This is a genomic window from Novosphingobium sp. 9 (assembly GCF_025340265.1).
In the GTDB taxonomy this organism is placed as follows: Bacteria; Pseudomonadota; Alphaproteobacteria; order Sphingomonadales; family Sphingomonadaceae; genus Novosphingobium.
In genome coordinates this window covers 511,286-568,171 of sequence record NZ_CP022707.1, presented here as the reverse complement: position 1 = coordinate 568,171, position 56,886 = coordinate 511,286, and the positions used below count along the sequence as shown (strand labels likewise).

The 56,886-nt window shown below is 64.2% G+C and carries 50 protein-coding genes and 3 pseudogenes (2 of these 53 only partly in view); 25 read left to right on the top strand and 28 right to left on the bottom strand.

What is annotated here, in order from left to right:
• The 7 genes from coaE to CI805_RS02770 all read left to right on the top strand — a co-directional run.
• Positions 1-318, top strand: the 3' portion of a protein-coding gene (gene coaE / locus CI805_RS02800; protein WP_260927737.1) for a dephospho-CoA kinase. 237 nt of this gene lie to the left of the window's left edge; only the last 318 of its 555 coding nucleotides appear in the window; its start codon lies off the left edge, out of view; its stop codon occupies positions 316-318.
• A 50-nt stretch (positions 319-368) separates the two neighbouring features.
• Positions 369-1,055: a DNA polymerase III subunit epsilon gene (gene dnaQ, locus CI805_RS02795; RefSeq protein ID WP_260926059.1), complete on the top strand. Its 687-nt coding sequence runs from the start codon at positions 369-371 to the stop codon at positions 1,053-1,055.
• A gap of 24 nt (positions 1,056-1,079) precedes the next feature.
• Positions 1,080-1,652: a ribosome hibernation-promoting factor, HPF/YfiA family gene (gene hpf, locus CI805_RS02790; RefSeq protein WP_260926057.1), complete on the top strand. Its 573-nt coding sequence runs from the start codon at positions 1,080-1,082 to the stop codon at positions 1,650-1,652.
• A 135-nt stretch (positions 1,653-1,787) separates the two neighbouring features.
• Positions 1,788-2,249, top strand: a complete 462-nt coding sequence (locus CI805_RS02785; RefSeq protein ID WP_260926055.1) for a PTS sugar transporter subunit IIA — start codon at positions 1,788-1,790, stop codon at positions 2,247-2,249.
• Positions 2,239-2,766, top strand: coding sequence for a PaaI family thioesterase (locus tag CI805_RS02780; RefSeq protein WP_409934925.1), 528 nt, complete (start codon positions 2,239-2,241; stop codon positions 2,764-2,766). The genes CI805_RS02785 and CI805_RS02780 overlap by 11 nt, the downstream gene beginning before the upstream one ends.
• A gap of 10 nt (positions 2,767-2,776) precedes the next feature.
• Positions 2,777-3,106 carry a DUF1491 family protein gene (locus CI805_RS02775; protein WP_260926051.1) on the top strand — a complete coding sequence of 110 codons (330 nt, stop codon included), beginning with the start codon at positions 2,777-2,779 and terminating at the stop codon, positions 3,104-3,106.
• Positions 3,107-3,355: 249 nt separating this feature from the next.
• A complete protein-coding gene (locus tag CI805_RS02770; RefSeq protein ID WP_260927735.1) occupies positions 3,356-3,985 on the top strand; it encodes a cell wall hydrolase in 630 nt (209 codons plus the stop codon).
• 148 nt (positions 3,986-4,133) lie between these two features.
• On the opposite strand, the gene xth is transcribed toward CI805_RS02770, so the two are convergent.
• Positions 4,134-4,907: an exodeoxyribonuclease III gene (gene xth / locus CI805_RS02765; protein ID WP_260926049.1), complete on the bottom strand. Its 774-nt coding sequence runs from the start codon at positions 4,905-4,907 to the stop codon at positions 4,134-4,136.
• Between the two features lie 119 nt (positions 4,908-5,026).
• Between xth and CI805_RS02760 the strand changes: the two genes are divergently transcribed.
• Both CI805_RS02760 and CI805_RS02750 read left to right on the top strand, forming a co-directional pair.
• Positions 5,027-5,467, top strand: a complete 441-nt coding sequence (locus CI805_RS02760) for a glycoside hydrolase family 20 zincin-like fold domain-containing protein (RefSeq protein WP_260926046.1) — start codon at positions 5,027-5,029, stop codon at positions 5,465-5,467.
• Positions 5,407-7,043 (top strand): annotated as a pseudogene (locus CI805_RS02750) (beta-N-acetylhexosaminidase family protein). Before CI805_RS02760 ends, CI805_RS02750 begins: the two are co-directional and overlap by 61 nt.
• A gap of 68 nt (positions 7,044-7,111) precedes the next feature.
• Here the strand turns inward: CI805_RS02750 and erpA are convergent.
• Both erpA and CI805_RS02740 read right to left on the bottom strand, forming a co-directional pair.
• Entirely contained in the window at positions 7,112-7,444 is a 333-nt protein-coding gene (gene erpA, locus CI805_RS02745; RefSeq protein ID WP_260926024.1) for an iron-sulfur cluster insertion protein ErpA, read from the bottom strand.
• Between the two features lie 269 nt (positions 7,445-7,713).
• Entirely contained in the window at positions 7,714-8,139 is a 426-nt protein-coding gene (locus CI805_RS02740; RefSeq protein ID WP_260926018.1) for a CBS domain-containing protein, read from the bottom strand.
• A 185-nt stretch (positions 8,140-8,324) separates the two neighbouring features.
• Here CI805_RS02740 and CI805_RS02735 point away from each other — a divergent pair, with 185 nt between their 5' ends.
• Positions 8,325-8,636, top strand: coding sequence for a hypothetical protein (locus tag CI805_RS02735; RefSeq protein WP_260926016.1), 312 nt, complete (start codon positions 8,325-8,327; stop codon positions 8,634-8,636).
• Here the strand turns inward: CI805_RS02735 and CI805_RS02730 are convergent.
• The 4 genes from CI805_RS02730 to CI805_RS02715 form a co-directional block, all read right to left on the bottom strand.
• On the bottom strand, positions 8,617-8,991 hold the full coding sequence (locus tag CI805_RS02730) for a (2Fe-2S) ferredoxin domain-containing protein (RefSeq protein WP_260926013.1): 375 nt from the start codon (positions 8,989-8,991) through the stop codon (positions 8,617-8,619). The two genes, CI805_RS02735 and CI805_RS02730, sit on opposite strands and share 20 nt — an antisense overlap.
• A 15-nt stretch (positions 8,992-9,006) precedes the next feature.
• A complete protein-coding gene (locus CI805_RS02725; RefSeq protein ID WP_260926010.1) occupies positions 9,007-9,489 on the bottom strand; it encodes a DUF2497 domain-containing protein in 483 nt (160 codons plus the stop codon).
• A gap of 89 nt (positions 9,490-9,578) precedes the next feature.
• Positions 9,579-11,099, bottom strand: a complete 1,521-nt coding sequence (locus CI805_RS02720) for a TolC family outer membrane protein (protein WP_260926007.1) — start codon at positions 11,097-11,099, stop codon at positions 9,579-9,581.
• A 4-nt stretch (positions 11,100-11,103) separates the two neighbouring features.
• Entirely contained in the window at positions 11,104-11,703 is a 600-nt protein-coding gene (locus tag CI805_RS02715; RefSeq protein ID WP_260926003.1) for a protein-L-isoaspartate O-methyltransferase family protein, read from the bottom strand.
• A gap of 298 nt (positions 11,704-12,001) precedes the next feature.
• Here CI805_RS02715 and CI805_RS02710 point away from each other — a divergent pair, with 298 nt between their 5' ends.
• The 3 genes from CI805_RS02710 to CI805_RS02700 all read left to right on the top strand — a co-directional run bounded on the left by CI805_RS02710 (position 12,002) and on the right by CI805_RS02700 (position 15,735).
• Positions 12,002-13,525, top strand: coding sequence for a fumarate hydratase (locus tag CI805_RS02710; RefSeq protein ID WP_409934924.1), 1,524 nt, complete (start codon positions 12,002-12,004; stop codon positions 13,523-13,525).
• Between the two features lie 138 nt (positions 13,526-13,663).
• The gene (locus tag CI805_RS02705) at positions 13,664-14,998 is read left to right on the top strand and encodes a sensor histidine kinase (protein WP_260926000.1); all 1,335 of its coding nucleotides are present in this window, start codon (positions 13,664-13,666) and stop codon (positions 14,996-14,998) included.
• Positions 14,995-15,735 (top strand): LytTR family DNA-binding domain-containing protein, encoded by a 741-nt coding sequence (locus tag CI805_RS02700; RefSeq protein ID WP_313958514.1) that lies wholly within the window; start codon positions 14,995-14,997, stop codon positions 15,733-15,735. The genes CI805_RS02705 and CI805_RS02700 overlap by 4 nt, the downstream gene beginning before the upstream one ends.
• A 67-nt stretch (positions 15,736-15,802) precedes the next feature.
• On the opposite strand, the gene CI805_RS02695 is transcribed toward CI805_RS02700, so the two are convergent.
• Complete coding sequence (locus CI805_RS02695) at positions 15,803-16,132, bottom strand: UrcA family protein (RefSeq protein ID WP_260925996.1); 330 nt, start codon at positions 16,130-16,132, stop codon at positions 15,803-15,805.
• Positions 16,133-16,370: 238 nt separating this feature from the next.
• Here CI805_RS02695 and CI805_RS02690 point away from each other — a divergent pair, with 238 nt between their 5' ends.
• The 3 genes from CI805_RS02690 to CI805_RS02680 all read left to right on the top strand — a co-directional run bounded on the left by CI805_RS02690 (position 16,371) and on the right by CI805_RS02680 (position 18,425).
• Complete coding sequence (locus CI805_RS02690) at positions 16,371-16,547, top strand: hypothetical protein (protein ID WP_260925987.1); 177 nt, start codon at positions 16,371-16,373, stop codon at positions 16,545-16,547.
• Positions 16,548-16,708: 161 nt separating this feature from the next.
• A complete protein-coding gene (locus tag CI805_RS02685) occupies positions 16,709-17,557 on the top strand; it encodes a diacylglycerol kinase family protein (protein WP_260925985.1) in 849 nt (282 codons plus the stop codon).
• 1 nt (position 17,558) lies between these two features.
• Positions 17,559-18,425 carry a metallophosphoesterase family protein gene (locus CI805_RS02680; RefSeq protein WP_260927729.1) on the top strand — a complete coding sequence of 289 codons (867 nt, stop codon included), beginning with the start codon at positions 17,559-17,561 and terminating at the stop codon, positions 18,423-18,425.
• An 18-nt stretch (positions 18,426-18,443) separates the two neighbouring features.
• Here CI805_RS02680 and CI805_RS02675 read toward each other — a convergent pair whose 3' ends face one another.
• Entirely contained in the window at positions 18,444-19,115 is a 672-nt protein-coding gene (locus tag CI805_RS02675) for a murein L,D-transpeptidase catalytic domain family protein (protein WP_260925971.1), read from the bottom strand.
• A gap of 120 nt (positions 19,116-19,235) precedes the next feature.
• On the opposite strand from CI805_RS02675, the gene CI805_RS02670 reads away from it, so the two are divergent.
• Positions 19,236-19,700 (top strand): helix-turn-helix domain-containing protein, encoded by a 465-nt coding sequence (locus tag CI805_RS02670; RefSeq protein WP_260925969.1) that lies wholly within the window; start codon positions 19,236-19,238, stop codon positions 19,698-19,700.
• Positions 19,697-20,563 carry an oxygenase MpaB family protein gene (locus CI805_RS02665; RefSeq protein ID WP_260925966.1) on the top strand — a complete coding sequence of 289 codons (867 nt, stop codon included), beginning with the start codon at positions 19,697-19,699 and terminating at the stop codon, positions 20,561-20,563. Before CI805_RS02670 ends, CI805_RS02665 begins: the two co-directional genes overlap by 4 nt.
• A 55-nt stretch (positions 20,564-20,618) precedes the next feature.
• On the opposite strand, the gene CI805_RS02660 is transcribed toward CI805_RS02665, so the two are convergent.
• The 3 genes from CI805_RS02660 to CI805_RS02650 are packed head-to-tail and all read right to left on the bottom strand — an operon-like array spanning position 20,619 to position 22,297.
• Positions 20,619-21,344, bottom strand: coding sequence for a DUF2807 domain-containing protein (locus tag CI805_RS02660; protein WP_260925963.1), 726 nt, complete (start codon positions 21,342-21,344; stop codon positions 20,619-20,621).
• A 25-nt stretch (positions 21,345-21,369) separates the two neighbouring features.
• Positions 21,370-21,936 carry a DUF1700 domain-containing protein gene (locus CI805_RS02655; protein WP_260925961.1) on the bottom strand — a complete coding sequence of 189 codons (567 nt, stop codon included), beginning with the start codon at positions 21,934-21,936 and terminating at the stop codon, positions 21,370-21,372.
• Positions 21,926-22,297 carry a PadR family transcriptional regulator gene (locus tag CI805_RS02650; protein WP_260925959.1) on the bottom strand — a complete coding sequence of 124 codons (372 nt, stop codon included), beginning with the start codon at positions 22,295-22,297 and terminating at the stop codon, positions 21,926-21,928. Before CI805_RS02650 ends, CI805_RS02655 begins: the two co-directional genes overlap by 11 nt.
• Positions 22,298-22,505: 208 nt before the next feature.
• Here CI805_RS02650 and CI805_RS02645 point away from each other — a divergent pair, with 208 nt between their 5' ends.
• Complete coding sequence (locus CI805_RS02645; protein WP_260925956.1) at positions 22,506-23,738, top strand: ROK family transcriptional regulator; 1,233 nt, start codon at positions 22,506-22,508, stop codon at positions 23,736-23,738.
• Between the two features lie 47 nt (positions 23,739-23,785).
• Here the strand turns inward: CI805_RS02645 and fumC are convergent, their stop codons facing one another.
• The 5 genes from fumC to CI805_RS02620 all read right to left on the bottom strand — a co-directional run bounded on the left by fumC (position 23,786) and on the right by CI805_RS02620 (position 32,893).
• On the bottom strand, positions 23,786-25,165 hold the full coding sequence (fumC, locus tag CI805_RS02640) for a class II fumarate hydratase (RefSeq protein ID WP_260925953.1): 1,380 nt from the start codon (positions 25,163-25,165) through the stop codon (positions 23,786-23,788).
• 162 nt (positions 25,166-25,327) lie between these two features.
• The gene (locus tag CI805_RS02635; protein ID WP_260925950.1) at positions 25,328-28,381 is read right to left on the bottom strand and encodes a TonB-dependent receptor; all 3,054 of its coding nucleotides are present in this window, start codon (positions 28,379-28,381) and stop codon (positions 25,328-25,330) included.
• Positions 28,382-28,624: 243 nt separating this feature from the next.
• Complete coding sequence (locus CI805_RS02630) at positions 28,625-29,452, bottom strand: GDSL-type esterase/lipase family protein (RefSeq protein ID WP_260925947.1); 828 nt, start codon at positions 29,450-29,452, stop codon at positions 28,625-28,627.
• Positions 29,449-30,444, bottom strand: a complete 996-nt coding sequence (locus CI805_RS02625; RefSeq protein WP_260925945.1) for an alpha/beta hydrolase — start codon at positions 30,442-30,444, stop codon at positions 29,449-29,451. The genes CI805_RS02630 and CI805_RS02625 overlap by 4 nt, the downstream gene beginning before the upstream one ends.
• A 10-nt stretch (positions 30,445-30,454) precedes the next feature.
• Entirely contained in the window at positions 30,455-32,893 is a 2,439-nt protein-coding gene (locus CI805_RS02620) for a glycoside hydrolase family 3 protein (protein ID WP_313958513.1), read from the bottom strand.
• A gap of 123 nt (positions 32,894-33,016) precedes the next feature.
• Between CI805_RS02620 and CI805_RS02615 the strand changes: the two genes are divergently transcribed.
• Positions 33,017-34,105 carry a LacI family DNA-binding transcriptional regulator gene (locus CI805_RS02615; protein ID WP_260925942.1) on the top strand — a complete coding sequence of 363 codons (1,089 nt, stop codon included), beginning with the start codon at positions 33,017-33,019 and terminating at the stop codon, positions 34,103-34,105.
• Between the two features lie 4 nt (positions 34,106-34,109).
• Here the strand turns inward: CI805_RS02615 and CI805_RS02610 are convergent, their stop codons facing one another.
• The 5 genes and pseudogenes from CI805_RS02610 to CI805_RS02590 all read right to left on the bottom strand — a co-directional run bounded on the left by CI805_RS02610 (position 34,110) and on the right by CI805_RS02590 (position 39,296).
• A complete protein-coding gene (locus tag CI805_RS02610; protein WP_260925939.1) occupies positions 34,110-34,943 on the bottom strand; it encodes an aldose 1-epimerase in 834 nt (277 codons plus the stop codon).
• 2 nt (positions 34,944-34,945) lie between these two features.
• Positions 34,946-36,391, bottom strand: a complete 1,446-nt coding sequence (locus CI805_RS02605) for a sugar porter family MFS transporter (protein ID WP_409934923.1) — start codon at positions 36,389-36,391, stop codon at positions 34,946-34,948.
• Positions 36,392-36,497: 106 nt separating this feature from the next.
• Positions 36,498-37,340 carry an SMP-30/gluconolactonase/LRE family protein gene (locus tag CI805_RS02600; RefSeq protein WP_260927724.1) on the bottom strand — a complete coding sequence of 281 codons (843 nt, stop codon included), beginning with the start codon at positions 37,338-37,340 and terminating at the stop codon, positions 36,498-36,500.
• Between the two features lie 29 nt (positions 37,341-37,369).
• Positions 37,370-38,154, bottom strand: a pseudogene (locus CI805_RS02595) (SDR family NAD(P)-dependent oxidoreductase).
• Positions 38,155-38,171: 17 nt separating this feature from the next.
• The gene (locus CI805_RS02590) at positions 38,172-39,296 is read right to left on the bottom strand and encodes a fumarylacetoacetate hydrolase family protein (protein ID WP_260925936.1); all 1,125 of its coding nucleotides are present in this window, start codon (positions 39,294-39,296) and stop codon (positions 38,172-38,174) included.
• A gap of 199 nt (positions 39,297-39,495) precedes the next feature.
• Here CI805_RS02590 and CI805_RS02585 point away from each other — a divergent pair, with 199 nt between their 5' ends.
• The 4 genes from CI805_RS02585 to CI805_RS02570 all read left to right on the top strand — a co-directional run bounded on the left by CI805_RS02585 (position 39,496) and on the right by CI805_RS02570 (position 47,489).
• Positions 39,496-41,664, top strand: coding sequence for a WD40/YVTN/BNR-like repeat-containing protein (locus CI805_RS02585; protein WP_260925934.1), 2,169 nt, complete (start codon positions 39,496-39,498; stop codon positions 41,662-41,664).
• Positions 41,661-43,289, top strand: coding sequence for a DUF5597 domain-containing protein (locus CI805_RS02580; protein ID WP_409934922.1), 1,629 nt, complete (start codon positions 41,661-41,663; stop codon positions 43,287-43,289). Before CI805_RS02585 ends, CI805_RS02580 begins: the two co-directional genes overlap by 4 nt.
• A gap of 22 nt (positions 43,290-43,311) precedes the next feature.
• Complete coding sequence (locus CI805_RS02575) at positions 43,312-46,200, top strand: TIM-barrel domain-containing protein (protein WP_260925931.1); 2,889 nt, start codon at positions 43,312-43,314, stop codon at positions 46,198-46,200.
• 203 nt (positions 46,201-46,403) lie between these two features.
• On the top strand, positions 46,404-47,489 hold the full coding sequence (locus CI805_RS02570; RefSeq protein ID WP_260925928.1) for an acyltransferase family protein: 1,086 nt from the start codon (positions 46,404-46,406) through the stop codon (positions 47,487-47,489).
• Here CI805_RS02570 and CI805_RS02565 read toward each other — a convergent pair.
• Positions 47,490-49,093: pseudogene (locus CI805_RS02565) on the bottom strand (alpha-L-fucosidase).
• Positions 49,094-49,416: 323 nt separating this feature from the next.
• Between CI805_RS02565 and CI805_RS02560 the strand changes: the two are divergent.
• Complete coding sequence (locus tag CI805_RS02560) at positions 49,417-50,862, top strand: family 43 glycosylhydrolase (protein ID WP_260925926.1); 1,446 nt, start codon at positions 49,417-49,419, stop codon at positions 50,860-50,862.
• Here CI805_RS02560 and CI805_RS02555 read toward each other — a convergent pair.
• From CI805_RS02555 to CI805_RS02535, 5 genes are all read right to left on the bottom strand, one after another.
• Complete coding sequence (locus CI805_RS02555; RefSeq protein ID WP_260925916.1) at positions 50,859-52,052, bottom strand: carbohydrate porin; 1,194 nt, start codon at positions 52,050-52,052, stop codon at positions 50,859-50,861. The two genes, CI805_RS02560 and CI805_RS02555, sit on opposite strands and share 4 nt — an antisense overlap.
• 317 nt (positions 52,053-52,369) lie before the next feature.
• Complete coding sequence (gene dctA, locus CI805_RS02550) at positions 52,370-53,698, bottom strand: C4-dicarboxylate transporter DctA (protein WP_260925913.1); 1,329 nt, start codon at positions 53,696-53,698, stop codon at positions 52,370-52,372.
• A gap of 407 nt (positions 53,699-54,105) precedes the next feature.
• Positions 54,106-54,930 carry a ferredoxin--NADP reductase gene (locus tag CI805_RS02545; protein WP_260925894.1) on the bottom strand — a complete coding sequence of 275 codons (825 nt, stop codon included), beginning with the start codon at positions 54,928-54,930 and terminating at the stop codon, positions 54,106-54,108.
• 277 nt (positions 54,931-55,207) lie between these two features.
• A complete protein-coding gene (locus tag CI805_RS02540) occupies positions 55,208-55,834 on the bottom strand; it encodes a lytic transglycosylase domain-containing protein (protein ID WP_260925892.1) in 627 nt (208 codons plus the stop codon).
• Between the two features lie 92 nt (positions 55,835-55,926).
• Positions 55,927-56,886, bottom strand: partial view of a phytase gene (locus CI805_RS02535; RefSeq protein ID WP_260925889.1) — the 3' portion only. It continues 105 nt past the right edge of the window; the window shows 960 of its 1,065 coding nt (coding positions 106-1,065); its start codon lies beyond the right edge, outside the window; the stop codon is at positions 55,927-55,929.

Genomic DNA, 56,886 nt, shown 5'->3' with positions numbered 1-56,886 from the left:
GATCTGCGGGCGGCCTTCCTGCGCGACCATGCCGAAGCGCCGCTGGTGGTGATGGATATCCCGCTGCTCTACGAAAAGGGCTACGAAAAGACGCTCGATGCGGTCGCGGTGGTCTCTGCCCCCGCCGGGATGCAGCGCGCCCGCGTGCTCGCCCGTCCGGGTATGACCGAGGCGAAATTCGAGGCAATTCTGGCGCTTCAGGTGCCCGACGCGGAAAAGCGCGCGCGCGCCGACCATGTGATCGATACCGGCACCACGCTGGAGCAGACCCGTGATCAGGTGGATGCCGTCGTGAAGAGGATAAGCGGAGATTATTAATCCCCGTCCGGCCCTTGCACGAAAGCGTCATGAGGCAGATATGAAGAGGAATGCGAGAGATTATCTTTGACACCGAGACGACTGGATTCGACCCCAAGAGCGGGGACCGGATGGTCGAGATCGGCTGTATCGAGATGATCAACCGGGTGCCCTCGGGCGCCACCTATCACGCCTATTTCAACCCCGAACGCGGCATGCCGGCAGAGGCCGAGGCGGTGCACGGCCTGTCCGATGCCTTCCTGGCCGACAAGCCGCTGTTTTCGGCCTGTGCGCAGGATTTCCTCGATTTCATCGGCGATGCGCCGATGGTCGCGCACAACGCCGGGTTCGATTTCAACTTCATCAATGCCGAGTTGGCGCTCTGCGGTCTCGAGGCGGTCTCGCGCGATCGCATGGTCGATACCGTGGCGCTGGCCAAGCAGCGCCATCCCGGCGCCAAGCTGTCGCTCGATGCGCTGTGCACCCGCTACGGCATCGATCGCAGCCATCGTACCAAGCACGGCGCGCTGCTCGACGCCGAACTGCTCGCGCAGGTCTATGTCGAACTGCGCGGCGGGCGCCAGATCGGCCTTGGCCTTGTGGCCGAGGCACACGAAATCGTGGCGGAAACCAAGGTCCTCGTCCGAAAGGACCGTCCCTTCCGCCAGCCGCGTCCCCACGCGGCCACTGCCGAGGAACTCGCCACCCATGCGGCGTTTCTGAAGTCAGTCGATGCCCCGCTCTGGGGTGAGGGATAACGCCAAGAAGAGGAGCAATTGCCCATGGATATCCGCGTTTCCGGTCATCAGGTCGAAACTGGCGAGGCCCTGCAGGTCTACGCAAGCGAACGTCTCGATGCGATCATCGCGAAGTATTTCAACCGGGCCCTCTCGTCGCACGTCACCTTCGGGCGTGCGCCGGCCGGCGCATTTCGATGCGACATCATCATGCATGTGATGCAGAATCTGGTGCTCAAGGCCACCGGTTCCGCGCAGGACGCGCACCCCGCGCTCGATCAGGCGGCGGAAAAGATCGACAAGCAGCTGCGCCGCTACAAGCGCCGCCTCAAGGACCGCAGCGAGCAGGCCCATCACGCCGCCGCGGTGGAGGAAGCCGCCTACATCATCTTCGAGGAACAGCAGCACCACGAGAACGACGACGAGCCGGAGCAGGAAGCGCCGGTGGTGATCGCCGAAACCCGCGTGGACATTCCCGAAGCCACCGTTTCGGACGCGGTGATGATGCTCGACCTGCGGCACACCAATGCGCTGTTCTTCAAAAACGCTGGAACGGGACGCCATAATATGGTTTACCGCCGCGGCGACGGTTCGATCGGCTGGGTGGAGCCGCACTGACGCTGAGCGTGCGCCATCGGTCCTGCCTCCAGGGCTGATACTTCAACGGCGGACAACGCAAGGAGCCCCGGTTCAGCCGGGGCTCATCTGCATTTGACCACGGGGGCGGTCACGGACCAGATCAGTACGTATACGATGAACCATCTTTTCACCCTGCTGCCCGAAGCCGTGACCACGGTAAGCGCGGACAGCAAGCCGATCATTCTGGGGCGCCTCGCCGATCTTTTCGCGCAGGTCTACGATCTCGATCGCGAGACCGTGCTGGCCCACCTGTTCGAGCGCGAAGCACTGGGCAGCACCGGCTTCGGCCGCCGCATCGCCATTCCCCATGCCCGCATTCCCGGCCTCCAGCGCCCGGTTGCCGGGTTCGTGCGTCTGGAAGCCGCCGTCGATTTCGAGGCGGCGGACGGTCAGCCGGTCGATCTGGTGTTCGGCCTGCTCTCGCCCGATGGCGCAGGCGCGGTCCACCTCCACGCGCTGGCGGCGATCTCGCGCATGATGCGTGACGAGCGCATGCACGAAACCCTGATGGCGGCGCCCAGCGCGGAAGCCATCTACAGCCTGCTGAGCAACGTCATCGAGCGCGATGCAGCCTGACGACAGTATCGCGCGCCCAGTGTCCAACGAAGGGGCTTCCAGCGGGGCGCAGACACACTGGCGGGCGCTGGAAGCGCTCTATCACTCGGCCCCGATCAACCGCCTGTTCCGCTCTTCGCTGGCGATCCACGAAGAAGGCGAGGCGACGATCTCGTTCGAGGTTGGTCCCGAGGTGTTTCATGCCGCAGGCGCGGCGCACGGCACCATCTACTTCAAGATGCTCGACGATGCGGCGTTCTATGCCGCCAATACCCTCGTCACCGACCGTTTCCTGCTGACCACCTCGTTCAACCTGCACTTCTCCGCCCCGGTGCGCGAGGGGCGGGTGACGGCGCATGGCCGGTGGATCAGCGGGCGCCGCCGCGTGCTGGTGGCGGAATCGCGGCTGGTCGATGCAACGGGCGAGGAGATCGGGCGCGGCACCGGAACGTTCATGCGATCGCGCATGGCGCTTTCGGGGCTGGCCGGATACGGCAATCCCGCATCCATCCCCGCCTCCGTTCCCGACGAAGGGTAACGCTTCCGCCATGGACCAGCGCCTGCCCGCCCACCTCGAAGTCGCCGCGCTGATTCGCCGCACGCAGGCTGCCGGGGGATTCGCGATGGTGCTCGCCAAGGGAGAGGCGGACGCCGGAACAATTCTTGTGACGATACAGGAACGTGGCGGTCTGGCCCGTCTCTACGAGCGGATGCCGCGTCTCGACGGCACCCGTGGATGGGACTGTTCGCGGGTGCAGGACGCTGAAAACCCATTCGAATTTACCGAGTACCTCGACCGGCGAAAGGCGCAGGATCGCGACCTGTGGATCGTCGAACTGGATGTCGCAGGGGGCGAACGACTCCTCGTGGAAGGCTGACCCGGTGGGTTGACTTGGCTTTCGCGGGCTGGCAACGGCGCGCTCTCGTTGAAGCGAATGCGGCTTTCGGGGCAGATCGGCCCGGGACGCTAGCACGCAGACGGGGGATCGTCGGCAGGCCGAACGGGTCACATGCTTTCCGCGGGGGGAGCATCCGTTCCAGGGCCTGTGTCTGACCGGTTCACCGCTCTTGAACAAGGCTCGATGAAGAGCAAACTGGTTTGGGCGGGCGCATGTGCCCGTTCCGCGATGGTCCTCGTGACCCTCCTGAGCGCCCTGGGATCGGGCGCGGTAGCCTCGGTGGTGGCACCCGGGCAGACCGAACAGAATCCCGTGGCCTTCGTGTCGCAGCCTGTCGTCCAGCCGCTTCCCAATGCCGAAGCGAGCGCCGGACCTGACGCCGCAGACGACGATGCAGACAACGTGGCCGACCCTGTTTCCACCGATGCTTCGGACCAGAGCGCTTCCTCGCTCTCCGAACTGGTGTCCGACGTTGCCGACAACGCGGGCAAGCTCGACCGCAACATGAAGTGCCTGGCGGGCGCCGTCTATTTCGAGGCGCGCGGCGAGACGCTCGAAGGTCAGCTGGCCGTGGCCCGTGTCATTGTAAACCGCACCAGCTCGGGTCGGTTCCCGACAAGTTACTGCGGCGTGGTGCTTCAGCCCTCGCAGTTTTCGTTCGTGCGCCATCACAGCCTGCCGCATATCGACACGTCTTCGGACACCTGGAGCCGCGCTGTCGCGATTGCGCGCATCGCCGATCAGGGCACCTGGAAGAGCGCCGCCAAGGGCGCGCTGTTCTTCCACGCGACGAGCGTTTCGCCGCGCTGGGGCCTGACGAAGCTGGCCCAGGTCGACAACCACATCTTCTATCGCTGATGATATAGCCTCCTGCTTCCGTAGGAGGCTTGCGGCACCGGCCCACGCCCCCACCCTGCCACCCGACAATAGTAACCTAGGGGGTGGCAGGGTGGGGGCGTGGGCCGGTGCCGCATCAATCCGGCCTTCAGGCCGGATCGAAAACCCTTCAATCCCGCAATTCCACCCAGACCGGCGTGTGATCGCTGGACTTCTCGCGGCCCCGGTATTCCTTGTCGACGCCGCAGGCGACCAGACGGTCGGCGAGTTCGGGTGACAGCAGGGCGTGATCGATGCGGAAGCCGTGATCGCGCTGCCAGGCCCCGGCCTGATAGTCCCAGAACGTCCACACCCCGCCCTGCGGCGCATGGGTGGCCACCGCATCGGTCCAGCCGTCGCCCAGCAGGCGGTAATAGGCATCGCGCGATTCCGGCTGCATCAGCGCGTCCGAGGCCATTGCGGCGGGCGACCACACATCGGCATCGGTCGGGATCACGTTGTAGTCGCCGGTGACGATCGCGGGCACTTCCTCGGCGGCGATCTCGGCCATGCGCGCGCGCAGCCGCTCCATCCAGCGCAGCTTGTAGTCGAACTTCGGCCCGGGCACCGGATTGCCGTTGGGCAGATAGATGCACGCGACGCGCACCCCGAAGACGTCCGCCTCCAGATAGCGCGAGTGCAGATCCTCAGGGTCGCCCTCCAGCCCGCGCCGCACTTCGACCGGCTGTTCGCCGTCCGCCAGGATCGCGACGCCGTTGAAGCCCTTCTGGCCGTGCCACAGCGCCTTGTAGCCGAGCTTCTCGAACTCTTCGATCGGGAAGCCCTCGTCCTGCGTCTTGATCTCCTGCAGACAGGCGACGGAAGGGCGGGTTTCCTCCAGCCATTCGAGCAGGCGGGGCAGACGGGCCTTGATCCCGTTGATGTTGAATGTGGCAATCTTCATGATGCGCCTTGTCGGGAGTGAGCCCCCCTGTCGTCAAGAGCGCGGCCCTATCCCCTGCACGCTTTCATCTCGACATATCCCGTCGCCACAGATACCAATATCGGATCAATCAAATACCAATGACGGGGGCGAGTGGCATTATGCGAAAGTCGGGATCGTTTCGAACGAAGAGTCTGCTGGCAACAGGCGCGGCGGCGCTGCTGATCGCCGTCCCTGCCCTTGCGGCGCCCGCTACCGCACCGGCGATCTTCCCCGCCCCGCAGTCGCTGCGCCTGACCGGGCCGCAGATCGCGCTGGGTGACAGCGTGTCGATCGTCGCCCCCAAGGGCACCGACGCTTCCAGCCTCGATCTCGTGCGGCAGGTGCTGACGCAGGCGGGCGTGGCGCGTGTCCGCGTCGCCTCCAGCATGGGCAAGGGCGAACGGGGGGCGTGCAGGTCGTGCTCGGCACGGCGGACACGCCGCTGGTCGCCAAGGCGCTTTCGCAGACCGGCGCCAGCGTGCCCGATCACGAAGAAGGCTATGCCCTCGCCAGCAAGGCCGACGAGAGTGGCGCGCTGATCGTGCTGGCGGGCAAGGATGCGGACGGTCTCTATCACGCGGCGCAGAGCTTGCGGCAGTTGGTGGCGAAAGACAGCATCGCCTCGCTGACCATCGCCGATTACCCTGCCATGCCGGTGCGCGGCACCATCGAGGGCTTCTATGGCAAGCCGTGGACCATGGCGCAGCGCGAGGCGCACATCGCCTTCCTCGCCCGGTTCAAGGCCAATACCTATATCTACAGCCCAAGGACGACACTTACGCCCGCGATCACTGGCGCGATCCCTACCCCGCCGAAACGCTCGATGCGCTTTCGAAGGTGGTCGATGTTGCCAACCGCGAGCATGTGAATTTCGTCTATGCGATCTCGCCCGGCCCCTCGGTGTGCTACAGCGATCCGGCTGACCTTGCCGCGATCCGCGCCAAGTTCGGCGCGCTGCGGGCACGCGGCGTGCGCAGCTTCTACGTCGCCTTCGACGATATCGAATACACCAAATGGAACTGCAAGGACGACGAGGCGAAGTTCGGCGCACCGGGAGAGGCGGCTGCGGGCAAGGCGCAAGCCAGCCTGCTGAACGCGGTGCAGGCCGATATCACGGCCGACAATGTCAGTTCTGGGGCACATACCGGCCGCCACGGCGCGCTCATCATGGTGCCGACCGAATATTACAACGCCACCGTCTCGCCCTACAAGACGGCGCTGGGCGAAGCACTCGATCCGCGCGTGGTGGTGCAGTGGACGGGGACCGACGTGGTGCCCTCCTCGATCTCGGTGTCCGATGCCAAGGCCGCGACCAAGGCCTTCGGGCGCAAGACCCTGCTCTGGGACAATTACCCGGTGAACGACTATGGCGAGTCCGCCGGTCGACTGCTGATGGCGCCCTATGATCGCCGACAGGCGGGGCTTTCCAGCGAACTGGAAGGCGTGGTCGCCAATCCGATGAATCAGGAAGTGGCGAGCCGTCCCGCCGTCGCGGGCCTGCTGGCTTTCGCCTGGAACGACAGTGCCTACGATGCGCAGCGCACCTGGCGCGCCGCCGCGCGTGACATGGCGGGCGGCGATGCGGAAACCACGCAGGCGCTGCTGACCTTCTTCGACACCCAGCACCTCGCGCCGACCTTCGGGCACCAGCCCTGGCAGCCGCAGGCGCCGGTGCTCGCCGCGAAGGTCGATGCGGTGCGCGATGCGCTGGCGAGCGGTGACGTGGCCGCGTTGCGCGCGGCGCTGGCCCGTCTGGGCAAGGCCGCCGATGCGCTTGCGGCGGCGCCCGATCGCATCCGCGCCGGCGTTCCGGGCGAGACCGGGCGCGGGTTCGTGGCGGAAGCGGCGCCCTGGCTCGATGCGACGGCGCTCTGGGGCCGTTCGCTGCGCCTGACGGTCGATGGCCTGAATGCCGCACTGGAGGGCAGCGAGGCCGCGCCGCGTGACTTTGCAGAGGCGAAGGCGCTGGCGGACAAGGCCACCGCGATCCAGTCGATCCCCGGCGCCACGCGGATCGGCGGGCCGATCAAGGTCGCCGACGGGGTGCTCGATACGTTCGTGGCCGATGCGCCGGGGCTGGTCTGGCAAGCCCCGGCACCAGCGCCGAAACCCTGAGGGACAAACGGGAAGGGCCGGAAGTCGAACTTCCGGCCCTTCTCGTATTCAGCGCTATTCTGCTGCGATCAGATCGCGAAGCTCGATCCGCAGCCGCACCCGGCAGAGGCATTCGGATTCTCGACCCGGAACGCCGCGCCGCCCAGCGATTCGACGTAATCGACCACGCAGCCGCTCACCAGATCGAGGCTGACCGAATCGACCACCAGCGAGACGCCATCGGTCTGCGTCACCGAATCGTCGGCATCGGCAGCATCGGTCAGTCCGAAGCGATACTGGAAGCCCGAGCATCCGCCCCCTTCGACGGCAAGGCGCAGGATCGCGGGCTTGCCCTGCTTCGCGGCGATGGCGGCAACGCGCGCGGCGGCAGAGGGGCTGAGCGTGAGAGCGGTGGTATCCATGGCTGCGAATGTAGGCGCGCCGCCCTTCTCCGACAAGGTGGAGGAAGGTGGCGCCTCAGAGTCCGTTCGAAAATTCGCGCATGCGAATTTTGCGGCACCGGCCCCATTTTGTTTTTTGGCGCCCCCACCCTGCCACCCAACGGTAGTATCCTGCGGGTGGCAGGCCCCCTCAGCGAATATGTCCCCCGGACATATTCGTGATCTTCGGAACGGGAGAGGGCCGGTGCCGTCTCAAAAATGCCGTTGCAGGCATTTTTCAAACAGCCTCCTCAGGAGGTCTGGATATAGGAGCGCATCGCCTCGGCTTCGGATTCCACTTTCTCGATGCGGTACTTCACCAGATCGCCGATCGACACGAAGGCGACCATGGTTCCACCTTGCACCACCGGCAGATGGCGGATGCGCCGCCGCGTCATCAGCGCCAGCGCGCTCATCACCGGGGTATCGGGCTCCGCCGTGACGGGCGGCGCGGTCATCACGTCGCCCACGCGCATCGCCAGCATCGAGGGGCCGAATTCGCGCAGGCGATAGATTACGTCGCGTTCGGAGAAGATGCCGACAAGCTCATCGCCGTCCATCACCGGCAAGGCACCGATGCGGCGCTCGGCCAGAAGCCCGGCGGCTTCGCTGACAGGGGTGGATACATCGCAGCGCACGACATCGCCGCGTCCTTCGATCAGACGTCCGATCGTCATTTCGACTCTCCCTCTTTTGTGTGTTGGAGGCGAGAGTATCAAAGCGCAAAGCCGCCGTCACGCGGGGTTATGCGGCTCTAGACCCCCTCTAGCCTCTCTTAGGTGGTCCTTACCCTGCCTTTGCCTCCCCTGTGTCGGCACGGGGGGACTTGCGTGATCGCTTGCAAGCGCACAGATGATTTCACGTGAAACATCGCTCGTCCCTGCTCCAGAATCCCCAGAAGGCGGCGCTCGCCTGGGCGCGCTATCGCCGGGTCATGGCGTGGATGATGGCCGTCACGGTGCTGCTGGTGATCGGCATGATCGTCCATCTGTGGCGCGGTAACGGACTGATTTCCGTACATTTCTATATTGCGGCCGCGCTGGGTCTGGGGCTGTCGATGCTACTCGCCTCGGCCCTGATGGGGCTGGCGTTCCTGTCCAGCAGCAGCGGTCATGACGATGCGGTGGGCAGTGCGCAAACCGGCGAGGACGCGATCACGCCTCCGGAGGCGTAAGCCGGAAATCCGCCACCGGCTCGCCGCCGATCAGGTGTTCCTGAATGATACGCTCCAGCACGGTTTCGGTGCAGGAATGATACCAGACATTGTCGGGCCAGATGACCGCGACAGGCCCCGCAGCGCAGATCCGCAGGCAGTCCGCCTTGGTGCGCGCGACCCCGCCCTGCCCATCCAGCTTGAGCTGTTTCAGGCGCTTTTTCAGATACTTCCACGAAGCCGCACCAACAGCGAGAGAGCAGCACTCGCCCTTCTGCGGCTCGGCACAGATAAAGATCTGTCGCTGGACAGTCGGCCCGCCAATCTTCGCGAAAGCGGCCTGCGCCTTTTCGACCTGACGATCCCCAACCGACATCGACAACCCTTCCCGTCAGCCCTTCTTGCCAACGATCCGCGCGATTTCGGCGGCGACGAGTCGCTCCACCAGCGGCGGCAGGTTCTTGTCGAGCCACTCGGCCAGCATCGGGCGCAGCAGATCACGCGTGAGCCCTTCCAGCGAGGTTTCGCCAGAGCGCACGATCTGCGGCGACGCGCCGGGTTCCGCCAGCATGGCCAGCGCCGCCAGCGATTCGCGCATCGATGCCCGCGCACCGGGAGGAATCAGGCCGTTTTCCGTCGCTTCATCGTCCTCGTCATCGGAGATGAATGCGGCACTGGCGGCAAGATCGAGCACGTCTTCGGGATCGGGCACAGCGGGAGCGGCTTGCGCCGGGGTCGCTGTGGCCGGCGCTTCCGGTGTGAACGGTTCGCTGCGCGACCGGGTCGAGCGTGTACCGGCGCGATTGTCGCGGGCGATCACCTGTTTGATCGATTCGAGAATATCCTCGACGCTGGGTTCACCCGGCTGACGCATCGTTACCTAAATCCCCTGAGACAGGCACAATCCCGCCTACAGCGCCAATTGTGACTGACCTGAAGCTGGAGCGCAAGGCCGGAACGGGCTCAGTGCGGCCCCATCGTCGTATCGTTGCCGTCGGGATTGTCGGCATCGAGATCATAGGCCTGTGCCCGTTCGGCAGAGATGTTGCCGTCCTGGATCGGAGTATCGACCGTGCGGGTGGACTGCGCTTCGGGCGCGGGATCGTTGCCCCAGTCGGACATTTTGGCCTTCACCCGCCGGTAATTGACCTCGGGATCATAGAGCACGCCGCCGTCGAGATTGAGATCACGTGCCTCGGCATGGCCCATGGCTGCGAGCAGCGTGAAGCCTGCGACGTAGGCATCGCGCCGCGCTGTGACCAGCGAGACCTGCGCGTTGAGGTACTCCTGCTCGGCATTGAGGATATCCAGAATCGTGCGGTTGCCCACGCTGTTTTCGGCCCGTACGCCTTCAAGGCTGAGCTTGGCGGCGTCGACCGCGACTTGCGATGTTCCGATGAGATCGTTCGCAGCCTTCCACGAGGAATAGGCCGAGCGGACCTGCGCGATGACCTGGCGCTCTGCAGCGATTTCGGTTTCCATCGTCGCCTGCGCTGTGGCCTGCGCCTGTCGCCGCTTGGCGGCGGGAAGGCCGCCCTGGAAGATCGGCAGGTTGATCTGCACGCCCGCCTGTGCGCTCGTCTCGGTCTGAGAATAGAGGCTGGGCAGCGCACCGCCGAGCGTGCCGAAATAGTCGTTGTACCCCCCTTGCGCGAAGAGGTTCACCGTCGGGAGGCGCCCTGCCCCGGCGACGTCGATGTCCTTTTCGGAGGCCTTGGTACGCTCACGCGCGGCAATCAGATCAGGGTTGTCGTCGAGCGCGATGCGCACGGCATCGTCGGGTGAGGCCGGTAGGCCGGGAAGCGGCGGCGGCGGCACGAGATCGACCGGGGCCTTGCCGACCAACTGGATATAGCTCTCGCGCGCATTGGTAAGCGTCGCCTCGGCATTGCGGACCTCGCCCTGCGCCTGTGCAAGGCGCGATTGCGATTGGGCAACGTCGGTGCGGGTCAGATCGCCGATCTGGAAGCGGTCGCTGGTGGCGTTGAGGTTCACTTCCAGAACGTGGACATTCTGCCGGTTGAGCGCGACCACGGCCTCGCCCCGGATCACGTCCATATAGGCCGAGACCACACTGGAAAACAGCGAGCTTTCACTGCCGCGCAAGTCTGCCTGCCCAGCATCGACGCGGATCTTTGCCGCCTTGACGCTGTTCTTCACGGCGCCGCCCGAATAGATCGGTTGGCCGATCGTACCGGTTGCAGCCAGAGCGCGTTCCGGGCTGGTATAGGAATTGGCGCTGCGCTTGACGAACTCGGTGTAAGTTGCCGTCGCGCTGGCGTTGGGCAGGCCCGAGGACCGGGCGATGGGGACGTTCTCGTCCACCCCGCGCTGCTGGGCGCGGGCGGATTCGAGCGTGGGGTTTGTCTGGTAGGCCGTCACGAGCGCATCGCGCAGGGTATCGGCTCTTGCCGCTGGAATACCGGCAAGCCCCGTCAGACATCCCCCCACGATGAGCCCGGCGCGCCATGCGAACCGGGCCATAAACTTAGAAACTCCAGCGCTTGGGCGCAGCAAATTCGGGAAGAGCGGGAATCCCCATTTCCGCCAGCTGCTGCAGGGAAACCACGCCGTTGACCTTGGTGCCGGTGGCGATGCGGCTGACGCCGCGCACCATCAGACCACAGGATACACGACCGCCTTCGGCGATCTGCGCGGAGAGTACGTCGGGCAGCACTTCGATGGCGCCGTCGATGACGACGAGCGTGACGTCAGCCGGGCCGGTGATAGAAGCAAGGGCGTCAGGCGCGACAACATCAAGCGAGCCCACCAGCGGACGCAGTAACGCCGCAAGATAGCCATTGGCATCGCCGATAAGGAGCGCCTTGTCGGCCTTCGTCGGGCGGCCATCGGCGATCAGGCGGGCATGGACCAGCGGAGCGGCCAGCATGCGACCGTTGCCGAGCGGCAAGGCGCGGTCGATATAGGCGACATTGCGCAGGTCTGCCGGGACGAAATCCTCGCGTGCGACCGAGGCCATCGCCTCCAGCACCCAGGGCTCGTTCACGCCGCTGGTGCGCAGCTGGCTGACGATCATCGCGCGGCGGGCGGTATCGGAGGCGGTGGACCGGGTGTCGGTCAGGGTCATGGTGGAAACTTCCTTCCAGGCTTACGTACCCGGAAGCCCCTATCTCCGGCTTTGCGGTTCATCGGGGCTCGCGCACGTTCGGACGAGAATATAGGCCGCCTTCTATGCCAAGCGGAGGGCAAGGCCAAGGGGTTTGCCGCGACGCTTGTCGATGCCGGTCAGCGGTTTGCCGATCCTGCAAGTGCAGTTGTGTTCGGCACACGAAGGACTGCGAAAATGCGATTTTGCGCTGGGCGGCAAGTGCCCCTAAGGGGAGGCGTGGCAAGAGACGCAAAATTGCGCAAAGGGAGCCCCGTCCATGACCGAAATGGTGACCATCCGCGAAAGCGACCTGATCGAGAGCGTTGCCGACGCGCTCCAGTACATCAGCTACTTCCATCCGATGGATTATATCCGCGCGCTCGGCGACGCCTATGAGGCCGAACAGGGCCCCGCTGCGCGCGATGCCATCGCCCAGATCCTGACCAACAGCCGGATGTGCGCCGAAGGGCACCGTCCGCTCTGCCAGGACACCGGCATCGTCAATGTGTTCATCGAATGGGGCCAGAACTGCCGCCTTGAATCCGACCGCTCGCTTCAGGAAGTGGTCGATGAAGGCGTGCGCCGCGCTTATGGCAATGCCGAGAACAAGCTGCGCGCTTCGGTGCTGGCCGACCCGGCGTTCACGCGTCGCAACACCAAGGACAACACGCCTTCCGTGCTGTCGGTAACGATGGTTCCGGGCTCGAAGATCTCGGTTGACGTTGCGGCCAAGGGCGGCGGCAGCGAGGCCAAGTCGAAGTTCAAGATGATGAATCCCAGCGATTCGATCGTGGACTGGGTGATCGAAATGCTGCCGCAGATGGGCGCCGGCTGGTGTCCGCCGGGTATGCTGGGCATCGGCATCGGCGGTACGGCCGAGCACTGCGTCAAGCTGGCCAAGCAGAGCCTGATGGAGCCGATCGACATGGCCCAGCTGAAGGCCCGCGGCCCGCAGAACGACATCGAGGCGCTGCGCATCGAGATCTTCGACAAGGTCAACGCGATGGGCATCGGCGCGCAGGGCCTTGGCGGCCTTGCCACGATCCTCGACGTCAAGATCCTCGACTGGCCGTGCCATGCCGCGAACAAGCCGGTGGCGATGATCCCGAACTGCGCGGCAACCCGCCACGCGCACTTCACGCTGGATGGTTCGGGCCCGAGCTACCTCGAAACGCCCAAGCTGGACGAGTGGCCCAAGGTCGAATGGAAGCCCAGCAAGGAAGCGATCCGCGTCGATCTCGACACGCTGACGCCCGAGCAGGTGCAGGGCTGGAAGCAGGGCGATCGCCTGCTGCTGAACGGCAAGATGCTGACCGGCCGCGATGCCGCGCACAAGCGTATTCAGGACATGCTGGCCAAGGGCGAGGAACTGCCCGTCGATTTCAAGGGTCGCGTGATCTATTACGTCGGCCCGGTCGATCCGGTGCGTGACGAAGTCGTCGGTCCGGCAGGCCCGACCACCGCGACGCGCATGGACAAGTTCTCGGACACGATGCTCGACCTTGGCCTGCTGGCCAGCATCGGCAAGTCCGAGCGCGGTCCGGCGGCGACGGAATCGATCGCCAAGCACAAGTCGGCCTATCTGATGGCGGTCGGCGGCGCGGCCTATTTGGTCAGTCGCGCCATCAAGGAAGCCAAGGTACTTGCCTTTGAGGATCTCGGCATGGAGGCCATCTACGAGTTCACCGTCGAGGATATGCCGGTGACAGTGGCCGTCGATTCGGAGGGCAAGAATGTCCACCAGCTCGCGCCGCTGGTGTGGAAGGAAAAGATCGCCAAGGAGCATCTGCTTCCGGCCTGATCTGCCCGACGGACAAGTTGAGAAAGGCGCCGCGCGACAAGGTTCGCGCGGCGCCTTTTTAGTGGCGCATTCGATGGGTGTCGTCCTGCTTCGACGAGCGTGCTGGCCTTCACCGCAACGCACGCTAGTCTGTCATCGATGAGATCATCCCTTCTGCAACCGCGCGTTCCGGCGCGGGCCGTTCTTGGATCGCTGGCTGCGCTCTGGGCCTGCTACTTCGTGCTGGCGACCGCGCGCGGCGCGCTGGTTGGCCTCGATCTCGACTGGCCGATCGTGTCGCGACGGCTGACGATTTGCGTCCTTTCGGCTATGGTCATGGCGGTGTCGTGGCCGTTGCTCCAGATGATCGAGCGGCGTTCATGGACATTCCGGCTGACGGCGGTGCTGGCAGGTGCACTGCCGCTGTCGTTCGCGCTGGCGCTGATCAACGACACGATCTTCTCCGATCTCGAAACGACGATGGAGCCGCCTGCCGGGACGGTGAGCGTTGGTGAGGACGGCAAGATTCGCATCACGCGAGATGATGGCGGGAATATCCTTGTCGATATTCCCGAGGCTGCTCCACCAGCGCCTCCGGCTCCTCCCGCTCAAGTTCCGGGGGCGGAACCTACCGCCATGCCTGCTTCGCCGCAGGCGCCACAGATCACCATTCATTCGGGTGGGGATGAAGATGAGAAGGCGCGGATCAGTCGCGCTGTTTCGCTGGTGGATACCTCGCTGGGACGATACTTTCTGATCCTCGCCTGGGCAGCGCTCTATTTCGCGCTGGCCAAGGCTGAGGAAGCGCGCGCGGCGGAACGGCGCGAAGGGGAGTATCGTCGGGCTGCCGAGGCGGCGGAATTGCGGAGTTTGCGTTATCAGGTCAATCCGCATTTCCTGTTCAACACGCTCAATTCTCTGTCTGCGCTGGTGATGACCGAGCGGCATGACGATGCCGAAACGATGATCCAGTCACTTTCCAGCTTCTACCGGCATACGCTGTCCGGCGATCCCACCGGCGATATTTCGCTCAGTGAGGAGATCGAGCTGCAACAGCTTTATCTGAAGATCGAGGGGGTTCGTTTTCCCAACCGCCTGCGCGCGGCGATCGCGGTTGACGCGGAAGCGGCCAGCGTAAAAGTGCCGGGCATGATCCTGCAGCCGCTGGTCGAGAACTCGGTAAAGTATGGCGTAGCTGCAACGCAGCGCCCGGTTACGATCGGCATCCGCGCGCAGCGAAAGGGCGAAATGCTCGAAGTGGTGGTCGAGGATGACGGTCCGGACAAGAGCGAGACGGCGCCTGTGCTGGGCGCGGCGGGCTGCGGGATCGGCCTTGCCAACGTGCGGGACCGGCTGCGGGCGCGGTTTGGCGGACGTGCCAGTCTGTCGCACGGCGTCCGAGCCGGGGGTGGCTATGCCACGATCTTGACGATACCCATGAGCGATGCTGGCAGTGACGCAGGATGGCTGTCGCTGGACGGGGTGAGAACATGAGCGATATCGAAGGAAACGCGCCGCTGCGTACATTGATCGTCGATGACGAACCTTTGGCGGTGGAGCGTATGCAGGTGATCTGCTCGCGCCTTCCGGCTCTGGCGGTGGTCGGCACAGCCAGCGATGGGGAAGCTGCATTGCGGCTGATCGATGCGCTGGCGCCTGATCTGGTGCTTCTGGACCTGACGATGCCCGAGACCGACGGACTGACCGTAGCGCGTCGTCTGGCGGACCGAACGGCTCCACCCGCGGTCATCTTCGTGACGGCACACGATGAGTTCGCGGTCGAGGCCTTCGATCTCGATGCGGTGGACTATGTGCTCAAGCCCGTGGCGCCGGATCGCCTGGAGCGGGCTGTCGGTCGCGTGCGGGGGCGCCGGATCGAGCGCCCTGCCCCGGTCGATGCCTGGCTTTCGGAATTCTGGGTGCCGCATCGCTCGGAACTGGTCCGCATTCCGGCGGGCGATGTGGTGCGGATCGATGCCGAGCGCGATTACGTCAAGCTCCATGTCCGGGGCCAGAGTTATCTGCTGCTCCAGACGATCACCAGTATCGAGCAGCGGCTGGACCCGGAGCGGTTCATTCGCATCCACCGCAGTTGTATCCTGCGCCGGGACTGTGTGACAGGGCTGGTCCACGAAGGTCTGGGCGTCTGGTCTGTGGAAACTGCCGATGGCGAGACCTTGCGGATCGGCCGGACTTATCTTCCTGCCGTCAAAAAAATGGCGGGCCGCTGATCCGGTTTCCCGGTCGGCGCCCGCCAGTCGGTCACGCTTTTCTCTTTTGGGACGCGGGTGAAGGGGGTCATCCGCCGAGGCGGGGCAGGTTCTTGTCGGCTGCAGCGGCAATTACTGTCTGGGCCTGCTGCTTTACCTGCACACGGGTATCAACATAGCAGGCACGCCAAACCCAAGGAGCCGGCTTCTGGCCCTGTGCGTCACGGGCGTTCTGGCAAACGTCCAGCGCTGCCTTGTCAAGGCGCTGCTGAAGGGTGTGTTGGCCCTCATAAGTGGTTAGGTCGAGGTCGTTGTAGTGGACCAGAGTGGTGTTTGCATGGGCACTGGTGGAGGCTGCGAAAAGACCGCCGGTCAGGGCGAGGCTAAGAGCGGCGGCGGCGAACTGGGTCTTGAACATCGGGCTTCTCCTTGAGGGAGCCGTCTGTTTCCGGACCCTTTTGTCCGCAGCGGCTCGATGAGGTTGTTCTGCGACGACCCGCGATTCGATTCATCCGAAGGTCGACTTGCGCGCAGCATGGATCGACGAAGGAAAAGCGCTGCCGACGAGCGACATTTGCCATCGACGAACAGCGTCGGTTGCCATCGACCGAGCAGGTGTCATGTTCGGGCAAACGATATAAGGCTGGCGTGGTCCGATGATCCTGATGCTCGTGTTCTGTCTTGGCATCGTCAATTTCGCGGCTCACAAGGCCGTGATCGAAAGTGGTCATCCGATGATTGCGCAGGCTCCATGGTATTTTCAGCCGTTGGGCGGCACGCTGAGCCTGCTGGTCGAGTTCGCAATGCTGTGGGGGCCATGGTCATGGCGGTGAGCGGATCGGTTGGCTGGGCTCTTGTGTACCTCGGATACTCGGGAATGAATGCCGTGGCCGCCTGGTTACTCATCAGCGGGCGGCTCTGATCGGGAACCCTGCGGCATGCCCCCGGTTGTTTGGGGCAGCAACAATGAATGACGGCGAAAGGAGAAGGCGGCGTGGGGGGCACCCGAGTCTGGCTGGTTTGTAATCCGGATAGCGGCAGCAATGACGAGGTGGCGGTTGAACAGCTTTGCGAGGATTTTGCTGACGCAGGGTTCCACGTGGAACGTCTTGTGCGGTTTCCGGACGAGGATGCCCCCTCACCTTCGCAGCTGGACGATGCCGACGTGGATCTGCTGGCCGTATTTACCGGTGACGGTACGATTCATGCTGTTGTCGCTGCGGCTTCGGGTTGGTCCGGTGCTGTTCTGGTGTTGCCCGGCGGCACGATGAATATGCTGTCCAAGCGCCAGCACGGCGATGTTGACGCGAAGACGATCCTTTCACGCCTCCGCCCCGGTGCCATCACCTGCACTCGCCCCAGTGTGATCCGTTCGCGACATGGCGTGGCGCTTACGGGTGTGCTGGCAGGGCCGGGCACGGTCTGGAATGAAGTGCGCGAGGCAATGCGGGCCAAGGATTTCGTCGAGTTCCTGTCCACGACCAGGCAGGCGATCAGCTGGTCTGCCAACGGGCCGAAAGTTCGTTGCGCCGAGGTCGACGGCGGGCGTGAGGAAGGCTATGCCGCCATCACCGTCACGCCGCAGGATGAAGGCCTGCAGGCCAAAGGCTATTATGCGGAATCGCTTGCGGACTATGCGGGACAGGGCATCGCCCTGCTTAATCGCGATTTCCGTGACGGCCCGCATGATGATCTGGGCATGCACCGGCGTGTTCGTCTGACCTGCCCCGATGGCGAGCCGATGGGCCTGTTGCTGGATGGGGAGCCGTTCGACGGTGCTGCCGAAGAGGAATTCGAGATGACTGCCTGTGACGTCGATCTGGTGATGACCAAGCATGGTTGAGATGTCTTCCACCCCGATCAGACTGTTTCATATCAGCGATATTCACTTCGGTCTTGAAGATACCCGTGCGCTGACATTCGTCGAAGACGCGATCGCGCGCGAGAAGCCCGATGCGGTGGCGATCACCGGCGATCTCACTATGCGCGCGCGCCATCGCGAATTTCGCGATGCGACCGCGTGGATCGGTTCGCTCGACGTGCCGGTGACGGTCGAGGTGGGCAACCACGACATTCCCTACTTCAATTTGTACGAGCGCTTCTTCGATCCGTACAAGCGCTTCCATGCGATCGAGCGGATGCTGGAAGTGCAGCTCGATCTTTCGGGCCTTGCCATCGTGCCCCTCAAGACCACGACGCGGGCGCAATGGCAGCGCTTTCCCTGGTCAAACGGCTGCGTGACCGACAAGGCTCTTGCCGAAACGCTGGCGGCGATCGATGCGCTGCCCAAGGGCACGCGCGTGCTGGTCGCCGCGCACCACCCTCTGCCCGAGCGCCGCAAGCGCGATGGCAAGCTGCTGACGATCAACGGGACCAAGGCGATGGAAGCGCTCGCCTCGCGCAAGGTCATGGGAATTCTGACGGGGCACATTCACGATCCCTTCGATCTTGTCGAACAGACCCCGGCTGGACCGCTGCGGATGATCGGTGCCGGCACGCTGTCGAAGCGCATCCGCTCGACACCGCCCAGCTTCAACGAGATATTGATCGAGGGCGATGTGATCCGAGTGATCGTGCGCAATCTTGAGGATGTGGATACGCGCGCGATGCAGATCGACGACGTGCCCGAGAACGCCCTCCCACCACGCGAACCGGGAGAACCGGTTTCGGGCGTGGCGACGGTGCCGCTGGTCGATCCGCCGGTACACTGACTGGCAGATGGGTCGCTCTCAGGCGCGGTCCATCTTGGCGGCGTAGATCAGGCGGCCCTCGCCCAGATGGGCGAATGCCTGCGCGATCTGGCTGTCTCCCACGGCAAGGCAGCCCTCGCTGCGCCCCAGTTTGCCATGCGTGTCGATCATGTCCGGTTCGGCATACCAGGCGCCGTGCACCACGATCGCGCGTGAGAGCGCATTGCTGTTGGTCGGATCGAGGCCGATCAGGCGCTGCGAATGACCATGCTGGCCGGAGTAGTAAGCGCCGGTCAGATAGGCGCCTTCGCTGCTGGCATTGGAACCGGGCTGGTTCGAGAAACGTTGAAGCCATCCGGAGTGTGCAGGATCTGAACCGGAGCCGTGGGAGACCAGAAGCGAGGTCGTGGTGCCTGCTTCAAGATCGACCAGATGGAATCGCGGGTCGGACGAGGACGAGGCGAAGTCTACCACGCCGATGCGGTCGCGTTTGAACGTGTCGCCATGCCGGTCGAGCGCGCCAAGCGCGGCGGACATCAGCATCGGGCGAATGCCCGAGGCGCGGATGGCGTCGGCATGCTCCATCGCCTGCGCCTTCACCGCTGGCGTCGGTACGGGACGGCGGCGGGTCGACAGGGCCTGGACAGCGCTGGAGGAACTCGCGGCCATGACCGTGGCCGCGACGATGAAATTGCGTCGGGTAAGAATCATATGGCGCCCCTAATGCCACGAGTGATCGACAAGGTCTTGGCCAATCGCGCCCATCCGACCACAAGCTGTTGACGTGCGACGAACAGCGCGCATGTCGGGAAGGAGGATCGCAGAGAAGCGATGACGACCACGCGAAACCGTCCGGCCAATGCCGATACCTATCGCGGCGCCGTATCTTCGGCTGTGCGCGCCCTGCAACGCACGCACGGATTGTCGGACGGTGAATTTGCCGAGCGGATTGGCTGCTCGCCCGGCACGATCCGCAATGTTCGCGCCGAGCAGACGAGCCTCGATCCCGTGCTGCTGCTGCGACTGGAGCAGGAATTCGGTCCCGGCGCTATCGACCCGGTGCTGCGGCTGGCTGAAGTGCGGGCCTATCCCCTGCCCACTTCGATGACCAAGCAGGACCCGGTGCTGGCGGTTGTCGAGGCGTTGCACCGGATCATCGAAGTCCACGCGATCGATGGCAACAGCAAGGCGCGGATCACCCCTGCGGAGTTGCGCCGCATCATCGTCGAACTGCGCCATGGCCGCGCGGCGCTGGACACGCTGATCGCGCGGGCAGACGGGAGCGGCGGCGGGTGACACTTTCGCTTCCCCGGCCGAGCGATGCTGCCAGAGCCTTGCTGGTGCGCCGGGTGCGCGCGGTGTTCAACGATGCCGCGCGCGGTGAAACGCCGGTACTGCCCTCACCCGATGCACTGTTCGCGGAAGGAACGCCGATCCGGCAGGTTCATGGCGATGTCGTGGCGATGATGGTGGGCGGCATGTCTGCGCTCCTGCTTCAGATGCTTCATCCGGCGGCGCTGCAGGGTGTGCTCGATCATTCCGACTTTCGCCACGATATGGCAGGTCGGCTGCGGCGCACTGCACGGTTTATCGCCCGGACGACCTATGGCCCACGCGAAGAAGCCGAGCAGGCCATTGCCCGCGTCAATCTGATTCACCAACGGATTCAAGGTACTTTGCCGGACGGGCGCCCTTATTCCGCCACGCAGCCGCGCGTGCTGGCGTGGGTTCACCTGGCCGAGGCGACAAGCTTTCTCGCCGCCTACCGCCGCTATGCCGATCCCGAGATGAGCGGGGCGGCACAGGACAGCTACTTTGCCCAGTTCGCCGAAGTGGCGCGTCGTCTGGGTGCCGATCCGGTGCCGGAAAGCCGCGCCGAGGCAGCAGCCTTGCTCACCGAGATGCGCGGCGATCTGGTGGGCAGCGAGCAGGCGCGGGAGGTGGCGCGCTTCGTGTTGCAGGGGTCGCGGCGGACGGTTGGCGGTGCGGTTCAGAAGCTGCTGGGCACAGCAGCCATCGACCTGCTGCCGCCCTTTGCCGCACCGATGCTGGGCTTCAGTTCCGGAAAGGCCCGCCGCCTGCCTGCTCTTGCCGCGACACAGGCCATGGCCGAGACCGTGCGCTGGGCCTTCGCCGGGGTACACAGAGCTGGAACGTGAGAAAGGCCACCTCCCCTCGTGAGGGAAGCGGCCTTTTCCTTGGTTCGTGCTGGTCTCAATAGTCGTGATCGACCGAGCCGAGGCCATTGATCTGCGTGCGCAGCGTGGTGGGCTTGCGGGTCAGGCGCAGCGAGCCGACACCGTTGATCTCGACATCGACGAGGTTGCTGGCGCCGACGGCGACGTCCCCTGCCCCCGACATGCGGATCACCGCGTCCTCGCTGTCGACACCTTCCAGATCGAGATCGCCTGCGCCGTTCGAGGTCACGTACATCTGGCGAACCTTGCCGCTGGCATCGAGGTCGATCGCGCCATTGGCCTTGAGGTCGAGGCGGTCCTGATCGAGGCCGTGCAGCGTCACGTCACCCGGTGCTTCGAGATCGAGACCGGCAATCTGCGGGGCGGTGATCGTCACCTTGACGCCGTGGTGGAAGTGGCGGGCGCTGCCCGTGCCATCGGTCTTGAGGCGACCGTTTTCCCACACGAGGTGATCGACGATTGAGGCCGGGCCGCTGACGGTCATCTGCGCCTTGTCGCCGCGCACGAAGTGCAGCTCCACCGGCACTTCCATGGCGATCTGCTGGCCGGGCTGGACCGCGAAAGTGCGGACGTGCTGCGGGCCGTGGTCTGCCTTGCCGTCGTCATCGAAGTCGAAGTGCCAGCCTTTGCCGTCCTGGAAAGCCTCGCGAACATCCTTGCCGCCGACGATCCAGGCGCCGCCAATGGCGAGGATCGAGAGGATCACGCCGCTGACGAAGACGATGAGCAGTTTCCTGAGCATGGTATGTCTCCTTGTTCCGTCGCGCTTAGGCGTCGGCGTGAATGGCGGGCTCGATCACCCGGTAGTGCAGGCGGCCGAACCACATGAGGGCATTGACGATCCAGATGCTGACCAGCGTGAGCAGCGCACCGGCTGCCACCGCCGCGCTCATCAGACCGAGGCCGAAGAGGATCGCGGTGAAGATGCCGCCGGGAAAGCCGCTGAACGGCCCTGCGATCATGATGAAGCCCCCGGCGATGAAGATCGCGACGGTCGCCACGAACAGGCCGAACATCACGCCGATTACCGGCAGCACGATTGGCAGCAGGATCAGGATGTCGATCGTGGCCAGGCCCATGAAGGCGATGATAGCGGTCCAGGCCGAGGACGGCGTGCGTCCTGCTTCCCAGTTGCGGATGCCTGCTTCCAGACGCAGTTCGCGGGCGAGGCGCGAGGGATTGCCCAGCGCTTCGGCGACTTCCGCTTCGGAGCGCCCGTCGGCGTTACCTGCCTCGAAATGCGCTTCGTAGTCGGCGACGATCTCGGCGATATCCTCGGAAGGCATGCCCTTGAGGCCCGCCTTCAGGCGCTTGATGAACTCGTTACGCGTCATGGCTGTCCTCCCCTGAACTGGCGGTCGCGGGCATGGGCTCTGCTTCGGCGGCGAGCAGGCTTTCGACGGCGGCGGTGAACCCGCGCCATTCGCTGACCTGTTCGTCGAGGCGGGCTCGCCCGGTCTCGGTGATGCGGTAGTACTTGCGAGGCGGTCCCGAAGGCGATTCCTCCAGGTACGTGACCACGAGGCCCTCGGACTGCATGCGGCGCATCAGCGGGTAGATGGTGCCTTCCCCCATGTCGACCGCGGCAGCCATGCGGCTGGCGATCTCGTAGGCGTAGCTGTCACCCCGCGAAAGCAGCGCGAGCACGCAAAGACCGAGCACCCCTTTCTTAAGCTGGATTTCGATTTCCGACATCGATCTGTCTCCTGTCGATGGAGACTGTCTATAACAAGCTACTGTGTGTTGCAAGATACCTTGTTTAAGAAAGTACATTGCCATCGCAGGTAGCTTGCATTGATCTGTCAATGGCTATGGTTTTCAGGCGCTTGCCGTTGACAGATGCGTTGCTTGGAGCACTTATGAAAATTGAATACGCAAAGCGCGGGAGGCGAAGAGCGACCAGATGGACGACAGCGAAGGCGCTTTATCTCGCCGATTCGGCAACTTCTCCGGTGTCGAGTCGCGTCTGACGCTCAGTCTTTCCGGCACCAATCTGGAGCGGGCAGGCGATTACAATCAGCGCATCGTTCTGCAAGCGATTCGTCTGGCGGGCGAGACGACCCGCGTCGAACTCGCCGGGATAACCGGCCTTACCGCGCCGACGATTGCCAATATCACCCGCCGACTGGCGGAGACGGGCCTCGTGCGCCCCGGCGGGCGCCTTCAGGGGAAACGTGGCCAACCCGCCAAGCGGATCGTCATCGTTCCGGAAGGCGCTTTCGCGATCGGCCTTAATATTGATCGAGACCATATCTCGCTGGCGGCGGTCGATCTGGCGGGACAGGTCAGGTTTCGCCATACGCTGGAAATCCCGTTCGCCCTGCCCGATGCTGTAGCAGCGCACGTGGCCGCCGTGCTGCCGGAACTGATGGTATCCGCAGGCATCGCCCCCGAGCGCGTTTTGGGTGTAGGCATCGCCCTGCCCGACGATCTTGGCCGCATCGCCCTGCCCCATCGTCCACAAGGGTATGAGGCGTGGGATGGACTCGATCTTCAGGCGCTGTTCGCACAGGCGCTTCCCTGGCCGCTCTATCTCGACAACGACGCTGCCGCTGCTGCGCTGGGAGAATTGCATCTGGGTGACGGCATCGCCTTGCCCGGCTTCTTCTATCTGCTGATCAGTGCGGGGCTCGGCGGTGGTCTGGTGATCGACAAGAGTTATGTGCGCGGGGCGGATTCGCGTTCGGGTGAGATCTGGGCGATGCCTGATCCCCCGGCTGGTCCCGATGCCGTCGTGCAGGACACCGTTTCCCTGCTTGCTCTCTACGAGCGACTGGAGGCCGCAGGGTTCCCGGTCGATCATCCTGCGGCACTTGCCGCAATCTCGGCGGAAGCGGAGCCGGTGATCGAACGATGGCTGGACGATGCCGCGCGTTCGCTCACCGCACCGCTGATCGCTATGAACTGCCTCATAAACCCGTCTGCGGTCTTGATCGGGGGCCGACTGCCGGGGGATTTGGCGGACGGACTGGTGGAGCGTTTGTCGGCAGGTCTTGTCGGTGCAAAAATTCCAGCGGTGGCCCCGGTCCAACGTGCGCGGATGGCGGATGACGCCCCCGCAATTGGTGCCGCCATGATCCCGTTCCTGGATCAACTGCTCGCGTCGGAATCGATCCTGATGCAAGCCGGGCGCTGACGGGCGGACAAGGCAGAGACCTCCCGCCCGCCCATCTGTGCTGGTGATCAGATCATAGTTTCGGGGCGCACGACGCGATCGAAGGTCGCCTCGTCCACATAGTCGAGTTCCAGCGCTGCCTCGCGCAGGGTCTGTCCGGTTTCGTGAGCATGCTTGGCGATCTTGGCGGCTTTGTCGTAGCCGATCTCTGGCGCCAGAGCTGTCACCAGCATCAGCGATCGCTCGACCAGTTCGACGATGCGCTTGCGGTTCGGCTCGATCCCGTCGACACATCGGGTGGCGAAGCTGTCCATGCCGGTTGCCAGCAGATGGATCGAGCGGATCACCGCCGCGCCGATCAGCGGCTTGAAGACGTTAAGCTCGAACGCGCCCTGAAGTCCACCTACGGTCGCGGCCTGATGGTTGCCGATCACCTGCGCCGCAACCATCGTCAGCATCTCGCACTGGGTGGGATTGACCTTGCCTGGCATGATCGAACTGCCCGGCTCGTTGGCAGGCAGGTCCAGTTCGCCAAGGCCGGAGCGCGGTCCGGAGCCCAGCAGGCGGATGTCGTTGGCGATCTTGGTGAGCGAGACGGCCAGCGTCGCCAGCGTGCCGGCGAGTTGTACCAGCGCGTCATTGCTGGCGAGGGCTTCGAACTTGTTGGGTGCGGTCTCGAACGGCAGGCCGGTCTGCTCGGCCAGGTGCTTGGCCGTAGCTTCGGCAAAGCCCGGTGAGGCGTTGAGCCCGGTGCCGACCGCCGTGCCGCCCTGTGCCAGTTTCAGCACGCCCTTGCGCGCGTCGAGCAGGCGCTCCTGCGCATAGTCCAACTGCTGGACGTAGCCCGAGAACTCCTGCGCCAGCGTCAGCGGCGTTGCGTCCTGAAGATGGGTGCGGCCGATCTTGACGATATCGCCCCACGCCTCGACCTTGCGCTGCAACGAGGCGCGCAGGACACCGAGCGCAGGCAGCAGAAGACGGTCGACCTCGACGGCGGCGGCGACATGCAGTGCGGTCGGGAAGCTGTCGTTAGAGGACTGGCCCTTGTTGACATGATCGTTGGGGTGGACCGGGCTCTTGCCGCCGCGAGTGCCCGAAAGGATTTCGTTGGCGCGTCCGGCGATGACCTCATTGACGTTCATGTTGCTCTGGGTGCCGCTGCCGGTCTGCCAGATGACAAGCGGGAACTGGTCGTCGAGCGTGCCGTCGATCACTTCGCCTGCGGCTTGCTCGATGACACCTGCCAGACTGGGATCGAGGCCGTGCTCGCGATTCACCCAGGCAGCGGCGCGCTTCACGCGGGCAAGGGCGTGGACGATGGCGATCGGCATGCGCTCGGTATCGCCGAAGGGAAAGTTCTCGATGCTGCGCTGGGTCTGTGCGCCCCAGTAGGCGGTGGCGGGAACGTCGATTTCGCCGATGCTGTCCGATTCGCGGCGGGTCTGCATGATCTGGTGTGCCTTTCTCTCCGGTTTGAGAGAACACATGGGGCATTGGCCGGATGATGCAAGCTTATTGAGATTGAGTTGCAGTTGAAAAATATGCCCCGGACCTTGCGATCCGGGGCAGTCGGGAGAAACCGTCGGGAGACGGGCAGGAAGGGGGTGCGATCAGAAGACCGTGCGCACGACCATGGCAACGCGGCGGTCGGTTTCGGTCCAGCTGTAGCGCGGCTTGAGATCGGGATCGCCCACGCGCAGGTATGTCTTCGAGGCCAGCAGGTTCGTGCCCTGGACACCAATCTTGAAGTGCTTGCCGACCGAGACGAGGAACGAGGCGTCCAACTGGCCGTAAGCGTCCGACCACACCGGATAGTTGATGTTCGCTGCCGAAGTCGTCAGCAGGTAGGACGAGCGCCAGTTGTAGGCGAGGCGGGCTGAAATACCGTACTTTTCGTAGATCCCGGCAAGGTTGTACGAATACTTGGACATGCCTTCGAGCGGCAGCGTGAGCCCGGCATTCGTGGTCTGGTTCGAATCGAACACGTTGACGGCGGTGTTCTTGCCGCCAGTCGAATCGACGTAGGTAAAGTTGCCCGAGAATCCGAGGCCGCTCAGCGCGCCGGGCAGGAAATCGAAGAACTGGGTATAGGCCAGTTCGCCACCCTTGATTGAACCGTGCGAACCGTTGGTCTGCTGGGTCACGTCGAAGGTGAGCGTCTGCCCGTTGCTGGTGTACTGCTGCTCCACCAGGCCGGAATAGATGTAATCCTTGATACCCTTGTAGAACAGGCCAAGCGTCAGGCTGTTCGAGCGTCCGTAGTAATACTCGAAGCTGAGATCGACCTGATTGGCGCGGGTCGGCTTGAGGTTCGGATTGCCTGCCGTGCCGGTGAACGCCGTGGAGCGTCCCCCAATGCCGGTGCCGTTTGGCGTGCCGGTTTCATCGAACGAGAAGTTCAGCGTGGTGTACGGGTTCAGCTGGGTGAAGCTGGGGCGGGAAATCGCCTTGGAGAAGGCGAGGCGGATCTGCAGGTTGTCGCTGGCGAAATAGCGCAGGTTCAGGCTGGGCAGAACGTCCGTATAAGTGGTGCCGCCCGTTGTCTGGAGATCGCCGAGCGAGCCTGATGCGAAGGCCACGGCAGCGTTGTAGTCCGAGCAGTCGGTCGCCGTGCAGGTTGTGGTGATCGCGCCGATTGCGGCAGCGGAGCCGAGCGACTTCGCTTCGGTATGGACCACGCGCACGCCCAGATTACCGTCGAACCGCCCGATCGGGCTCTTGTCCGCACCGAAGCGGAGCAGGGCATATCCGGCCCAGGTCTTTTGCGACTGGTCGTTGATGCCGCCGCCCGATGCCGCCGACTGGCTGAGATCGGAGCTGAGAGGCGACCAGCCCCAGCCGTTTGTCTCCGTGCCCGCCAGTTGCTGATAGGCATAGGCCGTGCCCTGCGTCACCAGCGAGGCGGCCGGGAACCACAGGCCGCTGGTGGGATTGGCGACGTTGCCACGGAAGAAGTTGTTGTAGGTGATGAACGAGGACATGTTGGGCAGGTTGGCATTCTGCGTGCCGCCCGCAGGCCCCGTCTGGTTCAGATAGACCTCATTGCCCGGCAGCCAGTACTGGGCGGACAGGATGCTCCAGTTGTAGCCGGTCTGGCGGGTGATGGCGCTCTGGTCGGTCCAGCGCGCGCCCACCTTGAAGGACTTGAAGAAGCCACCGTCGTCGAACTTGTATTCGATATCGGCGCGGCCCGAGTATTCGTGGGCTTCGTTGTCCTCAAGGTGATCCATGGCCGCTGCCCACCAGTTCGCCGACTTGTCGGCAAAGCTCTGTGAGGCATCAGTGGGCGTGATCGAGAGGTACGGGTTGTTGCCCGAGAAATCGAAGTCGAATGTCGCCGGCACCGAGACACCGGTGAACACCGTCATCGAATAGACCTTCGCCGTCGACTTGATGTAATCGAAATCCCCGGTGACGGTCCAGTGATCGCCGGCCTCCCACTTGGCGTTCAGCGAGTAGTCCTGCGTCTTCTTGGTCTGGCTGCCCGCGCGGGTGTCCATGTTGAGCTGACGATTCTCGACTGTGCCCGAAACCAGTTCACCGGCCGAGCCGAACTGATAGCTGGAATTGTCGGTCTCCGGCTGGGAGAAATCGCCGACGGCATATTCCAGATCGTGCGGCGTGGCCTTCGAGATCAGGGCTTCGCCGGTCAGAGTCAGATTGCTGGCGGGTTTCCACTGCACCGAAGCGTCGAACGCGGTGCGCTTCTGCTGCCAGTCGATCCGGCGATAGCCCATCGAGTTGGGAATGTAGACCGTGTCGCCTGCCGACAAACCATCCTGATCGGTGCTCAGCGTTTCCGGCACATAGCGTCCGGCCGAGATCGAGTCCGTGCGGTTGCCGATGTTGCTGATGGAGTAGGATACCAGCACGCCGATCTCGCCGAGCGGCGTATCCCAGCGATCGCTGATCAGCGCGTTGCCCGACTTGAAGCTCTTCTTGTAGAGGTCGGCATAGTTGATATCGCCCGAGAAGGCGGCGACGAAGCCGGGGGCGTCGAAGGGCTTGCGTGTGCGCAAGTTGATAGTGCCGCCGATACCGCCTTCGATCATGTCCGCCGAAGGATTCTTGTAGACGTCTACGCCCGAAAGCAGGTCGGCCGAGATATCCTCGAACGAAAGCGCGCGGCCATTCGCAGCGGAGAACACGTCGCGCCCGTTCAGTTCCGAACGCACGAAGGACAGGCCGCGAATGAACACGCCGCCGCCTTCGCCCGACAGGCGCGCGGGATCGCGGTTGTCGCTGGTGCGCTGAAGCGTGACGCCGGGTACGCGCTGGAGCGCTTCGGAAACCGAACGGTCGGGCAGGGCGCCGATGTCCTGCGCGGTAATCGAATCGACCACTACCTCGGCATCGCGCTTGCGGGCGCGGGCGCCTTGCAGCGAAGCGCGGATACCGGTGACGACGATCGCGCCGTTGGTGTCCATGGCGGTATCGGAATCGGGTAGCGTGCCGTCCGTGGCAGTGGCGCGGGTCTGTCCGCTTGTTGCGACATCGGCGGCGGGCGTCGCGGCGGATGCGCCGGTCGGCGTTGTCGTGGTTTGCGCCCAGCCAGTGCCGGGCAGCGCGCAGGCGATCAATGCCGATGCAGAAACGCCTGCACGCAGCAGATCGCGATTTTCAAGTCCCGCGAATCCACGGCACGCACGATGGAAAAAGCTCATGTCATCCCCTCCTCAAACGGTCACTTTTGCAACGCACAATTTTGATAGCGCTATCACAAAAGAACCTGCGTTTCCCGGGCCTGATGCTTACAAGAGTGCCCAAGTCAACGAACGGAGCCCTAACATCCCGTCAGGTCATCTGCAACACGATTTGTAATGCGCTAACATTATTAGCGCCATTGCGTCGTCAATGTAACATCTGCGTTGCGTGCAGGCGCATGTGAAGAGGGGCTGATCGACGGATCAAGGCTGGCGGGAAAGCGCGGTTTCGATGGCGGCCTGAACGATCGGCACCATGCGTGCATAGCCTGCGGAAAGCGGGTGTATGCCGTCGCGCGTGAGGCCTTGCTGCATCAGCCCATCGGGGGCGGCGAGGGCCGGGGCATAGTCTGCAAAGGCATAGCCCCGTGCCTTTGCCAGTGCTGCGAGTCGGGCATTGATGGCGCGCAGTTCGGTCGGCTTTCGCTGTGCAACATTGTCGCGTTGCGTCGCAGTGTCGGTGACAGGGAGGATCGAACACAGCACCACGGCGATGCCATGCGCGCGGGCAATGTCAGCCATCGCCGCGATGTTCGAGACCACGCTGTCTGCGCTCTCCACTTGCAGGAAACCGGTTACATCGTTCACGCCGCCCAGAATCACGACCGCGCGGGGATGCAGGGCGACTACATCCTGTGTGAACCGGACCAGCATCTGGGCCGTCACCTGGCTGCCGATGCCCCGGTTAATGTAAGGCTTGCCGGGAAAGAAACGCGCAAGATCCCAAAGGTCGGTGATCGAATCGCCGATGAAAACCACCCGCTGTTCACCTTTGGCAGGTGGGGGCAGGGCGGCATCTGCGGGTGCGTAGATATAGCGCTCGCCGAAGTCCTGCATCATCGAGGGGACGAGTTTTTCGCGAAACGGGCCGAGCCAAGGCCCCCACGCGCGATCGTCCTGTATGGTGCGCCGCTCCGGGCTTGACTGATAGGGTACAGGCGTCTGCGCGCGGGCGGGCAAGGTGGTGACGGCCATGGCTGCCGCCAGCACCCCGGCCATGACCCCTGTGATCGCGCGCAGACGAGGTCTCATGCCGCGAAGATTCCGTGGCGTTTGCCGAAGGCATGGAACAGGTCGGGCCAGATCGAGGCGGGCACATCCTTGCCAAGCCTCGCGCCGAAGCCATGGCCGCCCTTGTCGAAGCCATGGAACTCGGCTGCGCGCTGTTTGGCGAGAAGGGCGCTGTACATCGCCAGGCTGTTACCGATGGGAACGAGGCCATCGTCGCTGGAGGCGGTGAGGAACACCGGAGGCGTATCGGCTGTCACCCGGTTCTCGACCGACCCCGTATCGCGCAACGCTTTGCTTGCGCCTTTGCCCAGGAGCGCGTCGCGCGATCCGGCATGGGTGAAGGGCGCGGAGAGGCTCACCACCGGATAGATCATGCCCACCAGATCGGGTCGGGCCGAGAGCGTGTCGGCGGCGTCAATGGGGGCATAGACCTTCTCGTCGAAGCGCGTGGCGATGCTCCCCGCCAGATGGCCGCCTGCGGAGAATCCCAGAACCGAAATGCGCTTGGGATCGAGGCCGAAATCGGCCGCCTTGTTGCGCACCAGCCTGACCGCGCGCTGGGCATCCTGCAAAGGCACTGTCGCGCGATTGGCCCAACCTTCGCCGGGCAGGCGGTACGAAAGGATGAAGCAGGTGACGCCGCGCTCGGTCAGCCAGCGGGCCTGCTCCTCGCCCTCGTTGTCCCAGGCGAGGAACTCATAGCCACCACCCGGCAGCAGGATCACTGCCGAGCCGTCGCGATAGGCAGGCTGACGCACTGCGAGCGCGGGCGTGGCCACGCCGGTCAGCCAGCGATCGTCGAAATCGGCGTTCTTTGACTGCTGGTGCCATTGGAGGGTCGGCATCGTGGCAGGTGCGCCGGGGGCCTTGCCGGGCCACAGCGGCAGGGTTGGCCCGGATGTCGAGATCGCGGTGGAGCCAGCCTTGGCCGCTTGCGTGCGCAGCGTCGCGGCAAGGCCGAGCGCGGTGATGCCACCCAGCAGTGTGCGGCGCGAGGTTTTCGTGTCGGTCATGGTTTTCCCCTCAGTCAGGGCAGACAGCACCGGCAGGATCGGTGCCAAGCTTAAGATCGGAAATGGCGATGGCATAGCGCCCTTGCGCGGTCAGCGTGAAGGGGCGGCTGATACCGGCAAGGTCGGTGCCATGTGCGGCAAAGCACTTGAGCGGCATTTTCAGGTGCGCCCAGGTTCCCGGCTTGGCCGTCATTCCGTCGATCCGCACCGTGCCCGAGCCGAGTGCGAGCGTGACCGGGCCGGTAGCGGCTTCGTCCACGCGATAGGTCAGATCGACGTTCAGATCGGCATTCGCTTCGCGCTGGAGCATGAGCGTCGGGCCGTAGACTTCGGCCTTGCCCGCGCCGTTCCACGTCAATTGGACGGCGCCTTCCTGCCTGCTGGGGCTATCGACAAGACGCTGCGAGACCGTGTCGGACGTTTGCAGGGTGAAGGGCTTGGCGGCGCTGCCGTTGGCGATGAACACGCTGGTGTTGGTGGCACTGGCATCGATCCCGGCGACTTCGCTGAGCGTCCCGACATGTGCGCGCTTGGCATACGTCAGGCCATAGCCCAGCGGAAACAGCGGATCGTATCCGGCCATCCCCTTGTTGAGCACGAACTGCGCTGCCGTCTTTGGCCACGAGAAGGAGAGTGTACCGTGGAAATCGGTCTTGCCGCCAATCAGCACGTCGGCCACGCCTTCGCCTTCCGAACCGGGGAACCATGCCGCGACGAAAGCGTCAGACTGGTTCAGTTCCGGGTTTACCCAAAGTGGGCGACCGGAGAGGAACACCGAGACGGTAGGAATACCCTTCGCCTTCAGGGATTTGAGAAGCGCCAGTGCCTTCTTGTCACCAGGCTGAAATTCCAGCGTGCGCACGTCGCCACGCAGTTCGGCATAAGGCTCTTCGCCGAAGATCACGATCGCGACGTCTGGCTTTGCCGTGAAGCTGCCATCGGGGGATAGCACCGCCTTGCCGCCGCCTGCCTTTAACGCGCTGGCGATACCGGCATAGATCGAGGTGGCGCCGGGGAAGTCGGCATTGGTGTTGCCGTCGCCCTGCCACGACAGCGTCCACCCTCCGGACTGGCGGCCGATATCGTCTGCTGCCTCACCCGCTACGAGCACGGTGGCGCTAGTCTTGATCGGGAGCACGCCTTCGTTCTTGAGCAGCACAAGGCTCTCTCGCACGGCCTGCCGAGCGATCGCGCGGTGCTGTGCCGAGCCCATTTCCTGCGGTTTGTTCTCAAAGGGGCGGGCCTTGTCGAACAGGCCGAGCTTGAACTTCACGCGCAGGATGCGGCGCACGGCGTCGTCGATGCGCGTCATCGGAATCTTGCCCGATTGCGCATCGGCCAGCGTTGAATCGAACAGCCCCTTCCAGCTGTCGGGCGCCATCGCCATGTCGAGCCCGGCATTGAACGTGGCGGCGCAGTCGGTCGCGGTGCAGCCGGGCACTTGTGCGTGGCCGTTCCAGTCGCCCACGACGAAACCATCGAAGTGCATCCGGCCTTTCAGCACATCGGTGAGCAGCGCCTTGTTGCCGTGCATCTTCACGCCGTTCCAGCTGGAGAACGAGGCCATCACGGTCATTGTCCCGGCATCGACGGCAGCGGGATAGCCTGCATCGTGAATGCGGATCAGCGTGGCCTCATCGACGCGGGTGTCGCCCTGATCGATGCCGTCATGCGTGCCGCCATCGCCGAGGAAGTGCTTGACGCTGGCGGCGACGTGCCCCGCCTGCACGGTGGTCTTGCTGCCGGGCGCGCCTTGGAGACCCTCGACCATCGGCCCGGCGTAGCTGGCGACGAGGGCAGGGTCTTCGGAATAGCCCTCATAGGCGCGGCCCCAGCGTTCGTCCTGCGGCACGGCGAGGGTCGGGCCGAAAGCCCAGTCGATGCCCGAAGCGGCGGTTTCCGCGCCGGTCGCGGCACCGATCTGGCGCATCAGCGCCGGATCGTGCATCGCGCCAAGGCCGACATTGTGCGGGAAGAGCGTAGCGCCCACGACGTTGCTGTTGCCGTGGACGGCATCGATGCCGAACATCATCGGGATCGCGACATGGCCGGCGCGCGGTTCCATCGCCACGGCATTGAAGGCGCGCGCCGTCTTCACCCAGGCGGCAGCGGGAGAGCGATCCGGCGCGTCGAGCGGCGGCGAATTCCCGCCCGCAAGGATCGAGCCGAGCGGATAGGCGCGCAGGTCATCGGGCTTGATCGAGGCGGTATCGGCCTGGATCATCTGGCCGATCTTTTCGCGAAGGCTCATGCGCTTCATCAGCGCGGTGATCTTTGCCTCCGTCGCGGGATCGACAAGGCCGGGGCTTTTGGCCGCTGGCCAGAGTTCGGGATGAACCGGTGTTGCCTCCGGTACAGCGGCAGGTGTATCGAGAGTGCTCTGGGCCATGACGACACTGGCGCATCCGCACAGCGCGGCCACCGAGATCACGCGGGAAATCCGCTTCATTCAATCCTCCCCTTTATTCTTGTCGTACAATAGGCCATTGCAAATGGTGGCGCTACCATAAATTGTCGTGCGATGTGCCGGTCCCGCTATTCGCAAGGCTGGCGGACATGCTAGGGTTGCGGGATGCCGGATACCCTTCGCAAGCCCAGAACAAGTCGCTCCCGCCAGACCGGCGCGCCCACGATCAGCGATGTGGCGACGCTGGCGGGCGTGTCGATGATGACGGTATCGCGGGTGATCAATGCCGATGCCAAGGTGCGCCAGTCCACGCGTGAGAAGGTGAACGCGGCGATCGCCGAACTGAACTATGCCCCCAACCGTGCTGCCCGCAGTCTGGCTGGCGCGGCGCAGATGCGGATTGGGCTGCTCTATTCCAACCCGTCCGAGGCGTTCCTGAGCGCCTTTATCGTCGGTTCGCTGGAAGAGGCGAGCCGTTCGGATGCGCAGATTATCGTGCGCAAGCTGGAGGACGGCGAAGACCCCGGCCATGCCACCGAGCGGATGATCGCGGGCGGGGTGGATGGGGTGGTTCTGCCGCCGCCGCTATGCGAAGCGCCCGAGGTGCTGGCGGTGCTGCGCAAGGCGGGCGTGCCGACGGTTGCCGTCACCACTGCGCGGCCGGAGGATGGCGTGGCGGCGGTCATGATCGACGATCACACCGCCGCGCGCGAGATGACCGCGCATCTCATCGGCCTTGGCCATCAGCGTATCGGTTTCATCCTTGGCCACCCGGATCTGACCGCGAGCGGCGAGCGCCTGATCGGCTATCGCGAAGCGCTGGAATCGGCGGGCATCGCGTTTGACGAGGCGCTGGTCGCGCAGGGGTACTTCACCTATCGTTCGGGGCTGGATGCCGCCGAAGCGCTGCTCTCGCTGGACGATGCGCCGTCCGCGATCTTCGCCAGCAACGATGACATGGCTGCCGCCACCGTCGCCATCGCCCATCGGCGCGGGCTCGACGTTCCGGGCGATCTTACCGTCTGCGGTTTCGACGATGTGGCGCTGGCGACGACGATCTGGCCGGAACTGACCACGATCCAGCAGCCGATCGCAGAAATGAGCCGTTGTGCGGTGGAACTGCTGGTCTCCCTGCTGCGCAACAAGCGGACTTCGGAGATCGGCGCACACCGTATCAAGCTCGATCACACGCTGGTGCGTCGCCAGTCCGATGCCGCGCCGCGCCGCCGCCCGTCGCTGCGCGTGCCGGGATAGGCTTTCAGGCGCTGCGGATCCGCATCGTGATCGCCAGCGTCTCGCCCGGCGCGAGCGGGGCAGGGGGCTGACGATTGACGGCATCGGGCATGGTCGTTTGCGGCTCGGCGCAGAAGAAGTCGCGGCCGGGGGGCACGAACAGATGCAGGAAGGGCGTGCCTTCGCCTTCGAGGATCAGGTCGCCATCGTCGCGCATGATTGTGAGGGTGCCATCCCAGCCAGCATAGCAATGATCGACCAGATCGGGACGTTCGAGCTCGGCACCGGCCTGCCAGTCACCCAGGGCATCGGCGGGAGCAGGATCGGTCGGCAGCATTTCAGCGTCGGAGAGCCAGACCTTCTCTGCGGCGAACCGGATGCCGCTGACGCCGCTGCGGTCGAACCACGGGTGGAACCCCAGCGCGGCGGGCATGGTGTGGCGATCGGTATTGGTGATCGCAAGGCACGCTTCCAGCCCGTCGTCCAGCAGCGTGAAGGTCTGCGTCAGTGCGAAAGACCAGTCCCAGTGGGCATCGGCTTCATGGACATGGTGTAGCGTGATCGAGGATTCGTCCTGCACGCCCGGCGTCCAGTCGCGCAGCCATGCCGTGCCATGGAGCGGATGCGCGTGGTCGGGGTGGTTCGGGGCGAGGTGGTATGCGGCCCCGTTCCATGCAAAACGTCCATGGGCAATGCGGTTGACGTATGGGGCGAGCGGAATGCAGGCGCTGTCGAGCGGCTCGGTACTGCCTTGCGGCATCGCGCGCAGCACGGGCTGGCCACGCCGCTCCAGCGCGCGGACCATGCCGCCGTGCCGGATATCGACGTCCAGCGACCACTCGCCCCGTGTCAGCTTCATGGTTATCCCTGCATCTCTTCGAGTTCGCGACCGCGCGTTTCTGTCACGAAGGCGCGGACGAAGACAAACGAAACCGCTGCCGACAGGGCATAGAATACGTAAGTCGGCGCCAGACCGGGGCTGACGGCCAGGATCGGGAAGCTCACCGAGATCGCCGCATTGGCGATCCACTGCGCAAACCCTGCGACGGCAAGGGCAGAGCCGCGGATCTGGTTGGGGAACATTTCGCCCAGCATAACCCACATCACCGGCCCCCAGCTCATGTTGAAGAACACGACATAGAGGTTGGCCGCGATCAGCGCGATCAGGCCCGCATGGCCGGGAAGCGAGACGGCACCGGCGGCATCGGTGACGGCGGTGGAGAAAGCCCAGGCCACTGTGCCCAGCGTCACCGCCATGCCTGCCGAGCCGATCAGCAACAGCGGGCGACGCCCCACCTTGTCCACCAGCGCGACCGTCAGCAGGCACGCACCGATGGAAAGCGCGCCCGACAGGATGTTGATCTGGAGGGCATAGTCCTCGGTGAAGCCCACGGCCTGCCACAGCGTCGCGCCATAGTAGAACACCACGTTGATGCCGACGAACTGCTGGAATACCGCAAGGCCGATACCGACCCACACGATCGGGCGAATGCGGCCTTTCGTGCGGTCGATCAGGTCGGACAGGCGCGGGCGGTGGTGGTCTGCGGCCAACGAGGCGCGGATTTCAGCGACCTTGCGGGTGGCTTCCTCCGGGCCGAACAGGCGGGTTAGGACGCCGTGGGCCTGCTCCTCGCGGCGGCGGGCGACGAGGTAGCGCGGGCTTTCGGGAATGGTCAGCAGCGCGAGGAAGTAGATCGCCGCCGGGATCGCCTGAAGCCAGAACATCCAGCGCCACGCGGGCAGACCAAGCCACAGCGCGGCGGTCGAACTACCGGCGGTATGCGCCAGCACGTAGTTGGCCAGGAACGCACCGGTCAGCCCGGTGATGATCATCACCTGCTGGATCGAGGACAGCCGCCCGCGAATACCGGCGGGCACCATCTCGGAGATGTAGACCGGCGACGTCACGCTGGCCGCGCCGACGCCAAGGCCGCCGACGATGCGGGCAAGGATGAACACAACCGAACTTCCGGCAGCACCCGCAACCAGCGCGGAAATCAGGAACAGCACGGCGGCCAGCATCATCGTGCCGCGTCGCCCGATTACGTCGGACAGGCGTCCTGCACCGAAGGCGCCGATCGAGGAGCCGACAAGGATCGCGCCGACATTGATGCCGACGCCCAGCGCGCCGAGATCGAAGGCCGCCTCCAGCCCTTTCTGCGTGCCGTTGATGACGCCCGAATCGTATCCGAACATGAAGCCGCCGATGGTCGCGACGGCCACCACCAGCGCGATCAGGCGCATGTTGATCGCAGCGCCCCTGTCGAGCGCGAAGTCGTGGGGGGAGGCCCCCTGAAACGTGGGCATTCCTGACATCCTTTCCAGGCGGGCGGGGATTGTCGTTGGTGGTTCCCCCGCTCCGCACGTTCATGAGTTGCCCGGTTCGGACCCCGGCGCCGGGTCTGGTTGGTAATCAGGTATTGGCAGGTGTCACCGGCAGGCCGGGAATCGCGACCGGGAAAGTGAAGAGATCGCCTGCCAGCGGCTGCGCGGCAAGTTCCGCGTCCGACAGGCCCTGTCGCGCGGTCGTGGCATAGGCTGTACGCCGTTCTGCCCCGCCCAGCGCGACCTTGGTCACGTTCGCCACCGGCAGGCGGACTTCGTCGGTCAGGGCTCCATCGGCATTGAAGCGCCGCGCGGCCCAGCCACCGTAGAAGCCCAGCCAGACCCCGCCTTCGGCATCGCAGGTGGCGCCGTCGGGCCAGCCCCAGTCGGCTCTGTCCTGCCCATTGAAGTCGAGGAAAACCGTGCCCTCGCCGATATTTCCGGTTTCGTTCACGGTGTGGCGGATCACCTGTTTGCCCAGCGTGTCGACGTGGTAGAGCCATGTCCCGCAGGGCGAGATCGCAGGCCCGTTGGTGATGGCAACGGGCGTGATCCCGCTCTCGCGAACCTCGCCCTTGTCGAGCACATAGACCCGACCGGTCTCGCCGCCTTCCAGATTGTCCATGGTGCCGAACCACAGACGCCCTTCAGGATCGGTGGCGGCATCGTTGAGGCGGTTGTCCGGCAGATCGACATCGATCTTGCCGATCGGCTCGAAGCTGCGGGCTTCCGGGCGGAAGCGATGCGGGCCGCTCTTGAGCCCCGCGATCAGGCCTTCGCCCGTGCTGGGGAGCACCCAGCCGATATGTTCGGGCGCGGCCCAGTCCTCAAGCCCACCGCTGACCGGGTCGAGACGGAACACCGTCTGCCGCTTGATGTCGACGAACCACAGCGCATCCTCGATCCAGACCGGGCCTTCGCCCAGTTCCATGCCGAGCGCGCGGAGATGTTGTGCGTCCATCAGCGCCACCCCGCATCGACGAACCAGTCGTGTCCGGTGCACAGGCGTGCCCCATCGGAGCTGAGGAACAGCACCAGCGCGGCGACGTCCGCCGGCACGAGGCGCCCCGGAAGGCACTGGGCGGCCACGATTTCCGCTTCGCCTTCGGGGTGTACCACTTTTCCTGTCGCGGGGTCTTCACGTTGCCGGGGACCACCGTATTGACGCGGATGTTGTCGCGCCCGAGGTCGCGCGCAAGGCTGCGGGTGAGGCCCGAGATCGCCGCCTTGGCCGTCTGATACAGCACCAGTTCGGGCAGCGCGAGGTGCCAGCTGATCGAGCCGAAATTGACGATCACGCCGCCGCCGGCCTCGCGCATGGCCGGGACGACGGCTTGCGATGCGAAGAACTGGTGGCGCAGGTTCACGTTCATGCGCTCTTCCCAGAACGCGGGCGTAACCTCCTCCACAGTGTGGCGGTCATCGTTGGCGGCATTGTTCACCAATACGTCGATCCCGCCCAGATCCGCGACGATCGACTGGATCGCGCCGGTGAGCGCGTCCACATCGGTCAGGTCAAGCCGGTGGTAGACCGGGGCATGGCGCGCGCCTGGCGAAAGGCGCTGCACAAGATCGGCGCCTTCTTCGTCCTGAATATCGACGAAGGCCACGCGCGCACCTTGCGCGACGAAGCCCTCGACAAGGCCCGCACCGATGCCGGTGGCGCCGCCGGTCACGATCACGCGGCGGTCCTGAAGGTCGGGATAGATCGCGGCCAGCGGCGCGGCGGATGTGCTCTGGAGCATGGTCTGGGGTATTCCGGTCACGCCGGGAGAAGGCCGCGGCGTGCAAGGTTGGCGAAAAGGGCGGAGAGGCCGAACGTCCAGGCGGGTGCGTCCTTCGAGGTTGCGACCGTGTTGGTCAGCGTGCCGAGGCGCTGGCTGGAAATGGTGACGACATCGCCCGGCTTGTGGGTAAAGCCACGGCCCGGCTCGTCGCGATCCTGCGTGGGCGCGAACAGCGTGCCGCAGAACAGCGCGAAACCGTCGGGATACTGGTGTTCGCTCATCGTCTGGCGCAGCAGATCTTCCGGATCTCGGCTGATCTCGCGCATGGTGCTGGCGCCTTCGAGACGATAGCCGTCCGTGCCCTCCACCGTCATGGTCACATCGGCAGTACGCACATCATCCATCGTGTAGCCTGTGTCGAACAGGCGGATGAACGGGCCGAGCGAGCAGGACGCGTTGTTGTCCTTGGCCTTGCCCAGCAGCAGCGCCGAGCGCCCTTCGAAATCGCGCAGGTTCACGTCATTGCCTAGGGTCGCACCGACGGCGCGGCCATCCGGCCCGGCGATCAGCACCACTTCGGGCTCGGGGTTGTTCCAGGTGGAGTCCGAACGCACGCCGATCATGGCGCCCTGGCCGACAGTGGAAAGCACCGGAGACTTGGTGAAGACTTCGGCGTCCGGCCCGATCGCGACTTCGAGATACTGCGACCACAGGCCCTCCTCGATCAGCGTGTCCTTCAGCGCCTGCGCCTCGGGCGAGCCGGGAACCACCGAGCGCACGGAGCCACCCAGCGCTTCCTCGATACGGGTGCGCAGTTCTGCGGCCTTCGTGTAATCGCCGCGTGCACGTTCCTCGATCACGCGTTCGAGCGCGGAGACGGCGAACGTTACGCCGCAGGCCTTGATGCATTGCAGATCGACAGGGCTGAGCAGGCGGGCAGGATCGAGCACATCGATCTCTCCCAGCGGTGTACCGCCTGAGATTTTGCCAAGCGCTACCAGCGCGGCAACGGTCGGCGCCACATGCGCCATGTCGTGGACGAGGCCATCGCGAATCAGGATCGGAGAGGGGCCTTCATCGCTTTCATAGCGCCCCAGAAATGTGCCCTGCCGCCAGTCTTCGGGCAGACCCAGAACGGCGCCCGGATTATTTTTTGTCACTGCTATTCCCCTCCACAGGTGTTAGCGTTATCTCTCGGCTTCGACACGGCGTCAAGATACGACTCATCAAGAGACGATCGACGCTTGCGGGGATGGGTAGAGGGGGAACGTGCGAATGGCGCGCTGGCGGGATACCGCGAGAGGGATGCAAAGGCCGGTCGGGCTGGCGTTGACGGCATTCGCCGCAGCTTTGTTGCCGATGCCTGTCCTGGCGGATGCCGTTCCCTATACCTGGTCGAACGTGCGCGTAGGTGGCGGTGGCTTCACGCCGGGCGTGATTTTCAGTCCTGTCGAGAAGGGACTGGCCTATCTGCGCAGCGATATGGGCGGGGCCTATCGTTGGGATGCGCGAAGCCAGCGCTGGATACCGTTGCAGGACGGCGTCGCCATAGGCAGTTACATGGGGATCGAGAGCATCGCCGCCGATCCGGTCGATGCCGGAACCGTCTATCTGGCGGCAGGTATGGGCGCCGGTCAGCCCGCCGCGATCTTTCGCTCAACCGATTATGGCATGCACTGGCGTGTGACGCCGGTGCCATTTCGCATGGGCGGCAACGAGGATGGGCGCGGCCTTGGCGAGCGGCTGGCGATTGACCCGCACGACCATGCACATCTGCTGTTTGGCTCACGCCACCAGGGTCTCTGGGAAAGCCGCGATGCAGGGGCGCACTGGCAGGCAGTGCCGGCGTTTCCGCTGAAGGGGCTTGGTCTTCCGACACGGCGCAGAGAGACCCATGGCGGCCTTTCGTTCGTGGTGTTCGATCCGCAGGTGGAAGGGCGGATCTTCGTCGGCAATGCCGATCCGGGCGGGCATCATCTTTATCGTTCCGATGACAATGGAGCGCATTGGCGCCCTGTCACCGGAGGCCCCGATGCGGGACTGCTGGCCGCCAAGGCAGCGCTTGGCCGCGATGGCGTGCTGACTGTGACATTGTGCGATGGCATCGGCCCGAACGGCATCAGCCGTGGCGCGGTCTGGCGTTACGACCCGCGAGGGGACCGATGGCGCGATGTGACGCCGGTCAAGGGCGCGAATGCTCCCAAGGGGGGCTATATGGGCGTGGCCGTGGCTGCCTCTGACCCACGGACTATCGCGGTCAGCACCGTTGATCGCGGCGATCCGGTGGATACCGTCTGGCTCAGCCACGACGCAGGCGCGCATTGGGACGAGTTGTGGCGCCGGTCGCTGCGCGATGTCTCGGCAACGCCTTTCCTCGATTTCGACGGCAAGGCCAATTTCGGGCACTGGATCGCGGGGCTCGCCATCGATCCGTTCGATGCGAACCATGCCGCTTATGTGACCGGGGCGACGGTTTACGCGACAAACGAATTGCAGCACGGCGGCGCCCTGCACTGGGCGCCGTGGACGCAAGGGATCGAGCAGACTGCGGTGATCACGCTGATCAGCCCTGCGGGTGGCGCACATCTGGTCTCCGGCTTCGGCGATATTGCCGGTTTTCGGCATGACGACTTTGCGAAGTCGCCGCCGCGCATGCATCTGAACCCGTTTCTCGCGAACACCAACACGCTGGACTATGCAGGGCGAGCGCCGTTGGTGATGGTGCGCAGCGGCAACATTCACGCGCGGGTGGTGCCCGATACCTCGCTGGCATGGTCTGCCGATGGCGGTGGTTCGTGGACGCCGCTGCATGTACCTGCGGGGCGCCCGCATGCGGATGGTTCGTCTTTGCCGGAGGAGACCGGCGATGCTGCGATCACCGTTTCTGCCGACGGCTTGACGTTCCTTGTCGAAAGCGACGCGCCGCAACTCACGCGCGATCGCGGCAGGCACTGGCAGGCAATATCGGGCCTGCCGAGCCGCACCCGCGTTACGGCCGACAAGCAGGAGGCCGCGCGTTTCTATGCGCTGGACTTCGCGGCGAATCGGGTGGTGCGCAGCGATGATGGCGGTCTGAATTTCCATCCGGTGGCGTCGCGTGGGCTGCCGTCCGATCTGTCTTCGGCGCACCAGACCAATCGCGAGGCACCGCCGCCAATTCTTGCGGAGCCGGGACATGCGGGCGCCTTGTGGTTGCTGCTGGATGGCATGCTGTGGCACTCGACCGACTTCGGCGAAAGCTGGGCGCGGACTGGCGGGGCACTTTCGATAGAACGCTATGGCCTGGGCAAGGCGTCTGCGGGCGTGTCCGAGCCCGCGCTTTACGCGCTGGGCACGCTGGACGGTCTGCGCGCGGTCTGGCGGTCGCTCGATGGCGGGGCGACGTGGCAGCGCATCAATGATGACGATCACCAGTGGGGGCTGCGCATCCGCATGCTGACCGGCGATCCGCGCGTGTTCGGTCGGGTCTACATCGCAACGGACGGGCGCGGGATCGTAACCGGCGATCCGAAGGGAGAGGGACAATGAAGTTTCGGTACGTCGCCTGCTCGGCGGCACTCATGGCACTGGCACAATCTGCGCTGGCGGACACGCAAATCCCGCGCATCGAGACGCGCGCCGATGGCCATCATGCGCTGATTGTCGATGGCAAGCCGTTCATGATGCTGGGCGCGCAGGCGAACAATTCCAGCAACTATCCTGCGATGTTGGATGCGGTGTGGTCGGTGCTGGACGCGATCCACGCGAACACGCTGGAGATCCCCATCGCCTGGGAGCAGGTCGAGCCGGTCGAGGGAAAGTTTGACTTCGGCTATCTCCAGACGCTGCTCGATGCGGCGCGCGCGCATGACAAGCGCGTGGTGCTGCTGTGGTTCGGCACCTGGAAGAACACCAGCCCGAGCTATGCGCCGACCTGGGTCAAGCTGGACAACAAACGCTTTCCGCGCATGAAGGCGCCGGATGGCTCGGATCATTATGTGCTGAGTCCGCTGTCGGACGAGACACTGGCGGCGGACCGGCGCGCGTTCGTGAAGGTGATGGAATATCTGCGCGATCACGATCCGCAGAACACCGTCATCATGGTTCAGCCCGAGAACGAGACCGGATCGTACCGCGTGCCGCGCGACTATTCGGCCAAGGGCAACGCGCTGTTTGCACAGACGATTCCCGCTGCGCTCGCGAAGAAGACCGGCAAGTCCGGCACCTGGGAGCAGGCGTTCGGCAAGCAGGCGCCGCGCGCATTCAACACCTGGTACGTCGCGCGTTTCGTCGATCAGGTGGCGGCAGCGGGCAAGGCGGTGAAGCCGCTGCCGATGTATGTGAATGCGGCGCTGGCGGGGCCTTCGAACGTGCCCGACCCCACCGGCGTCGCCAGCGGCGGTCCGCAGTGGGACGTGCTCGATATCTGGAAGGCGGCGGCCCCCTCTATCGACCTTGCCGCGCCCGACATCTATGACCGCACCTCCGGCAACGTCATCCAGTATCTCGACAAGTATGCTCGCCCCGATAACGCGCTGATGGTGCCGGAGATCGGCAACGCGCGTGAGTTCGCGCGGTTCTTCTGGCCCACCATCGGGCGCGGCGGCATCGGTTTCTCGCCCTTCGGCATGGATGACACCGGCTACTTCAACTATCCGTTGGGAGCGACGGCGCTCGACAAGGAGACGCTCGCCGCTTTCGCGCTGCCCTATGCCACGCTCGCCTCGATCCTGCCCGACTGGGCGCGCATCGCCGCCAGCCGTCCCACCTGGGGTGCGGCAAAGCCCGATGACGGCTCGCCCCAGTCGGTGACGCTGGGCAAGTGGACGATCACTGCAAGCTGGGGCCAGTGGCAGTTCGGCGAGAAGGACTGGACTTGGATCAAGTCCGCGCCGCCGCCATGGGCGAGCCAGCCGGTCGGCGGCGTCGCCGTCGCGCAGCTTTCGGACAATCAGTACCTCGTCATGGGCGATCACGTGCGCGTCAATTTCTCGGCTGCCAAAGGTGAGAAGAACGGCATGGTCGTCGCGGTCGAGGAAGGCACCTTCCGCGATGGCCGCTGGGTGACGAGCCGCGTGTGGAACGGCGACCAGACCGACTACGGCATCAACCTGATCGACCGGCCGCAGGTGCTGCGGATCACCACGGGTTTCTATTCGGGCAACAGGCCCTGAACGGGCAGGGGATACAGACAACATGAAACATATCGCAATCGCGGCCCTGATGGCGGGCAGTGCGCTGACGGCAACACCGGTGCTGGCTGCTCCGGCAGGAGTCAGCAAGGTTCCCGGCGGCGTGGTCGTCACGCCGGCAAGCGGGCCTTCCGACCGCGTCGAGGTGACGCTGCACGGGGATGGCATCTTCCACGTCGTTGCCCATCCGCGCGGGCTTTCCGTGCCGGAGCAGAACGCCAGCCTGATGGCGCCCAATCCGCCCCAGGCCGGGGCCTATACCGTGAGCGAGGCAGCAGGTTCGGTGACGATCCGCGCGGTCAGGGCAAGTGCCGTGATCGACAAGAAGACCGGACAGGTTCGCTTCCTCGATGCGGCAGGCAAGCCGATGCTGGCGGAATCCGCGCCCACTGCGTTCACGGCCACAAAGGCGGACGGTACGCCTTACGTCACTGTTTCACAGCAGTTCAACCGGGGGACGGACGAGGGGCTCTACGGCCTTGGTCAGCACCAGCAGGCGGTGATGGACTACAACGGGCAGGACGTGCAGCTTGCCCAGCACAACATGGATATCGGCCTGCCGTTCCTTGTCTCCACCCGCAATTACGGGCTGCTCTGGGACAACGAGAGCATCACGCGTTTCGGCAATCCGGCGCCCTACAAGCTGGTGGGCGACACCGGCGGGATGACTGTCACCAGCGGCGGAAAGCCGGGCTTCACCGCGCAGTATTTCCTCGATGGCAAAGAAGTGGTGAACCGTCAGGAAGCGACGATCGATTACCAGTTCCTGGACGATCAGGCGAAATGGCCCGAGGCCGCCAAGGCCCGTACCGAGGCCTCCAGCCAGGGCCAGAACACCGCAGGCAACGCAGTGCAGACGCAGGCCGTGGTGTGGAACGGCGATCTGCAACCGGACAAGACCGGGGTGCACAAGTTCCAGCTCTATGGGTCGAGCTATTACAAGGTCTATGTCGACGGCAAGCTGGTGCTCGATCGCTGGCGGCAGAACTGGAACCCGTGGTACGCCGATTTCGACGTGCCGATGGTGGCGGGCAAGCCCGTCCACCTGAAGATCGAATGGGACCCCAACGCCGGTTACATGGCGCTGCTCCACAACGATCCGCTGCCCGAAGCGGATCGCCATTCGGTGTGGTTCACCAGCGATGTCGCGCGCGACAAGGACTACTGGTTCGTCGCGGCCAAGGACATGGACGGGGTTGTCGCAGGCTATCGCCAGTTGACCGGCAAGGCCGAGATGATGCCCAAGTGGGTCTATGGCTTCTGGCAGTCGCGCCAGCGCTACGACACGCAGGCCGAACTGCTGAATGTCGTCTCCGAGTATCGCAAGCGGGACTATCCGCTCGACAACATCGTGCTCGACTGGCGCTACTGGAAGGACGATTCCTGGGGCAGCCACGAATTCGACAAGAGCCGCTTTCCCGATGCCGCCGCAATGGTGAAGCAGGTGCATGACGAGCACGCCGAGATCATGATCTCGGTCTGGCCCAAGTTCTATCCCACCACCGACAACTTCAAGGAACTGGACGCTGCGGGCGCGATCTTCCACGGCAACTTGCGTCAGGGCAACAAGGACTGGGTGGGAGAGGGCTTCCTCAACACCTTCTACGACCCCTATTCGGCCAAGGGGCGCGAAATCTTCTGGAAGCAGATCGAGGATCGGCTGGGCAAAAAGGGCTTCGATGCCTGGTGGGCCGATGCCAGCGAGCCCGACATGCATTCCAACCTTTCGATCACCAAGCGGATCGACACCATGGGGCCGACCGCGATTGGCCCGGCAGCAGAGTTCTTCAACTCGTTCCCGTTGGAGAACGCGCGCGCCTTCTATGAAGGCTGGAGCCGGTTCAAGCCCGACGTGCGCCCGTTCCTGCTGACCCGCTCGGGCTTCGGCGGCCTTCAGCGCTATGGCGCGGCAGTGTGGTCGGGCGACGTGGCGACGCGCTGGTACGATCTGCACGCGCAGATTTCGGCGGGCGTGAACACGGCGATGTCGGGCCTGCCCAACTGGACCCACGACATCGGTGGTTTCTCGGTCGAGCCGCGCTTTGCCGAGGCCACTCCGAAGCCCGAAGACCTGGCCGAATGGCGCGAACTCAACTTGCGCTGGTTCCAGTTCGGCGCGTTCAGCCCGATCTTCCGCAGTCACGGTGAGCAGCCCTGGCGCGAGATCTACGAGATCGCGCCCGAAGGTTCGCCCATGCGCGCCTCAATGGTGTGGTACGACAAGCTGCGCTATCGCCTGATGCCCTACATCTACACGCTGGGCGCGGACGCTTACGAGAAGGACGGCTCGATCATGCGCGGGCTGGTGATGGACTTCCCGCAGGATGCCAGGGCCCGTACCATCAATGACGAGTACCTGTTCGGCAAGGCGTTCCTTGTCGCCCCGGTCAGCACCTACAAGGCGCGCGAGCGTTCGGTCTGGCTGCCGGGCAAGGGCGTGACCTGGTACGATTTCGAGAGCGGCAAGACTTATGCGGGCGGTCAGGACGTGACTGTGGCTGCGCCTGCCGAGCGGATGCCGCTGTTCGTGCGGGCAGGCTCGATCGTGCCGATGGGGCCGGTGATGCAGTACACTGACGAGAAGCCCGAGGCGCCGGTGACGCTGGTGGTCTATACTGGCGCCAGTGGAGCGACTTCGCTCTACGAGGACGACGGCCGCTCGGAAGGCTACAAGTCCGGCGCGTTCAGCCGCATGCCGATCGTCTATGACGATGCTACGGGCACGGTCACGCTCGGCGCCCGGCTGGGCAAGGGCTATGCCGGGATGCCGGCGACCCGCACCGTGCGGGTGAAGTGGCTGCGGCCCGGTCAGTCAGTGGCCGAAGAGACCAGCTTCGATACTGAAGCGGTGTGGAATGGCCAGTCGCTGACGATCCGCCGCCCCGCTAAGTAGGTACGACAGACGGATTGCCCTGCCCGACCGATGGGCGGGGCAACCTGCCGTGCTCCCGGTACGTTGCCCCGCTGCGTTGCGTTGACAAGACAACGCATGGACCCGACATCGCCATCGGGGGCTTGGGATGAGGCGGAATTGAATACTATGCATAACGAGGTGCCGAGCCCATCTGCGGGGGGAAGCCGAAACGGGACACGCAGTTGTCCGGTTCGATCGCCATTTCCCGCGTGATCTGCATTCTCGGCATCGTCTATGTCCATGCCTGGACCGGGCTGTACGGCTGGCAGTTGGAAAGCCTCAACCATTCCTCTCAAGGCTTCCTGCGGTGGGGCCTTATTGACCTTTTGGGGCGCAGCTCGGTTCCTTTGCTCAGCGTGATCTCGGGCTGGCTGGTCGGGCCTTCGTTCGCGCGTCGAGGCCTGCGCATGTTCTATACAGGCAAGGCTCGCGCGATTGTTCTGCCGATGGTGGCGTGGAATGCGCTGGCGATCGTGTTCGTATCGGGCGCGGCCGCGCTCCATCTGATCGAAGCCCCGCTGCCGACCACGGTTCTATGGACGCTCAACGAGCTTCTGTGCCTGCTCAAGCCGTCTGACATCAACGTACAGATGCCGTTTCTGCGCGATCTGTTCCTGTGCATGCTGGCTGTGCCATTGCTCTCGCGCCTGCCGGACCGTGGGCTGATCGGCATCTCGGCCGTTGTCGCGGCATGGAGCATTTCGACTGTTTCCATACCCCTGCTGCTGCGCCCCTCGATCCTGATGTTCTTCATCATCGGGCTGTTGATCCGCCGCCACGATCTGGCGGAACGGATCGCGCGCGCGCCTGTCGTCGTGGCTGCAGGCGCTTATCTGGTGATGGCAGCTGCGGAACTCTGGCTGGAAATGGCAGGTGCCGGAACGTTCATGAGCCGTCCGGCCCCGTCCGCCGCGCTCGACCTGATGATGCGCGCGGCCACTGCCAACATGTTCTGGGCTTTGGCCTGGAGGCTGGCGGGCAGCCGTTTCGCACCTGCCCTGCTACGGATCGAGCCCTACATGTTCCTGCTGTTCTGTGCGCACCTTATCATGATCTGGCTGGGCGGTCCGTTGATTGGCAGGCTGACCGGGCCGATGGGATCACCGCTCTATCCGGTCCTGTTGCTGGCCCAGCCGCTGATCGTGCTGGGGGCAAGCGTGATCCTCGGCAAGGTGTTGCTGGGGGTGTCTCCGGCAGCGGCAAGGCTGCTGAGCGGAGGGCGGCTGCATCGCGAACGACAGCCGCGTCTCCGCGAGCAGGCGGCCTGATCACATCAGGCCGGGGCCTTCGATCTTCACAACCGGAACGATCCCCAGCCCCTGAGGCAGCTGCAGCGTCAACCCGGCGTCGGTTCGGCGATGCGGCACCGGCGCACCGCTCATCAGCGAGACGCGGCGAACCTCGCCCTGCGCGCGATTTTGCCCCAGCGACGCGATCGTGATCGCGCCGGCTGGCGGCTTCAGGAAGAAGGCGTAAAGTGCACCGTCATGCGTGGTGAAGCGCACGTCCTGCGAAGAGAAGCCCTTGAAGCTGCCCTCGCTCATCATGCCGCTGGGCATGGCAGTCGGGCCTTCGCCGTAGACGTGCCAGGGGCGTGAGCCGAACACCGCTTCGCCATTCAGCGCCATCCATGCGGTGATTTCGTCGAGGATTTTCTCCTCCTCGGCATCGTGGGTGCCATCGCCGCGCAGGGGGACCGAAAGCAGCAGATTGCCGTTCTTGGAGATCACGTCGGCCAGTCGCTGGAGTACGGCTTCGGCACCGACATAGCTTTTCTGGGTAAAGCGGGCGCGGTTGTAGAACCAGTCGCCGATGCAGGTGTCGGTCTGCCAGGGTTCGTCCCAGAGATGATCGGTAAAGCCGCGCTCGACATCCTGCACAAGCCCGAAACGCGCCTCGGGCTTCAACTGCTTGGCAGTGAGCACCACGTCGATCTTGCCATGCCATTCGAGCGAGCGGTTGTAATAGTCCGCCGCTGCGGCAAGGCCATAGTTGCCGAAGGGCAGCCCGACATCGTCGAAATAGCAGAAGTCAGGCTTGTACTTCGAAACGAGGTCCATCTGGCGCAGCAGCCACTGGCGGGCGAAACGTTCATCGCCGGGCGGGGCAGTCTCGATCCATTGGCCATCGTTCTTGTCATGCCACTGGCCCATCGCCGCCATCGTCTCGATCCCGTCGGGCGCGACCATGTGCGGGCCGGTATAGAGTTCCTGTGGGTCGAGGCCCTCCCACCATTTGCCCTTGCCATCTGCTTTGGTCAGTCGGAATGCGTCGTAGCGTTCACCCTTGCGCGGGCCTTCGGGGTCGTAGCCGTAGGCGGTCTGATACCAGTGCCAGCTGTGCGAGATATGGTTCGACACGCCGAACCGAAGCCCGGCCTCGCGCGCGACTTTCTCCCAGGTGCCGACGATATCGCGGCCCGGACCTACCCGCATGGCGTTCCAGGCATGGTGCGAGGAATCGAAGCAGTCGAGATTGTCGTGGTGACAGGCAAGGCTGACGAAGTACTTGGCGCCAGCCTTGACATAGCGCTGCATCAGGCTGGCCGGGTCCCAGTTTTCGGCCTTCCAGGTGTTCTGGACGTCCATCATCCCGGTATCTGCCGGGTGGCCGTAATGCTTCAGGTGATGGTCGTAGACCGGATGCCCCTGCATATAGAGGAAGCGACCGTACCAGTCGCCCTGCTCCGGCTGTGCCTGTGGCCCCAGTGCGCCCAGATGCCGAACTTGGCATCGCGGAACCAGTCCGGATAGCGATAGTTGGCGACAAGTGAATTCCAGGTTGGCTCGACCGGGCCGGTCGCGATCGCCGGGGCCTTGCTATTCTGCGCAAAGGCCTTCGCGGAAAGCCCGGAGGCCACGGCGCCTGCCATCGTGCGCCCCATGAACTGCCGCCGGCTACCTGCATGAAAGACCATTGCTGTCGTCCTCACCCCTGTTATGGTATCGCTATCACTAGCCGTGGGAAAGTCGGCAGGCAAGGGAGGGAATGATGGGGCATTCGCGTCGCGAGGCAATTGGAATCGGGCTGGTCGGTTTGGGTGCGGCTGCGCTGCCGGCAGAAGCTTCCGCGAAGCACGTGATCGATGGGTCATCTGGCTTGACGCCTTGCACCGCTACGCCAGTTCAATGGGCCAAAGGCTTCGAGGGACAGCGCCGTGCCGACCTTGGAAATGGCACGTACCGCAATCCGATTTTGTCCGGCGATCGCCCGGATCCCAACATCCTGAAGGATGGCGAGGACTACTATGCCACGTTCTCCAGCTTCCTGTGGTATCCTGCTGTCGTTATCTGGCATTCGCGCGATCTGGTGAACTGGACGCCGATCGGCCCGGCGCTGGAAAGGCCGATAGGATCTGTCTGGGCACTGGACATAGCCAAACACGAAGGGCGCTATTTCATTTATATCCCGACGCTCGGCGCGCCGGATGCCAAGGGCAACCCGTTCCGGATTTATGTCATCCACGCTGAGTCGATGCATGGCCCCTGGAGCGATCCCGTCGATCTCGGGATCGAAGGCTTTGCTATCGATCCGGGGCACGTGGTTAGCGAGGATGGGAAGCGCTATCTGTTCGTGAACGGTGGCAGGCGTGTGGCGTTGACGGCGGATGGGCTTGCGACGGCGGGGCCGCTGGAACAGGTCTACGATGGCTGGCCGATCCCGGATGACTGGGTGATCGAGGCAACCGCGCTGGAAGGCCCCAAGCTGCTGCGCCGGGACGGTTGGTTCTACATGTTCTCTGGCGAGGGCGGTACGGCGGGGCCGCCGACCAGCCATATGGTCATCGTCGCGCGATCACGGTCCATAGACGGCCCTTGGGAAAATTGTCCGCACAACCCGATCGTGCGTACGGCCTCTCGTGAGGAGCCATGGTGGTCGCGCGGGCATGCGACCGCTGTGGAAGGGCCAGACGGGCGCTGGTGGCTCGTTTATCACGGCTATGAGAATGGCTTTCGCACGCTCGGACGACAGATGCTGCTCGAACCGATGGAGTGGACTGCCGATGGCTGGCCGCGTGCGCTGGGCGGTACACTCGACCATGCCCTGGCAAAGCCATTTTCCGGCAGTGCCGGGGTATCGGCGCTGCCGCTTTCGACCGATTTCGTGAATCCCGAATTTGGCGCCCGGCTGACCTTCTTCGATCCGCAGCCGGGGTATCTGGATCGGGTTTCGCTGGGGAACGGCCTGACGCTGCGGGGACAGGGCAAAGGCCCTGCCGACAGTTCGCCGCTTGGCCTGATCGCTGGCGAACGCAGCTATGAAATGATGGTCGACATTGAATTGCTCGACGGGGCGCAAGGTGGCGTTCTGCTGTTCTACGACAGCAAACTGTTCTGCGGTATCGGCGCTGAAGGCGACATGCTCCATGCCTACAAGCACGGCGTGGTTCAGGAGTATCCCTCAGCGGGTGCAGGCGTGGGGCGCAGGCTTTCCCTGAAGCTGCAGAATGATGAAAATGTCGTGACCTTCTGGATCAGCCCTGATCGCAAGGCCTGGCGCAAGATCGTCAGCTATGAAGTCTCGGGTTACAACCACAATATGGGAGACGGTTTTCTCAGTCTGCGCCCCGCCCTGTTCGCGAGCGGCGAAGGTCGCGTGCGCTTTCGCGACCTTGCCTTTCGTGCCGTTGATCTCCGTTAGGCGCCAAAGAACTTCTCGAACTTGAGGTCGATGCGCAGGCCAAGCACGACCGTTGAGGGGACGTTCTTCGTCGATTTCGGGGCGTAAACGGGATCGGGATTCAGCACCCACTGCACGTTGGGCATGATGCGAAGGCCCGGCATTGCCGCGAAGCCGTAGTTGATCTCGCCCACGATCTCGTCGGCATGGGGAGAGCCTGTGCCGCCAGCCTTGGCGCGCACGTCGCGCAGGTGGTCGATCTCCTGGTCGCTGAAATGCGTGTTGGATACGAGGAAGTCGATGGTGTCTTCGTCTCGACCGATGAAGGTGCCGGTCTTGACGAGGCCCGCAGAGGCGAACCAGTCGATCTGCTGGATATTGCCCACGTTCCAGTAGGCGCGGGCGAAGAGAGCAAGGTTGCGCTTGCTGTTGCCTGCCGCGCGTGAAACCGTCTGATCCACAAGTCCGTAGATGCCCACGCGGTTGCCGCCGAGCTTCTTCGCAGCCGTGCCTGTCGCCGTGTAGGATTCGCCTTGCGCATTGTAGTAGGGGCTGCTGCCGCCGTCGGTGTTGAGGTAGAAGCCGACCTTGTAATTGTGCGGCAGGCGTTCGTCCTTGAACGTCGTCATGTGACCGATCTCACCGGCGATCAGCCAGCCGGAGCCCTTGCCGAGAGAGAAGTCGAGCCCATCCTTGCCCTTGAGGTTGAGGTCGTTGTTGTACTCGAAGGCACCTGCCTCGACATACCCGTGCGCGCCGACCTTGTACTTGGCGCGCGCCCCCCACGATGAGTTGGGATAGGCGGTGATGCCGATATCGCTGATCGGCCCGTAGGTGGTCAGGCAACTGGCATTGGTCATGAAGTTGCAGTTGAGCGGCGAATTGTTGAAGTAGCTGTTGAGCGCCATGCGACCGACCGTCACGTTCAGGCGCCCGAAGTCATGCTCGATGTTGAACTGGGTCAGGCGTGGCCCTGATACCGGGCGCCAGGTCTGCTGGAAGCTGATCGAGTTGCCGACCACATCGCGGGCGAGATTTTCGCCGGTGAACCAGGCACCTTGAATGTGCAGTTTGGTGTTCGACCAGCCGACCAGCTTGTCGAGGTCGAGGTCCGCACCGCCGCTGACCCAGTGCGATTCGCGAAAGCCCTGGCGTTCGCCGCCCACCGGATTGCCTGCGAGATTCTCGACGATGTTGAGGTTCAGCGCCACGCCATCGGCCTTGAGATCGCGCAGGGCCTTGCCGATGGCGTTATGCTTGCGCCAGTCCGCCAGCGGATCGTTCGAGGACGCGGTGGTGACTGTCGGCGTCGGCTTCTGGACAGAAGGCTGGGCCGGGGGGCAACCTGCGCGGCGGTGTCGGAAGCGGCGGCGGTAACGGCGACCTGTGCGGTCGGCACCGCGAGCGGAAGGCTCATCGGCATGGGGGACTCTCCTTGGGGGGCTTCGCCTCGACGGACGAAAGCTCGTGGTGGGAGGCCGGGATTTGCGGCGCCCGGCCTCTGGTCATGTCAAATCAGGTATGGGGTTCAGGCGATGCCGAGACGGGCGCGAAGGCCCTTCGTGCCGACAGCCTCGGCTAGGACGCGTTCGTCCAGCTTGCCTTCCCACTTGGCGATCACGATCGTTGCCAGCGCATTGCCGACGAGATTCACGAACGTCAGCCCCTCGGCGAGGATGCGGTGGATGCCGAGGATCAGGGCAATGCTGGCCACGGGGATCGCCCCGGTCGTGCTGAGCGTTGCCGCCAGGACCACGAATGCGGCGCCTGCCACGCCAGCGGCACCCTTGGAGGTGATCAGCAGCACCGCGATCAGGCCGAGTTCGTGCCAGAAGGTCAGGTGCGTATTGGTGGCCTGCGCCAGGAATACGGCGACCGTTGTGAGGTAGAGGCAGGTGCCGTCGAGGTTGAAGGAGTAACCGGCAGGCACGACAAATCCGACGACGCTTTCCTCGCAGCCCAGCGCACGCATCTTCTGGATCACGCGCGGCAGCACGGTCTCGGTCGAGGTGGTGGCGGCAACGATGACGATCTCGTCCCAGATGTAGCCGAGCAGGCGCCACAGGCTGACCCCGCACCACCAGGCGACGGCGCCGAAGACAACGGCAGTGAACGCGGCGCAGACCACGAAGAATTCAAGAATAAGCTCGCCCAGCGACAGCAGCGACGCCGCGCCGAACTGGCCGATGGTGAAAGCGATCGCACCGAATGCACCAAGCGGCGCGAAGTACATGATGTAGCCGATGATGCGGAACAGCGCCTGCGACGCGCTTTCGATCACATCGACGACCGGCTTCGAACGCTGGCCTCCTGCGGCCAGGGCAATGCCGAACAGGACCGAGATGAACAGCACCTGCAAGACATGGCCGTCCGTAAAGGAACTGGCGAAGGTCTTGGGGATGATGCTCATCAGATAGCCCGAGACCGATTCGGAATGGGCAGTGCTGACGTAGGATTTGATCGAGGCGGTATCGATGGTGCTGGCATCGATGTTCATACCCGCACCGGGCTGCCAGAGGTCGACCCCGATCAGGCCGACGATCAGCGCGAGGATCGTGATGACCTCGAAATAGATCAGCGACTTGAGAGCGACACGGCCGACGCTGCGCATGTCGTTCATGCCAGCCACACCGTGAACCACCGTCACGAAGATGATCGGTCCGATCATCATGCGGATGAGGTTGATGAAGGCATCGCCCAGCGGCTTCATCGAGACTGCGATGTGCGGGGCGATAAGGCCGAGCACGATCCCGATCACGGTTCCGGCAAGAACCTGGAACCACAACTGCCCGAATATGCCGAAACGGCGGGTCGCAGTTGTGCTGGTGGAAATGCCCGAGGGCGAAGTGCCTGTCATCTTGCTCCTGTCCCGTATGGATGAGGAACCGCAGGCTGCCTCACCGGTTTCACGCCTTCGAAATGTGTGGCGTTTGTCGTAGTTCGTTCAGAAAAACGGATTGCCAGCCGGAACAGGATATGGCCCGGCAACTTGCGCTGCCGGGAAACTTTCCTGTGCTCAGTCCCGGTGCGACCCGTGGACTCGCGGTGCGCTTTGCGCGCCGTCGGCTAGGATCCATGATCCTTTGATCGTCCGTAGACCCGCGCAGACATGATTAAGCAAAGTGGTTTTGGCTACAGCCTATAAGCTCAGGCGAAATGTGCATTTGCACACTTTGGTTTGACGCGAGGTGTTAGAGGTCTTTGGACAAACAAAAAACGGGCCCGCAATCGCGAGCCCGTTTCCCGAATTTTCGACAGTTCCGATCAGCCGACGAAGGCGCGCTCGATCACGAAATCGCCGGGCTTGGCGTTGGATCCCTCGACAAAGCCCATCTTTTCCAGATCGGCGGAGAGGTCGCGAATCATGTCCATGCTGCCGCACAGCATGATGCGGTCGGTCGCGGGATCGAGTTTCGCTTCGCCGTCGAGTCCCTCGAACAGGCGACCGCTCTCGATCAGAGCGCCGATACGGCCCGAGGTGTGGAACTCCTCACGCGTGACGGTGGGCACGTAGCGAAGCTGCTGGGCAGCTTCCTCGCTGACCAGCGGGTCTTCGGCAAGGCGACCTTCCAGATCTTCGCGATAGGCAAGGTCGCTGACGCGGCGCACGCAGTGAACGATCACCACCTGCTCGAAGTATTCGTACACGTCCGGATCGCGCGCCAGCGACATCCACGGCGCCAGACCCGTGCCGGTGCCGAGCATGAACAGGCGCTTGCCCGGTAGCAGGGCGTCGGTGACGAGCGTGCCGGTGGGCTTGCGGCCGAGGTACATCTGGTCGCCCGGCTGGATTTTCTGCAGGCGCGAGGTCAGCGGGCCGTCCTCGACCTTGATCGAGAGGAACTCCAGTTCCTCGGCCCAGGCAGGGCTGGCGATCGAATAGGCGCGCAGCAGGGGCTTCTTTCCACCTTCGCCGGGCAGGCCGATCATCACGAACTCGCCCGAGCGGAAACGGAACGAGGCCGGACGCGAAATCTTGAAGCTGAAGAGATGCTCGTTCCAGTGCGTGACCGAAAGCACTTCTTCGACCGACAGCGCGGTGGTGGGTTCGAGACCGGTGACGGCTGCGGTCTCCTGCTGTTCACTCATGACAAACCATTCCTCAGAAAAATCGCGGGGGCAGCGTTTCATCCTCATCCGGCCGATGCGTGAAGCACTGGCAGGATGCGGTGATCGTCCGGACGGGCGCAAGGCTGGAAAAATGCCGCGCCGCACGAACGGAGCCGGGTTCAAGCCCGGACTTTATCGCAGTGTCCCTTGGCCGAACTCGCGCCGCAGGGCAAGCGACTGTGCGCTTGCGCGACCGATACATTTGCTTTCGAGGGGTAAAATACGACTTGAGAATGGTTCGCGATAGCCCTGTGAGCTATTGTCGAACCGGAGAAGACAGGCGGCCCATGATTGCGGCAACATAGGCACGGGTTTCGGCGATGTTCGGTACGCCGCCAGCCTGTTGAACCCGCCCCGGCCCGGCGTTGTAGGCCGCCAATGCCTTCTCGACGTCGCCGTGAAAGCGATCGAGCTGAAGGCGAAGATAGCGCGCACCGCCTTCGAGGTTGGCCGCAGGATCGCTCGCATCGATGCCCATTTGCCGCGCGGTGCTGGGCATCAACTGGGCAAGCCCGCGTGCGCCGACACGGGAGATGGCGCTCTCGTTCCAGCGGCTTTCCTGCCAGACGACGGCTTCCAGAAGGCTGGGGCTGATGTCGTACTTGGCGGCGAGTTGGGCAATGCGCTGATGCCAGCGCGCCGGGCCGACCGGATCGCCAGCGATGGTCAGAGATTCCGTGTTGAGCGGAACCTCGTCTACGAAATTGAGGTTATCGTCCACTTCGGCGATGCCGTTGCCGTCCTGATCGATTGGCGTCCCAGCCGTGCCGGACGGGGCTCCGGCGATCCAGGTATAGCCTGCGGGACCGACCTGCATCACGTCGGCCTGCGCCGAAGTAGGGCACAGCGTGATAAGGGCCAGCGATAGTCCCAGCGATCCCATTCTCAACGCAAGTCCCCCCGGATGCCCGTAGATGCGCTTTTATAGCATCGAATCGCTGTGCTCAATTGTGAGACGTTCACAGCGCCAGCGCCTCAGTCCAGCTTGAGAGCGGTGGTGATTGAGCGCCAGGGCACCAGCTTGAAATTCTGCGCATCGGGTGCATTGTCACCGTCCTGTGCTACGAACACGCCGCCGGGAAATCCGGGGCCGAAATCCCCGGTCATGGCCTCGATACCGTCCGTATCGCTGGTGCCGTCGATTGGTCCACCGTTCACCCGGAAGCGACCGGCGAGGTGGCCGGTCTTTGCATCGAACACCGCGTAGGCGTTATCGCCCTGACTGGAGGCCAGCAGCCATGTTTGCGCGCCCTCGTGGACGATGGCGAGACCTTCCACATCTGCAACCAGTCCGTCCGCCGGTCCGACCCGTGCGAAAGCCGTGGGTGCAAGCGTATTGGCGCTCAGATCGACTTGCCAGATGCCCACATCCTCTTCGGCGAGGTAAAGGGTGTGCGTGGTATCGTCGATCACGCAGCCTTCGGATTGCGTGGCCACCTTCACGCTGCGCAGGTATTCCGGAACGATCCGCCCGGCCTTCTCGACCAGACGGCTTTCGGCAACTTCACCGCTTTTCAGAACGACATAAACACGAGCCAGCTCGTCTGGTGCCAAGGCGCTGCCCATGCAGAAACCATAGGCTTCTGCGGGCGCACGGCTGGCCGGAAGGAAGGGCTCGCTGCCAAGTGCGGTCAGTTTCGCGCGGAGACCATCCAGCGCAAACAGCGCGACGCGCGGGTTGGCCTTATCCGTGCGGTCGCTGGCGGCGGCCAGAATCAGGTTCGAGCCATCGGCGCGACGCACGGTGCGCAGATCGACGTTGTTCAGCGCACCGGCCGCGATGAAGTCATGGACCGCACCGTCGAGGCCGTAGACGTAAAGGCCCGCTTTCTTGTCCGTGCCGAGGATCAGGCTTTTCGCCGGATCGGTCGGGTTGCGCCAGATTGCAGGATCGTCTGCGGCATCGGCGTTGGGGGTGCCTACGGGGCGGGTCTC

What these genes read in the sequence shown, in the direction of transcription:
- dnaQ (WP_260926059.1), top strand. Translation starts at nt 369, where the DNA reads ATGCGAGAGATTATCTTTGACACCGAGACGACTGGATTCGACCCCAAG.
- hpf (WP_260926057.1), top strand. Translation starts at nt 1,080, where the DNA reads ATGGATATCCGCGTTTCCGGTCATCAGGTCGAAACTGGCGAGGCCCTG.
- CI805_RS02785 (WP_260926055.1), top strand. Translation starts at nt 1,788, where the DNA reads ATGAACCATCTTTTCACCCTGCTGCCCGAAGCCGTGACCACGGTAAGC.
- CI805_RS02780 (WP_409934925.1), top strand. Translation starts at nt 2,239, where the DNA reads ATGCAGCCTGACGACAGTATCGCGCGCCCAGTGTCCAACGAAGGGGCT.
- CI805_RS02775 (WP_260926051.1), top strand. Translation starts at nt 2,777, where the DNA reads ATGGACCAGCGCCTGCCCGCCCACCTCGAAGTCGCCGCGCTGATTCGC.
- CI805_RS02770 (WP_260927735.1), top strand. Translation starts at nt 3,356, where the DNA reads ATGGTCCTCGTGACCCTCCTGAGCGCCCTGGGATCGGGCGCGGTAGCC.
- xth (WP_260926049.1), bottom strand. Translation starts at nt 4,907, where the DNA reads ATGAAGATTGCCACATTCAACATCAACGGGATCAAGGCCCGTCTGCCC.
- CI805_RS02760 (WP_260926046.1), top strand. Translation starts at nt 5,027, where the DNA reads ATGACGGGGGCGAGTGGCATTATGCGAAAGTCGGGATCGTTTCGAACG.
- erpA (WP_260926024.1), bottom strand. Translation starts at nt 7,444, where the DNA reads ATGGATACCACCGCTCTCACGCTCAGCCCCTCTGCCGCCGCGCGCGTT.
- CI805_RS02740 (WP_260926018.1), bottom strand. Translation starts at nt 8,139, where the DNA reads ATGACGATCGGACGTCTGATCGAAGGACGCGGCGATGTCGTGCGCTGC.
- CI805_RS02730 (WP_260926013.1), bottom strand. Translation starts at nt 8,991, where the DNA reads ATGTCGGTTGGGGATCGTCAGGTCGAAAAGGCGCAGGCCGCTTTCGCG.
- CI805_RS02725 (WP_260926010.1), bottom strand. Translation starts at nt 9,489, where the DNA reads ATGCGTCAGCCGGGTGAACCCAGCGTCGAGGATATTCTCGAATCGATC.
- CI805_RS02720 (WP_260926007.1), bottom strand. Translation starts at nt 11,099, where the DNA reads ATGGCCCGGTTCGCATGGCGCGCCGGGCTCATCGTGGGGGGATGTCTG.
- CI805_RS02715 (WP_260926003.1), bottom strand. Translation starts at nt 11,703, where the DNA reads ATGACCCTGACCGACACCCGGTCCACCGCCTCCGATACCGCCCGCCGC.
- CI805_RS02710 (WP_409934924.1), top strand. Translation starts at nt 12,002, where the DNA reads ATGACCGAAATGGTGACCATCCGCGAAAGCGACCTGATCGAGAGCGTT.
- CI805_RS02705 (WP_260926000.1), top strand. Translation starts at nt 13,664, where the DNA reads ATGAGATCATCCCTTCTGCAACCGCGCGTTCCGGCGCGGGCCGTTCTT.
- CI805_RS02700 (WP_313958514.1), top strand. Translation starts at nt 14,995, where the DNA reads ATGAGCGATATCGAAGGAAACGCGCCGCTGCGTACATTGATCGTCGAT.
- CI805_RS02695 (WP_260925996.1), bottom strand. Translation starts at nt 16,132, where the DNA reads ATGTTCAAGACCCAGTTCGCCGCCGCCGCTCTTAGCCTCGCCCTGACC.
- CI805_RS02690 (WP_260925987.1), top strand. Translation starts at nt 16,371, where the DNA reads ATGATCCTGATGCTCGTGTTCTGTCTTGGCATCGTCAATTTCGCGGCT.
- CI805_RS02680 (WP_260927729.1), top strand. Translation starts at nt 17,559, where the DNA reads ATGTCTTCCACCCCGATCAGACTGTTTCATATCAGCGATATTCACTTC.
- CI805_RS02675 (WP_260925971.1), bottom strand. Translation starts at nt 19,115, where the DNA reads ATGATTCTTACCCGACGCAATTTCATCGTCGCGGCCACGGTCATGGCC.
- CI805_RS02670 (WP_260925969.1), top strand. Translation starts at nt 19,236, where the DNA reads ATGACGACCACGCGAAACCGTCCGGCCAATGCCGATACCTATCGCGGC.
- CI805_RS02660 (WP_260925963.1), bottom strand. Translation starts at nt 21,344, where the DNA reads ATGCTCAGGAAACTGCTCATCGTCTTCGTCAGCGGCGTGATCCTCTCG.
- CI805_RS02655 (WP_260925961.1), bottom strand. Translation starts at nt 21,936, where the DNA reads ATGACGCGTAACGAGTTCATCAAGCGCCTGAAGGCGGGCCTCAAGGGC.
- CI805_RS02650 (WP_260925959.1), bottom strand. Translation starts at nt 22,297, where the DNA reads ATGTCGGAAATCGAAATCCAGCTTAAGAAAGGGGTGCTCGGTCTTTGC.
- CI805_RS02645 (WP_260925956.1), top strand. Translation starts at nt 22,506, where the DNA reads ATGGACGACAGCGAAGGCGCTTTATCTCGCCGATTCGGCAACTTCTCC.
- fumC (WP_260925953.1), bottom strand. Translation starts at nt 25,165, where the DNA reads ATGCAGACCCGCCGCGAATCGGACAGCATCGGCGAAATCGACGTTCCC.
- CI805_RS02635 (WP_260925950.1), bottom strand. Translation starts at nt 28,381, where the DNA reads ATGAGCTTTTTCCATCGTGCGTGCCGTGGATTCGCGGGACTTGAAAAT.
- CI805_RS02630 (WP_260925947.1), bottom strand. Translation starts at nt 29,452, where the DNA reads ATGAGACCTCGTCTGCGCGCGATCACAGGGGTCATGGCCGGGGTGCTG.
- CI805_RS02625 (WP_260925945.1), bottom strand. Translation starts at nt 30,444, where the DNA reads ATGACCGACACGAAAACCTCGCGCCGCACACTGCTGGGTGGCATCACC.
- CI805_RS02620 (WP_313958513.1), bottom strand. Translation starts at nt 32,893, where the DNA reads ATGAAGCGGATTTCCCGCGTGATCTCGGTGGCCGCGCTGTGCGGATGC.
- CI805_RS02615 (WP_260925942.1), top strand. Translation starts at nt 33,017, where the DNA reads ATGCCGGATACCCTTCGCAAGCCCAGAACAAGTCGCTCCCGCCAGACC.
- CI805_RS02610 (WP_260925939.1), bottom strand. Translation starts at nt 34,943, where the DNA reads ATGAAGCTGACACGGGGCGAGTGGTCGCTGGACGTCGATATCCGGCAC.
- CI805_RS02605 (WP_409934923.1), bottom strand. Translation starts at nt 36,391, where the DNA reads ATGCCCACGTTTCAGGGGGCCTCCCCCCACGACTTCGCGCTCGACAGG.
- CI805_RS02600 (WP_260927724.1), bottom strand. Translation starts at nt 37,340, where the DNA reads ATGGAACTGGGCGAAGGCCCGGTCTGGATCGAGGATGCGCTGTGGTTC.
- CI805_RS02585 (WP_260925934.1), top strand. Translation starts at nt 39,496, where the DNA reads ATGCCTGTCCTGGCGGATGCCGTTCCCTATACCTGGTCGAACGTGCGC.
- CI805_RS02580 (WP_409934922.1), top strand. Translation starts at nt 41,661, where the DNA reads ATGAAGTTTCGGTACGTCGCCTGCTCGGCGGCACTCATGGCACTGGCA.
- CI805_RS02575 (WP_260925931.1), top strand. Translation starts at nt 43,312, where the DNA reads ATGAAACATATCGCAATCGCGGCCCTGATGGCGGGCAGTGCGCTGACG.
- dctA (WP_260925913.1), bottom strand. Translation starts at nt 53,698, where the DNA reads ATGACAGGCACTTCGCCCTCGGGCATTTCCACCAGCACAACTGCGACC.
- CI805_RS02545 (WP_260925894.1), bottom strand. Translation starts at nt 54,930, where the DNA reads ATGAGTGAACAGCAGGAGACCGCAGCCGTCACCGGTCTCGAACCCACC.
- CI805_RS02540 (WP_260925892.1), bottom strand. Translation starts at nt 55,834, where the DNA reads ATGGGATCGCTGGGACTATCGCTGGCCCTTATCACGCTGTGCCCTACT.